A 50304-nucleotide genomic window follows, 5' to 3' on the forward strand; every position below is an offset into this window, starting at 1 on the left:
GCAAACCTCCGCAGCCGCCGCAAAAATATTCCCAATCGCGGCCTGAGGGTCGTAGGCCCAAAGATCGCCTGCGGCATGAACCAACTGCTCCGCCTCACGCAAATCAGCCTTGGCGTTGAGGTCCGGCTTGACCAGCTTCTCCAGACCATCAGCGATCTGAAAAAGTACGCCTTCCCCAAGCTTGCCCGCATCCTCGAGAATTCCGGGAAGCTTGCCCTGCGCCTGGCTCACAAAGTCATCAAGGGTCCCAACGATGGTGGCATTCAGATGCCCGATCAGAACCTCGATCAGCGCATCCCCCAACACCATCTTCCCGGCCTGACGCATCTCCTGACGCACCAGAAACAGCATCGGTCGCAAGGTCATCCGCGCTGCCGCCATGCCCGGCGGGATGGGGATCATGCCGATCAGATTGATGCCCAAACTGACCCAGTCCAGAGGGTCACGCTTGTCACTGGTCGCAAGCCGGACAATGTCATTCAGCGCATCGACCAGCGCCATGATGTTGCCTACGACGGGAAGTCCACCCGCCACGGTCTTGATCCGCTCAAGCGTGACCACCCCGCCGCTGATCTCTTGCAGCCAGGCATCGAAACTGGCCGTACCAAGACCAACGTCTTCAACCTGAATCAGATCAAGCGGAACAACCGCCACTTGAGGTTCGCGTTTCTCTCCACCAACGGGCAGATTTAAGGGGGTCGCCAAGGATGCTCTCCGTGCTCAAAAAACCATCCGAAAAGGCGTGAATGCCAATTCGGGGGCTACGGAAATATCAAGGGCTGTGCCAGCTACAAATTAACCAAACAAAAACAAAAGCTTAAGAAATAAAACGATAGGTTTTAGCGAACGCTAAACCCGAAACCCCATAAAAAGTGCGCAAGAAGTTGCGCACCCCTGCGCAACTTCTTGCGCACTCGTCTGCAGGCCAGAGAAGACGTGGCTCACAGCGCAGAAAGCACCCTGGAACTCACAATCGACTGCGCAACTTCTTGCGCAGTCGATCCCGCGACCTTCCCGTGGGAAGGGAGGCAAGCAAGCGCAAAAAAAGGCGTTGCCCGCGAGGGCAACGCCTTTTCTTTTGATCAAAAATCGATCAGGGCTGAGCGGGTTTCAACACGATCTTCGCAGGCTCAGTGCGCTCGATTTCACGCTGCATCTGCAACTCGAAATCGGGGTTGATCTTCGTCACGCGCTTGGTCAGCAATGTCGCCAGCCAAGGGTAGTCGTCTGTGCGCGGCACCTGCACGATAACGTCGCAGTTGAACGCTGTGACGTCTTCAGCGATGTCACTCAACTGACGGCGCAGCTGCTTCATGTCCCCAAGCTTCAACTCAATGGTCGTGCTCTCGGCGCTCGGGTCGATCACCTTCGCCTTGCGCTTGGCTTCGGCAGCGCGCAGATCGGCTTCAGCCTTTTCCAGCTCGGCTTTGCGGGCGTGGGCGATAGCACCGTTCACGCCACTGGTCAGCGCCGGGGCCTTAGGCATCAGGGCGCGAGCGCGGCTGAGCGCAGTAGCGGCAGCATTCATGTCGCCTTTTTGCAGCACGATCTGACTGCGGCTCAAATACGCCTCAGCCAATTGGCGCTGGTATTGCTCGAGTCGGGGATCGTCCGGGGATTTGCTTTGCAGCGCCGCCAATTGATCTTCGGCGGTTGCCAGCTCACTGCTGGCGATGTTCTGTTCCAGCTGCTGATAGGCATCGGGCGCAGCCACAGGTGCGGGCTGCTCGACGGGCTTGCTCTGGCAAGCGCCCAACAGGACGGAAAATGCAGCAAGCAGCAGATAACGGGATGCGAACGGCTTCATTCCTGCGATTCTCTATTTGCGCAAAAAACGAGCAAGTCTACACACAACTGACTTGCACCGAAAATAACTGATCACTATCGGTGGGCGCGCAAGGAGTCATTGCACATTGCCGCCATTCGATTATTGCCGAGTATGACTCTACCCGCCACCCAAGGTTCTACCGCTTGGGCAAAAGGAAACTGAGTAGAAACAAGGTTGCCGCCGAGACCACGATAGACGGGCCTGCCGGGGTGTCCTTGAACCAGGACAGCGCCAGTCCCGCGCACACCGCAATCACGCCAATGACGCTTGCACCCAGGGCCATTTGCTCTGGCGAACGGGCGTGACGTTGTGCCGCAGCGGCGGGGATGATCAGCAGCGAGGTAATCAACAACACCCCGACGATCTTCATGGCCACTGCGATGACCACGGCAATCAGCAGCATCAACGTCATGCGCAGGGTCGCCACCGGCAGACCTTCGACGGTCGCGAGCTCTTCATGCACGGTGATCGCCAGCAGCGGCCGCCATAGCGCACAGATCAACACCAGCACCAATGCGCTGCCTGCGAGAATCCAGGCCAGATCGTTCGGGCTGATGGCCAGCAGGTCGCCGAACAGATAGCCCATCAAGTCGATGCGCACATCGCGCATGAAGCTCAGCACCACCAGGCCCAGCGACAAAGTGCTTGGCGCGAGAATCCCCAGCAGTGTGTCGGAGGCCAGCGGTTGGCGCTGCTGCAGGGTCACCAGCAAAACCGCCAGCAGCAGGCAGCCCACGGTCACGGCGATCGTCGGGCTGATGTCCAGCAGAAAGCCCAGGGCCACGCCGAGCAGCGCGGCATGGGAGAGCGTGTCGCCAAAATAGGCCATGCGCCGCCAGACCACGAAAGACCCCAGAGGACCTGCCACTACCGCTAACGCGAGGCCTGCGAGCAAGGCGTAAAGAAGAAAATCAGCCATGCTTGCAGCTGTCCCCGTGGTCGTGAGTGTGGGTATGGACGTGGTCGTGAGTGTGGGTATGGACGTGGTCGTGAGCCGGGGCGGGTTGGCAGACTTCGCCATGCAGGTCGTGGGCGTGATCGTGATGATGGTGATAGATCGCCAGGCTCGGCGCGTTCAGGCCGAACAGCTCCACGAAAGCGGGATCGTTACTGACCTGCTCGGGGTGACCGGAGCAGCACACGTGACGGTTTAGGCAGACCACCTGATCGGTGGTGCTCATGACCAGATGCAGGTCATGGGAAACCATCAGCACGCCGCATTGATGCCGGTCGCGCAGCTGAGTGATCAGCGCGTACAGCTCGGCCTGCCCGGCCACGTCAACGCCCTGCACCGGCTCGTCGAGCACCAGCAGCTCCGGCTTGCGCAACAGCGCTCGCGCCAGCAACACGCGCTGCATCTCGCCACCGGAAATCCCTTGCAGCGGGCTGTCGATGACCTTCTCGGCGCCGACCTCGATCAGCGCCGCCCGCGCGGTCTCCCGATCAACGCCGGGGACCAGACGCAGGAAACGCAGGACCGACAGCGGCAGCGTGGCGTCGATGTGCAGTTTTTGCGGCATGTAGCCGACACGCAGTTTCGGCTTGCGCCAGATTTCGCCCGAGTCAGCCTTGAGCAGCCCGAGAACGGCGCGCACCAGAGTGGTCTTGCCCGCGCCGTTTGGGCCGATCAGGGTGACGATTTCGCCCGAGCTGACGCTCAGCTGAATATGTTCCAGCACGCTCTGGCCGGCGCGGGTCACGCTGACGTCCTTCAGGCGAATCAGTGCATCGCTCATCAGGCGGCCTTGCACCCGGCACACACGCCGACGACTTCGACGGTTTGGGCTTCGACGTCAAACCCGACCTCATTGGCCGCGTCGACGATGGCCGAGCTGATGCTGCCGTGCTGCAACTCGATGGCAGCGTGGCACTCGCGGCAGATCAGAAATTGACCCTGATGCGCATGGGTCGGGTGGTTGCAACCGGCGAAGGCGTTCAATGACGCGATGCGGTGCACCAGGCCGTTTTCCAGCAGGAAGTCCAGCGCGCGGTACACCGTAGGCGGTGCGGCGCGGCGGCCATCTTCTTCGCTGAGCACGGCGAGGATGTCGTAGGCGCCCAGGGGTTTGTGGCTCTGCCAGACCAGTTCCAGCACGCGACGACGCAGGGCCGTCAGGCGCAGGCCTTTGCCCGCGCACAACGTGTCGGCTTCAGTGAGCGCACTGTGCACGCAGTGAGAGTGATCGTGGGGGCGACTGGCCAGGGGTGTTTTAGACATGAGCGGCGACGGCCTTTGAGAGAGACGTTATTATGTTACCCGTTCCTGCCCCCATGAGTGGTTATCGTGTCCCGACTTTTTTTACTTTTTGTCGTATTTATTACCGGTTTTTCAACCATCACTGCCGCCGAAGCCAGCGTCCGCGTCTTGACCAGCATCAAGCCGCTGCAGCTGATCGCCGCGGCTGTACAGGACGGAATCGCGGTGCCGGAAGTCCTGCTTCCGCCGGGCGCATCCCCTCATAACTACGCGCTGCGACCGTCCGACGTACGGCGCGTGCAGGAAGCCGATCTGCTGTACTGGATCGGCCCGAACATGGAGACATTCTTGCCTCGCGTGCTGTCCGGGCGCAGCAAGGCGTCAGTCCCGGTCGAATCGTTGCCGGGCATGCACCTGCGCCATTTCACCGCCAGCACCGAGCACCATGATGATGACGAAGATGAGCATGACCACGATCACCGGCCGGGCAGCGTCGATGCGCATTTGTGGCTGTCGTCAGTCAATGCGCGGGTGATTGCGGCAAAGATGGCCGCTGACTTGAGTCAGGCCGATCCGGCCAATGCGGCGCGCTATGAGAGCAATGTGAAGGCCTTCGACGCGCGCCTTGACGCGCTGGACGCTCAAATCAAACAGCGGGTCGCCGGCATTTCAGGCAAGCAGTATTTCGTGTTCCACGAGGCGTTTGATTATTTCGAAGAGGCTTACGGGCTCAAGCATGCGGGCGTATTTGCCGTCAGCAGCGAGGTTCAGCCCGGTGCCCAGCACGTCGCCGCCATGCGCGCACGACTGACGGAGTTCGGCAAGACCTGCGTGTTCAGCGAGCCACCCCTCCGCCCGCGTCTGGCCGACACGCTCAGTGCCGGTTTGCCGGTCAAACTGGCAGAACTTGACGGATTGGGCGGTTACACGCCCGCCACAGCCCGAGGTTACGAGCAATTGCTGAGCAAGCTGGCGGATGATCTGGCGGGGTGTCTGGAGGGTTTGTGACGCAGTCGTAACACCTGTAGGAGCGTGGCTTGTCCCGCGTTCTGCCGCGCAGCGGCAGCAAACCGGACAACGCGTCTGTACTGACAGTCCGCATTACCGGTTCACGGCTGCTATGCAACCGATCGCGGGACAAGCCACGCTCCTACAGTGGATATGCGTAGGCTGATATGACCTACAACGCAAACGGCAACGGAATATGCGTCTCCTGACGCTGTTCCAGGCGTTTACGGAATTCGTCCGGGTCATGGATCAACACGTCCTGCCCGGCGAAGCTTTCGGCGGCGATCAGGCGTGACAGCCAGAAGCGCACGCAACCGACACGCAGCATTGTCGACCACAGCTCGGCTTCGGCGGCGGTAAACGGCCTAAGCGCGGCGTAGGCACCCAGAAACGCCCGGGCTCGCGGCGCATCAATAGTGCCGTTCTCAAACGAGCACCAGTCATTCACGGCAATCGCCACGTCGTACAGCATCGGCCCGGAACAGGCGTTGTAGAAGTCGATCACCCCCGTCAGGTGGGTGCCTTCAAACAGCGTGTTGTCGCGGAACAGGTCGGCGTGCAGATTGGCTCGCGGCAGCGCCATGATGCTCGCCTTGCGCCGTTGAATTTCCTCTACAGCCTTGGTCAGCAGCGCGCCCTGCGCGTCGTCCAGGTGAGAGATGAAATTGCCGCCCTCCTCCAGCATCCAGTCCAGACCACGGTCGGTTTTGCGTTCGATGGTCTGGCTGCGGGTGGCCATGTGCATGTGCGCCATGAACTCGCCAATCTGCACGCAATGCTGGGTGTTGGGCTGGGCCGGATGCTTGCCGGACAGACGCGGTTGAAGCAGCGCCGGTTTGCCTTTCAGCTCGCGCAGGGCCAGACCGTCAGTGGTGCGCAGTGCGTAGGGCACGGGCAGATTGGCGTCGTGTAGAACATCCAGCAGCTCGATAAAGAACGGCATTTCCTGAACCGGACCGCGCTCGACCAGAGTCAGCACGAATTCACCCTGCTCCAGGCTGATGAAGAAATTGGTGTTTTCACTTCCAGCGGCAATGCCCTGAAAATCACGCAGGGCGCCAAGTTCGTACGGGGCGAGAAAAGCTTCCAGCTCGGGCCGAGCCAGGGGAGTAAAAACGGACATAGAAGACTGCCAGCAAAAGAGTGAATGTAGGGCGTTACCAGCTGAATAGTACCCATTGGGGTATCAGCATGTCCGGTTGATCCGAACGGATGAATTGACCACTTGTGCCATCGGCGCGCACCAGATAATACGGCTTGCCGTGTTTGGGCGTGATCTTCACGGCGTACACGAATCCGTTCGCACGATACTCCTTGATGAAGCCATCGCTGTCCTGACGAATCGTCACATCAGGCTCTGCCGACGGCGCGTCATCTTCCGCCGCGACCGCCAGCCACGGACAGGCAAGCAACCCGCCGAGCAGTAACAGGCGATTCAGCGCGCGCATGATAACCTTGTCCCTTTGTCGTCAACGGTCCGCGCATTCTAGCGCCGACCCCGCCGAAAAGGTTGATCTTGCACATGAGTCTTGCGCCCCTCGTCCTGGTGGACGGTTCTTCTTATCTATACCGCGCGTTCCATGCGCTGCCGCCGCTCATGACCTCCAAAGGCCTGCCCACCGGTGCGGTCAAGGGCGTGCTGAACATGCTCAAAAGCCTGCGCAGGCAGTATCCCGAAAGCCCGTTTGTCGTGGTTTTCGATGCCAAGGGCGGAACGTTCCGCGACGCGTTGTACGGCGAATACAAAGCCAACCGCCCAAGCATGCCGGACGACATGCGCGTGCAGATCGACTTCCTGCACAACTGCGTGCGAGGCCTTGGTTATCCGCTGTTGTGCGTCGAAGGTGTGGAGGCCGACGACGTGATCGGCACACTGGCGCGCAGCAGCGCTGCCGCCGATCGTCCGGTGGTCATTTCCACCGGTGACAAGGACATGGCGCAGCTGGTTGACGGTCACATCACGCTGGTCAACACCATGACCGGCAGTGTGCTGGACGTCGCCGGCGTGAAAGAGAAATTCGGCGTCGGCCCGGAACACATCATCGATTACCTGGCGCTGATGGGCGACAAAGTCGACAACATTCCCGGCGTACCCGGTGTCGGTGAGAAAACCGCAGCGGGTCTTTTGGTGGGCATCAACGGCGGCCTGAAAGAGCTTTACGCGAACCTCGACAAAGTGGCAGCGCTGCCGCTTCGTGGCGCCAAGTCCCTGCCGGCCAAGCTCGAAGAACACAAGGAAATGGCCTTCCTGTCCTACGAGCTGGCGACCATCAAGATCGACGTACCGCTGGACATCGAGCTCGACGCCTTGCACTGCGGCGAGCCTGATCGTGAGGCGCTGATGGCGCTTTATACCGAACTAGAATTCAAGAGCTGGATCACCGATCTGCAGCGTGACGCCCGCCAGGAAGGGGCGGAAATCGTCCCTGCTGCCGAGCCGGCGCCGATCATCGAGGCAAAGTACGAGCTCATTCTTGAGCAGACCCAATTCGACGACTGGCTGAAGAAGCTCAACGCCGCGCAGTTGTTCGCTTTCGTGGTGCAGAGCAATGGCACCGACGCCCAGCGCGCGCAGATTGTGGGCCTGTCGTTCGCGATCAAGACCCACGAAGCCTGTTACATCCCGCTCACCCACTCTTATATGGGCGTGCAGCAACAACTGGATCGCGACGCTGTGCTGAAAGCGCTCAAGCCCGTCATGGAGGACGCAAGCAAAATCAAGGTCGGCCAGCACGCCAAGTTTGCGATCAACCTGCTGGCCAACTGCGCCATTGATGGTGACCAGAGCCAGGGCATCAACGTGCAGGGCGTCAAGTTCGACACGATGCTTGAATCCTACGTGCTCGACTCCACTGCGACGCGTCACGACCGTGACAGCCTGGTCGCCAAGTACCTGGATCACACACCGGTCAATTTTCAGGACATCGCGGGCAAGGGCGCAAAACAGCTGAGTTTCGACCAGATCGCACTGGAACAGGCCGGCACCTATGCAGCTGAAGAGGCGGACCTGACGCTACGCCTGCACGAGGTGCTGCAGGACAGACTGGCGAAAACGCCGAGCCTGGCGCCGGTGCTGAACGACATCGAAATGCCGCTCATGCCTGTCTTGGCGCGCATCGAGCGGCAAGGTGCACTGGTCGATGCCAATCTGCTGGGTAATCAGAGCGTAGAGCTGGGCAACAAAATGACCGAGCTTGAGCGCGAAGCGTTTGCCATCGCCGGTGAAGAATTCAATCTCGGCTCGCCCAAGCAGCTTGGGGTGATTCTCTACGAAAAGCTCGGCATGCCGATCATCAGCAAGACCGCCACCGGCCAGCCGTCCACGGCTGAAGCGGTGCTCGCGGAACTGGCCGAGCAGGAATATCCGCTGCCGAAGGTGCTGATGCAGTACCGCTCGATGAGCAAACTGAAGAGCACTTACACCGATCGCCTGCCGGAGCAGATCAACCCGCGCACCGGGCGGATCCACACCTCCTACCATCAGGCGGTGGCGGTGACCGGGCGTCTGTCTTCCAGCGACCCGAATCTGCAGAACATCCCGATTCGGACCGCTGAGGGGCGTCGCATTCGTCAGGCGTTTGTTGCGCCGCAAGGCTATAAGTTGCTGGCGGCGGACTACTCGCAGATCGAGCTGCGGATCATGGCGCATCTGGCCAAGGACGAAGGCTTGCTGCACGCCTTCCGTAACGACCTGGACGTGCATCGGGCGACAGCGGGCGAGGTGTTCGGTGTCGAACTGGCGGACGTGACCAACGACATGCGCCGCAGCGCCAAAGCGATTAACTTCGGTCTGATCTACGGCATGAGCGCGTTTGGGCTTGCCAAGCAGATTGGTGTCGATCGCAAGCAGTCCCAGGCGTATGTGGATCGCTATTTCGCGCGCTATCCCGGCGTGCTGGATTACATGGAGCGCACCCGTGCGCAAGCGGCGGAGCAAGGGTACGTCGAGACCATCTTCGGTCGTCGCCTGTACCTGCCGGACATCAACGCGAAGAATCAGGCGCTGCGCAAAGGCGCCGAGCGCATGGCGATCAACGCACCCATGCAAGGCACGGCGGCTGACATCATCAAGCGGGCGATGGTGGCGGTGAATGGCTGGCTGGACGCGTCAGGTCTGGATGCTCGCGTCATCCTCCAGGTTCACGATGAACTGGTGCTGGAAGTGCGTGAGGATTTGGTCGAGCAGATCAGCAAGGACATCCGCGTACACATGAGCGGCGCTGCCGAGCTGGATGTTCCGCTGCTGGTCGAAGTGGGTGTGGGGAATAACTGGGACGAGGCGCACTAAAGTGCTTTGGCGTTCCGATTCTGTGTGGAATCGGAACCGCGCCCCCCATTAAATTTCCGCCGGTTTTGAACTTCGGCGGACAAACTCCGGTCTGAGTTTTCGAATGGCTGACGTAGCCGTTCATGCTCCTATGTTGTGTTAAGTGTTGGCAGATATCCGGACCCCTCCCGAGAGGTCTGGACTTGGACCCCGAACTTCCCCTCCCCACATGAAGTCCGGGGTTTTTTTTGCCTGCGATTCAGGCAGCCGGTGCCTTGTCTTCCAGCTCCATCCAGTCCGCCAGCACGGTGTAAGCCTCTTCCAGGCCCATGCGTTTGGGTGCCGAGAACAACTGGATGGTGATGGCGTCACCCCAACCGCGATGGATTTCCGACTGGACTTTGAGCAGCGTGTTTTTCGCCGCGCCGAAGGTCAGCTTGTCGGCTTTGGTCAGCAGAATGTGCATCGGCATCCCGCTGGCGATGGCCCAGTCGAGCATCAGCAGATCGAAGTCAGTCATCGGGTGGCGGATGTCCATCATCAGGATCAATCCCTTCAGACTTTCACGGCCGCCCAGATAGGCTTCGAGGTGGCGCTGCCAGTGCAGCTTCAGCGGAATCGGCACCTTCGCGTAACCATAGCCAGGTAAGTCGACCAGACGGCGGTCGTCGTCCAGGCTGAAGAAGTTCAGCAGCTGGGTACGGCCCGGAGTTTTCGAGGTGCGCGCCAGGCTGGCGTGGGTCAGGGTGTTCAGCGCGCTGGATTTACCGGCGTTGGAGCGGCCGGCGAACGCGACTTCAAAGCCTTCGTCATCCGGGCATTGGTCGACTTTGGCAGCGCTGAGCATGAACTTGGCTTGTTGGCACAGGCCGAGAATAGGGTTTTTGAGTTGCATGGGATATCCGGTGAGGGCGTTGCGGCGTGCGCGGCAACGGGGTGTCTTTTTCCGTTCAATGGGCGCGAGTATATAATGCCGCAGATTTTCATGTGTGCCTTGTCCTGCCCCCGCAAGGGTGTTGCCGACGCGAGAACCCGTTTGGCGCGTAGCCTCAGACGTACAGAAACAGGCCGCTTCCCCTCAAGACAGTCATTCCTGAAGGCGACACTTTCAGCCGCATCGGATCAGTCCATGAACGTATTTCTGTCGAGCCTGCTGTTGATCTTGAGCCTGAATGGCTTCGTGCAGGCCGCTGACTCCCCAGTGGGCGATCCGGCTGCTGGCCAAGGGAAAACGGCTGTCTGCGGCGCTTGTCATGGACCCGACGGCAACAGCCTGGTGCCCAACTTCCCGAAACTCGCCGGCCAGGGCGAGCGCTATCTGCTCAAGCAACTGCACGACATCAAAGACGGCAAACGGGTCGTGCTGGAAATGACTGGACAGCTTAATCCGCTCACGGATCAGGATTTGGCCGACATCGCTGCTTATTACGCCGGTCAGAAAGGCAGCGTTGGCGCTGCTGATCCCACTCTGGTCATCGGTGGCGAAGCGTTGTTTCGCGGCGGCAAGCTCGATCAGGGCATGCCGGCCTGCACCGGCTGTCATTCCCCCAGCGGCACAGGCCTTGCTGCGGCAGGCTTTCCGCGCTTGGGCGGGCAGCACGCCAATTACATCAAGAAACAGCTCACCGCCTTCCGCGAAGGTGAACGCACCAACGACGGCGACACGCAGGTCATGCGCACCATCGCCGCGAAGCTGAGCAACAGGGATATCGAAGCACTCGCGGCATTCATTCAAGGGCTGCAATGAGCGTCAGGACAGCGATTGCTGACGGACACGGTTGGTAAAACAAAATGCCGGCAGACCTGCCCGGACGGGCCAAAAAGGGTAGCGAACGGCTGCCCTTTTTTGTGGCCGCAGGCGTTACACTTGCGAACTCATATCACCTCGGCCGGTCGAACTGCCGCCACCGAAGTGACCTTCCATGCCCAGGAGTTAAGCATGCGTAATCTGATTCTCAGCGCCGCTCTGATTTTTACCAGCCTGTTCGGTCTGACCGCTCAAGCAGCAGAGCCCATCGAAGCCGGCAAGCAATACGTCGAGCTGAAAAGCGCTGTTCCTGTTTCCGAGCCGGGCAAGATCGAAGTCGTCGAAATGTTCTGGTATGGCTGCCCGCACTGCTACGCCTTCGAGCCGGTCATCGATCCATGGGTCGAAAAACTTCCCGCTGACGTCCACTTCATCCGCGTTCCGGCCATGTTTGGCGGCCCTTGGGACGCTCACGGCCAGCTATTCATTACCCTCGACACCATGGGCGTTGAGAAGAAAGTCCACACCGCCTTGTTCGACGCCATTCAGAAGGGCGGCAAACGTCTGACCGACCCGAACGACATGGCTGAGTTCGTCGCCACCCAAGGCGTGGACAAGACCAAGTTCCTCGAAACCTTCAACTCGTTCGCTGTGAAGGGCAAGATCGCCCAATACAAGGAATTGGCCAAGAAGTACGAAATCACTGGCGTTCCGACCATGATCGTTAACGGCAAGTACCGTTTTGACCTGGGCACTGCCGGTGGACCTGAGCAAGCGCTGCAAGTGGCCGATCAGCTGATCGCCAAAGAACGTGCGACGCTGACCGCCAAGTAAGGGCTGACCATGGCGCGCTGGGGAACTACTGAACGGGTCGTTGCCCGGCACACGCCGAAGGTCAACGAGCATCATCTTCACGACACAGGGTTGCCGGCCGACGGTCGGCTTCGCCTGCTCAGTTTCAACATCCAGGTGGGCAACAGCACCGAACGCTACCGGCACTACCTGACCCGGGGGTGGCAGCACCTGCTGCCCCACAACGGGCGAGCCGGGAACCTGCAGAAGATCGGCGATCTGCTGCGCGACTATGATCTGGTCGCCTTGCAGGAAGCCGATGGCGGCAGTATGCGCTCGGGCTATATCAACCAGGTTGAACACCTTGCCCAGCTCGGTTCGTTTCCGTACTGGCATCAGCAACTCAATCGAAACCTCGGACGCCTCGCCCAGCACAGCAATGGCGTGCTCAGCCGTTTGCGTCCGTGGGAAATCGAAGACCATCCGCTGCCAGGCCCCGCCGGGCGTGGCGCTATTCTCGTTCGTTTCGGCGAAGGTCCCGATGCGCTGGTCGTGGTGGTCATGCACCTGGCACTGGGCGCGCGGACCCGTACGCGGCAGCTCGCGTACATTCGCGAACTGATTGGCGGCTATCGCCATCAGGTGCTGATGGGTGACATGAATACCCATGCCAATGACCTGCTGCAAACATCGCCATTGCGCGATCTTGGCTTGCTTGCACCGCAGATCGAGGCGACTTTCCCCAGCTGGCGTCCCCAGCGATGCCTGGACCACATCCTCCTGAGCCCGACCCTGACCCTTGAAAAAGTGCAGGTGCTCGCTCATCCCATTTCCGATCATCTGCCCGTCGCGGTGGAGATTCGCTTGCCGGCCTCATTAATCGGTGACTCGCTGCCGATAACAAGCACATCTCCTCGCGGACCTGTGGAATGACCGACGACGCGCAGCGCTGGAAAGAAAAGTACCTCAAGAGCATCGAGCAGCAAGACAAACTGGAGCGGCGCTGGAATGCGCGGCTCGACTTGCTGCGGCGAGGCCTCGTGCGCAGCAGCCTGGCGGCCGAAGGTGCTGACAAGGCGGTTGATGCGTGCATGAAGGAAATGCGCGAGATCGTTCGCAAGGACGATATGGACGCAGGCCTGGCTGCCTTGATTCCGCGCCTGGAAAAAGCAGTGCTCGACTCCGAACAGCGTCGCGAGCAGCGCGTCGAGCAAATGGGTACGGCGTTGACGTCATTGGTCGCACAGTTGCAGGCGTTGCCGTTGCCGAAGGACGTCAGCAAGCCGCTCAAACGATTCGCCAAGAGCCTGGAAGATCGCATTACCCAGGCCCGTGAGCTGCCGCTGCTGTTGAGTGAGTTGAGCGGACTTCAAGGGCAGGCGCTGTCGCAGATCGAACACCCGGATGAAGCGTCGCGCCCGGGTTTCCTACAGCGATTGTTCGGCAGTCACCGTGAGGCTGGCAGCGAAGGTGATGAGTCAGCCCCGTTGCCCCATCCAGTTAACGAACCGGCCGGGGTGCAGGCTTCTGATGATGCGCCGCAGCATTCATCCGCCGTACCGGAGGCTGCCCCAGAGAACACCGAGCTGGAGGCGGAACTTCGCAGCACCGTCCCGCCGGCCCCTCAGCCTGTCGCCCAAGAGCCCGAGCGCGCCATCCCGACGCCCCACCCGGGAGTTGCAGCCCAACCGGTAATGTCCGAGTCGGAGCTCGAGCTCGAGCCCGTCCCGGCCCCGGCCCAGACAGACGAAGAGCCCGAAGCATCGCTCCGCACCGCTGACGCCACTGACGTCACGCAGCCCCTAGCCGATGAGGCTCCAGCCGAAGAAGCAGCAGAGCCTGCGGCTGACGCGCCCTCTCCCGACACTGAAGAGACCGACGAAACCGTCGCTATTACCGACGACATCGATATCCTCGCTGAAGACGACGAGCCTGACGAGACCGCCGCCGAAGAAGACGGCCCCTACGCTCTGCCCTCTTCGCCCGAGCCAAGTTACAGCTCCGTCGCCGCCCACATCGAAGACACTTTGCTGGGTCTGCTCGATGAACTGACGCTACCCGAATACCATCGCCCGCAAGCCGAGGCCATGCGCGCCCGGCTTGAACATGGGCTGAACTGGTATGAGCTGCTGCCGATCCTCGACGATCTTGCTGTGCTGATGCTCGCCATCACGGACAGCGGCCAGCATGAATTCGAAGCCTATCTCAAACAGCTCAACGAGCGCCTCGAGTCCTTCCAGAGCGGCTTGCAGGCAGCCAGCGAAAACCATGCCGACCAGCAATCTGCGTCGCGGCAACTGGACCATCAACTCCGTGAGCACGTCGATGACCTGCAAACCAGCGTGCAGCAGGCGGCCGACCTCGACAGCTTGAAGCACGTGCTGGAGAGCCGTCTCGAGGGGCTGATTGGTACCATGGATCATCATCAGCAGCAGCGCGATCAGCGCGAGCAGGAAGTCGCCGCCCGCTTGCAAGCCCTCTCCAGTCGGGTGGCGACGATGGAGCAGGAGGCGTTGGGCTTCCGGGTTCATCTGGAAGAACAACGGCAAAAGGCGCTGATCGATACGCTGACAGGCCTGCCAAACCGCGCGGCATGGAATGAGCGGCTGGAGCATGAGATCGACCAGTTGCAGAGGAAGCCCTCAAGCCTGCTGCTGGGCATTCTCGATCTGGATCATTTCAAGCGCATCAACGACGGTTACGGCCATTTGGCAGGTGACAAGGTTCTGAAGATCATCGCCGGCCAGCTCCGAAAGCGGTTGCGGGCTTCGGATTTCATTGCGCGTTTTGGCGGGGAAGAGTTCGTGATCCTGCTGCCGACCACGCCCATGGATCAGGGGTTGGCGCTGTTGGAGCGTCTGCGTGAGGGCATCGAACAGTGCCCGTTTCACTTCAAGGGCGAACGGGTGACGGTCACGGTTTCCATGGGCATCACGCTGTTCGCGCCGGGTGAGCGCAGCGACGTCGTGCTCAAGCGCGCGGACCAGGCGCTGTATCGCGCCAAGCATGAGGGGCGGAACCGGATCGCGCAGGGTTGAACGGTTGGTGTGGCCGGTGCGCGGGGATGATGCATTTTTGAATGCACCGCCGACGTTACGTTACACTGTTGCATTATTTGCCTACACGTCGTGCCGCCATGAAGTCTATTTCCGCTCTATTTCTGCTGTTGCTGCTGACCGCTTGCAGCAGCGGCCCGAAGATCGACACCAGCCACCCTTCCGTCAATTTCGACAGCCGCGTGCAGTTTGTGGTGGTTCATTACACCTCTGCTTCCCTTGATCGGTCGTTGGCATTGTTGACCCACGGTGAGGTCAGCGCGCACTACCTGATCGGCGACGGTCCGGCCACCACCTACAAGCTGGTAGACGAATCCCAGCGCGCGTGGCATGCCGGTGAAAGTGAATGGGACGGGCGCACGTGGCTCAACTCAAGCAGTATTGGCATCGAGATCGTCAATCCGGGCTACCGCGACACGCCAACGGGCCGGCTGTGGTATCCGTACAGCGAGGCGCAGATACAGGCGCTGATCGTGCTGCTCAAAGACATCGTCAAACGCAATCACATCGAACCGCGCCACGTGATTGGCCACAGCGACATCGCACCTTTGCGCAAGCTTGATCCGGGGCCTTTGTTTCCGTGGAAGCGGCTGGCCCAGGAAGGGCTGGGAATCTGGCCGGATGAGCAGCAGGTTGCACAGCGTCAGACCCAGATGATGGGCGTCGTGCCAAATATTGTGTGGTTCCAGCAGCAGTTGGCGCTGCTGGGCTACCCGACGCCGCAGACCGGAGAGCTGGACATCGCAACACGTCACACGCTGGCTGCGTTCCAGATGCACTACCGACCACAAAAATTTGACGGTGAGCCAGACCTACAAAGTGCAGCTATGCTGCAAGTACTTAACATCAGGCACTAAATTCCCCTAATTGTCGGTTTTTTCCGGGCTATTTCTGAGCGTGTTGCTATACATCAGTGGTTATGGAAATCCCACCATCTGGATGACTGTCAATGTTCACGGCGACGCCGCGACTGCGCTCCTTCCTTTACCGTCCCTGGCTTCTGGCACTACTGGCCGCGCTGCTAAGCGCGGCCGTCTTGCTGGCGGGCAGCTTTGGTCTGGCGATGCATCAGGCCCGACAGGACGAACGTGCGCAAATGAATGCACAGGGCGAGCGCTTTCTGGTGCGGCTGGAGCAGTTGTTCGGCCAGTTGAGGGCCGGGCTCGACCAGCTTGAAGCGCAGCCGTTGCGCAGTTGCAGCCCCGGGATGATCGAGCAGTTGCGTCAGGTGAACTCGCGCTATCGATTTATCTACGAGGCCGCGTACGTCACTGAAAGCCAGTCCTGTTCCAGCTGGACGCGTCAGAGCCTGATTGGCAAGCCCAGGCCGCCGGACATTCGCGGCCCCACGTATGATTACTGGCTAAACACCTCCACCCAGCCTGACGACAACCTCGCTTCATTGATGCTGGGGCGGGGGGAGTTCCGTGTTTCCACCTCCCGCGGTCACCTGACGGATGTGGTCGACCTGCCTGCGGGCGGAAGTCTGGTGGTGGTGCTTGATCGTGGCTCCAAGGCAGTCCCTGTCCTGGGCCCGGCTCAGATGTGGCCGCCCACGCCGGACTGGTCGCCGACCTCCACCGAAACGCTGATGACCACCCAGGACAAACTCGTCTACCGAATGCCGACCCAGAGTCCGGAATATCAACTGGTCCTCATCACGCCGCGCAGTGCCTTGCAGCAGAAGATCACCGGTGCATGGTGGCTGCTGGTCCCGGCCAGCCTATTGATTTCGTTGTTCATCGGCATTCTCGTCCTGCAACTGGTGCGTCAGCGTCAGTCGCTGGGCGGCGAACTGCACGGAGCGCTCCGGCGAGGCGAGCTGAAGGTTTTGTATCAGCCCATCTTCGACCTCAATACCCGGCTGTGCGTGGGCGCTGAAGCCCTGGTGCGATGGCGACGACCGGACGGCACGCTGACCAGCCCTGACCTTTTTATTCCGCTCGCAGAAAACACCGGGCAGATCCGTCAGATCACCGACTTTGTGCTTCAACAGCTGCTTGAACAGCTGGGCCAGCTGTTACGCGCCAATCCGCACCTGTACGTGTCGGTCAATCTGGCGGCGTGCGACGTTATGGCGCCACGCATCGGCCGGGTGACGGCGAAGCTGCTGGCGTTGCACCGGGTGGCGCCTCGGCAGATTGCGTTTGAAGTCACTGAACGCGGCCTGGTGGATGTGGTGGTCGCGCGCAACCATCTCCAGGCGCTGCGCGATCGGGGCCATCAGGTGCTAATCGACGATTTCGGCACCGGCTATTGCAGCCTGGCGTACCTGCAGACATTGCCGGTGGATTGCCTGAAGATCGACAAGGCCTTTATTGACGCCCTCGGTCATGATGCGGCCAGCAGTGGCGTGGCGCCGCACATCATCCGCATGGCCCATGCGCTGCAATTGCGGGTGATCGCTGAAGGGATAGAGTTTGAGTCGCAGGCAATGCTGCTGAAAAGCGAAGGCGTGATTTATGGTCAGGGCTGGCTGTTCGCCCGGCCGCTGAGCGCGACCAAGTTTACTGAGCTGGTGACCGGCGGCCGCCGCAGCGCCGGGCGTCGTGCGGATGATGTGGCGTAGCGCAGCAGGCCCCTTCTACAGCGGCAGCGCCATATAGAACTGCGTGCCCTGCCCCGGTCGGGAGTAGACGCCCATGCGCCCGCCGTGCAACTGAACGATTTCCTTGCACAAAGCCAGCCCCAGACCCGCGCCGCCTTTCTTTCGTCCAACCTGAACGAACGGCTCGAAGATCCGGGCCTGCTGACCGTAAGCAATACCCTCACCGTTGTCTTCCACGCTGATGATCAAGCGCTCGCCATGACGTCTTGCCTGCAAGCGGATCAGTCCTGATCTCGGGGTATGGCGCAGGGCATTATCGAGCAGGTTGTCGAGCACTCGGTCCAGTTGCGCTTTGTCCGCCTGTACCCGTGGCAGTGGCTCCTGGGTTTCCAGCAGCACCATGACGTCCTGATCGTGGGCGATGTCGGCAAAGCGCTGACGCGCCGCTTCGAGCAATTCGTTGATGTCACAGGGCTCGAGCGTCAGCTTTTGCAATCCGTTCTGATAGCGGGAGAAGTTGAGCAGGTCGTTGATCAACTGCATCAGGCGCTGCATTTCTTCGTTAACGGTGTCGAGCAGGTCCTTTTCACGCGAGTCCGGCGGGAAATGCACGCGCTCCTGAAGCAGACCGAAGGCCATGTGCATGCCGGTGACGGGCGTTCGCAGCTCGTGGGAAGCGCGCAGCACGAACTCGCTGCGTACGCGTTCGAATGCCCGCTGCTCAGTGACGTCGTGCAGCACCATCACGGCGCCAACGATGTGCCCCTTGGTATGGCTGACCGGCGTGAGGCTGTAGGTGAGCAGGCGGACTTCGCCGTCGATCTCGATTGAGAGGTCATCGGGCGCACGTTCCAGCGTGCCTCCGCGCAACACCAGATACAGCTGCTCGTCCAGTTCCGGGCGCTGCAACGCTTCACCGAGCCCCTGTCCCAGGCGACTTTCTTCCCAGCCCAACTGTCGTTGCGCGACCGGGTTCAAGTGTTCAAGCCGCCCTTGGCGATCAATCATCAGCAAGCCGTCGTCGATGCTGTCCAGCACCGCCTGCAAACGCTGCTGGCCAGCGAGCAACTCATCGACGTTGGTTTTCTGATGCTGACGCAATGCGTCGGCCATCATGCCGAAACGGTGGGTAAGCAAATTCATTTCGTCCGAAGAGGACGTGGGCAGCGTGACGTCGAAATCCCCTTGGGCAATGCGGTCCGCCGCCTTGGCCAACTGCTCGATGGGGCCGCCGAAACGTCGAGCAATGCCGTGGGCGGTGACGAAGCCGATAACCAGCACCGCCAGCCCCACCAGTCCCAGTAGCGCCGAGACCCAGAGCGCCCGCGATCTTGAGGCGCTTTCAGCCTCACTGATGTTCACCAGCGCCTGGCGGTGGGCGTCGAGCAGACCATCGCGCAACGTGTTGAACGCCTCCGTCACGGCCTCATTGTCGCGGATCGCGCCACCATGCTCGCTGGATTGCTCGATCGTTTTGACGAAACGTGCGTAATTCACCCGGGCCGTTTCGAACCCGCTGGGAACGCCGGTTTGCTGATCATGATCAATGCCCTGATCGAGCAGATTCTGGAACTGTTCCTGATTGCGCTTGATCGCCGCCTGATCGGGACTGTCCTTGAGCATCATGACCAGTTGATCGCCAAGGTTCTGTCGCAGCTTCAGGCCGATATCGAGGGTGATGAAGTTGTGCCGAATCGATGATTCCTGAGATTTGGCCATCTGCATGACGCTGACGAGCCCCAGCACCAATCCCAGCAGGGCGACGGTGATGAGAGCTGAAATACTCAGAAAGAGTCGGGTGCGCAACTTCATCGCAAACATCATCGGCGCCCTGTCACAGGTTGTACTGCTTACGTTTTCGGTAAAGCGTCGAGGCGTCGATGCCCAGCGTGCGTGCAGCCTGATCCAGCGTATCGCTGGTGGCCAGTACCGCGCCGATGTGGGCTTTCTCCAGCTCGTCCAGACTCAACGCTGCACCCACGCGCGGGGCATTGTTGACCGGCTGCTCGGCCATGCCGAGGTGCGTGATTTCGACTTTTTCCTGCGGGCAGATAATGCTCGCCCGCTCGATCACGTTACGCAGTTCACGGATGTTTCCGGGCCAGCGGTAGTTGAGCAGCGCGCTGCGCGCCTGTTCGCTGAAGCCACGCGCCGGACGGCTGTATTCCTTGACGAAGCGCGCCAGGAAGCGGTCCGCCAGCGTCAGGATGTCTTCGCTTCGCTCGCGCAAAGGGGGCAGATTCAGGGTGATCACGTTCAGGCGATACAACAGGTCTTCGCGAAAACGTCCTTCGCGGACCATGTCTTCGAGGTTCAGGTTAGTCGCCGCGAGAATGCGCACGTCGGCGCGACGGGTGACCGGGTCACCGACACGTTCGTATTCCTTGTCCTGAATGAAGCGCAGCAGTTTTGGCTGCAGCGTGAGCGGGAAGTCGCCGATTTCATCGAGAAACAATGTACCGCCGTCTGCCTGATTCACCCGGCCGAGTGTGCTTTCGCTTGCACCGGTGAAGGCACCGCGGCTATGGCCGAACAGTTCGCTTTCCATCAACTCGGCAGTCAGCGATGGGCAGTTGATGGTCACGCAGGCCTTTTTCGCTCGCTTGCTCCAGCCGTGAATCGCCCGCGCCAATTCACCTTTACCCGTACCGGATTCGCCGAGGATAAGAATGTTGGCGTCGGTGTTGGCGACCTGGCGGGCAGTTTCGAGGATCGCCATCATCGATGGGCTGTGGGAATCCAGGCCGTCCTTCGGTTTGCGAACTTCGCCTTCAAGGGCTTCGAGTCGCGCGGACAACTGGCGGACTTCGAGCTGCTTGGCGGTAGCGAGGCGCAGCTGATCCGGGCTGCAGGGCTTGACCAGATAATCGGCAGCGCCGGCCTGGATTGCGTCCACGGCGGTGTCAACGGCCGAGTGGGCGGTAACAATCACCACGCGCATCCAGGGTGCCTGCACGCGCATTTGCGCCAGCACATCGAGCCCGTTGTCCTCACCCAGACGCAGGTCGAGGAAGCACACGTCGAATACCTGGCGCTGCAACAGCGCCTCTGCCTGCGCCGCGCTGTTGGCGGTGGCTACGCTGTAGCCCTCGTCTTCCAGGCAATAACGGAAGGTGCGAAGGATGGCGGATTCATCATCCACGAGCAGAATACGGCCCTGATTCTCAGCGGCTGCTTCCATTTTTCCTACGCTCCTTAATGAATAGTCTGTGTTAGTCCCGGAAACATCGGGCAAGTTGCATGGTTCATTCTGATTGATTCTTTACGCTGCGTGGTAGCGATGTTCTGAAAAAAGCCATGATGCGCTGATCCACGACAGGCCACCTCCATTAACCATCGGCCCGAATCCCCATGCAGGGAAAATCAGGCCGCTCCGAACATCTGGGCGAAAGACCAGTCTGTCCAGAGGTACCTTTTTGCAATTGTCTGGAGATTCCCATGCCCACGTTGAAGAAGATCGCCCTGGCCATCACCACCGCCAGCGTGCTCGGACTGACTCCCGTCATCGCCCACGCCGCAGCCGCCGATCTGCCGACCCAGTTGGCCGAAGCGCGCCAGGAGGGTTCGATCTGGACCGCCTTTGCCCTTAACCGGCATTTGAGCCCGTTCAAGATCAGCGTGGACGTAGAACAAGGCACTGCAATCCTTAAAGGCAAGGTCGAGAACCAGGTAGACAAGGATCTGGCGTCGCAGATAGCGGGCGACATTCAGGGGATCAACAAGGTCGACAACCAGCTTGAGATCGACCCGCAGGTCGCTGCCGATCCGGGCACCAAAGCCACCATGGCCCAGCGCTTCGACGACGCGACGCTGACAGCAACCATCAAATCCAAGTTGCTGTGGAACAGCGTGACTGAGGCATTGAACATCGACGTCAGCGCCGCTCAGGGGGTTGTCACCCTCAAGGGGCAGGCGAAAGACGCGGATGCCAAGCAACTGGCCGGAAGCCTGGCCACCAACACGGACGGCGTGACGGAGGTGAACAACCTCATCAGCGTCAGCGCGCGGGATACACAGGCCATCAAAGAGCAGAGCGAACTTCAGGCCAACGCCGTTCGCGAGGAATTCAGCGACGCATGGATCACCAGCAAGGTGAAATCCAGCCTTATATATAGCCGCACCCTCGACGGCTTGAACATCAAGGTGGAGACCAAAAACGGTGTAGTAGCGCTGGACGGTGTGGTGGCCAACTACGCCGAGAAAGAACTGGCGGTCGAGATCGCGCGAAATATTCGTGGGGTCAAAGGCGTCGATGCCGACACCTTGCGCGTCACGGCTCGTAGCGCGGGGTAGACCGATAGTGGCGGTCGGGTGACGGGTGTCAGAAGAGATTCGGCATCTGGAATGAATTCGGCCGCCTGGGTGGTGTCAGGCGTTTCGTGCATTCCGCACGATGGCAAATGTTCAATCGTGCAGCATGCGTGTACGACCCTTCTGAACATGATTCATAACCTATTGATTTATAAGGATTAACTGGTTCACAACAAGCTGGCACACAGCGTGCAATATTCCTGATAACAAAGGCCCGAACAGACGGCCGACAAGATTGCCAGGAGTCAGCTGAATGAACGCTCAACATCTCGCCAACAAACTGCGTATCTCCCCTCTGCATATGCAGCAAGGCCTGTTTGCCAGTCTGGCGCTGATGATTACGCTCATTGTTGTACAGCAGTTCAATCACTGGAATCAGAATCATGAAATGACTCAGGTTCACTACTCCCACGCTCAGACTGCACCGTTTGCCAAGGCAAGTGCGTTGAAGGCCTCGGACGTTGCCCTGAGCATGCAAGTTGATGATGCGGCCGCTACTAATGATGAAGCGCCGCGTCAGCAAAGCTGGGTTTTCTGATCCTCCGGGTCGAAGACGCGATCTACCCCGAGGGTCATTCCGACGCCTCGACGTAGCAAAAAATCAATAAACAGTAAGGAGATTCACCATGTTGAGTTGGGCAATCACATTTCTGATCATCGCTATCGTTGCAGCCGTCCTTGGTTTTGGTGGTATCGCAGGTACTGCTACCGGCATTGCCAAGATCCTGTTCGTGGTCTTCCTGGTTATGTTCGTGGTGTCGTTCTTCTTTGGCCGTCGCGGCCGAGGCTGAGTATGGGCTTAAAGCATTTCCATGCATTGACATTGGCGCTCCTTGGGAGCGCCAGCGTTACAGCCATGGCGGCCAACGACGGTCAGTCTCGGGCGAACGAGCTTTTGAGCTCTGATCCCGAGTACCGTGAAACGTGGTCGAGCATAGTGAAGAAGGAAGAGCGACTGCCCGATTGGGTGATCAATCTCTCCGGATCCGCTGAGCAGATGAATGCCGTGACCGAAGACGGCGACAAGTATCTGATCGGGCCGCTCTGCGAGACCCAAGACACTTGCCGCAATAAGCGCCTCATTGTCGCGTTCAGCCTGGACAAGTCCCATGCGTACGCCATGTTGGTCGAAGTGCCAGCGGGACTTCCCGCAGACAAATCGCCGACGCGTCATGCGGACTACCGGTTTTTGGGCAAGCCAGATGAAGGCATGCAAGGCCTTCTGAAAGAACAGCTCAAGAAAGATCCAAACTGGTACTGATTCGAATGATGGGAGACCTGTCCCTGACAGACCTTCCTGATAGACGCGCAGCCCGAAGACGGTGCGCGTATGACCAAGGGGCCGGGGCGTTACGATCAAGGGAGTGATTGAAGCGTCCTAGGTGTACAAGGAGTACTCTCACGCGTGGGCCGGGTCAGGCAAGCCGCAACGCAAGCCCTCTGTCCAATTCGGTTCCGCCGTTATTCGACAGTGGACTTGCGAGGCGCAAACAGTCTCAATTTCCCTTAGGGTCTAAAGGCCCTCATGCGTCCTACATAGCCTCTTCCCCTTTTCCTACGACCGTATATCGCCAAAAAACCCCCGCTTAAATGGCGTGTTGGCCATCCGTGGCCAGTCTGTCCTATTCCCATGTCGCTTCGTGTAAATCCTCTACAGACGACGTATTAGCCAGTTCTCAGCATTCTCGTGTGCAGCAAAAGCGCCCTCTTTTAGCGCATCCCCCTGTAAGTGATTGATTTGCATCATGCTGATTCGGCATAGGGTAGTCATTTACGGCATTAGACGATGGCGGTCACCGTGGGAATAGTTGCGCCTTTTTCGCCTGCTCAGAGCTCGGATGCTCGCCTGCGGCCACTTACGAGACAGTCCTGACGGCGACCGCGGCGTCGCGCTTGCTGGCAAGCGCAATGATGAACGTGTGGTTGGGGGATGTCCCGGCAATGACAACAAGGTAATGACATGAAGAAGGCAAAACTGAGCCTCGCCTGGCAGATCCTCATCGGCCTGGTTTTGGGGATCGCCATCGGCGCCGTCCTGAACCATTTCGGCACCGAAAAAGCGTGGTGGATCAGTAATATCCTGCAGCCAGCGGGCGACATCTTCATTCGCCTGATCAAAATGATCGTTATCCCGATTGTGATTTCTTCTCTGGTCGTCGGAATCGCAGGCGTTGGCGACGCCAAGAAGCTCGGCCGTATCGGTCTGAAAACCATCCTCTATTTTGAAATCGTCACCACAATTGCGATTGTTGTAGGTTTGCTGCTGGCCAACGTCTTCCACCCCGGCACTGGTATCGACATGAGTACGCTGGGCACGGTGGACATCTCGCAGTACGAGAAAACCACCGCTGAAGTCCAGCATGACCATGCCTTTGTTGCGACGATCCTTAACCTCATCCCGTCCAATATCTTCGCGGCCGTTGCCCGTGGCGACATGCTGCCGATCATCTTCTTCTCGGTGTTCTTCGGTCTGGGCCTGTCGAGCCTGAATGCGGAAGTGCGTGATCCTCTGGTGAAGGTTTTCCAGGGCGTTTCGGAGACCATGTTCAAGGTCACCCACATGATCATGAACTACGCGCCAATTGGTGTGTTCGCACTGATCGCCGTGACCGTCGCCAACTTCGGCTTCGCCTCGCTGCTGCCGTTGGCCAAGCTGGTGATTCTGGTGTACGTCGCTATCGCCTTCTTTGCCTTCGTGGTGCTGGGCCTGATCGCGCGTTTGTTTGGCTTCTCGGTACTCAAGCTGATGCGCATCTTCAAGGACGAACTGGTGCTGGCCTACTCCACCGCCAGTTCCGAAACCGTGCTGCCGCGCGTGATCGAGAAGATGGAAGCGTACGGCGCGCCGAAGGCCATCAGCAGCTTCGTGGTGCCGACCGGTTACTCGTTCAACCTCGATGGCTCGACGCTGTATCAAAGCATCGCAGCGCTGTTCATCGCGCAGCTTTATGGCATTGATCTGTCGATCGGCCAGCAGTTGATGCTCGTGCTGACCCTGATGGTGACCTCCAAGGGCATCGCCGGTGTACCGGGCGTGTCGTTTGTGGTGCTGCTGGCAACCCTGGGCAGCGTGGGCATTCCGCTGGAAGGCCTGGCGTTCATCGCTGGCGTCGACCGCATCATGGACATGGCGCGCACCGCGCTGAACGTGATCGGCAACGCGCTTGCGGTGTTGGTGATCTCCCGCTGGGAAGGCATGTACGACGATGCCAAGGGCGAGCGCTACTGGAACTCCCTGCCCCACTGGCGTGGCAAGGACCCTCTACCGGCGGGTCAATCGACGGTCGAGTAATTACTGTCTGGCGTGAATCATCAAACCCTGGCCCCGGCCGGGGTTTGTTGTTTCTGCCCCCGCCGTTATCATCGCCGCATCTTGCGGGGGGATTTGTATGCTGAACGGCCTATGGCTTGGGTTTTTCGTGGTCGCGGCGATATCTGCGCTGGCGCAATGGCTGGTCGGGGGCAATGCCGGCGTTTTTGCCGCCATGGTCGAGAGCATCTTCGCCATGGCCAAGTTGTCGGTGGAAGTCATGGTGCTGTTGTTCGGCACCCTGACCCTGTGGCTGGGCTTTCTCAACATCGCCGAAAAGGCGGGTATCGTCGACTGGCTGGGCAAGGTCCTGGCGCCGCTGTTTCATCGCCTGATGCCCGAAGTGCCGCGCGGCCACCCGGCGCTGGGCCTGATCACCCTCAACTTCGCCGCCAACGCGCTGGGTCTGGACAACGCCGCCACGCCCATCGGCCTCAAGGCCATGCGCTCGCTACAAGAGCTCAATCCCAGCAAGACCATCGCCAGCAATGCGCAGATCCTCTTTCTGGTGCTCAACGCTTCCTCGCTGACGCTGCTACCAGTGACCATCTTCATGTATCGCGCCCAGCAAGGTGCCGCCGACCCCACCATGGTGTTCCTGCCGATCCTGCTCGCCACCAGCGCCTCGACGCTGGTCGGTCTGCTGTCGGTGGCGTTCATGCAGCGCCTCAAGTTGTGGGACCCGGTGGTGCTCGCTTACCTGATTCCAGGCGCGCTGCTGCTGGGCGGCTTCATGGCAGTGCTGGCCGGGCTGTCCGCCGCTGCGCTGTCGAGCCTGTCGTCGGTACTGGGCAACGTGACGCTGTTCGGCATCATCATGCTGTTCCTGGTAATTGGCGCGCTGCGCAAGGTCAAGGTGTATGAAACCTTTGTCGAGGGCGCGAAAGAAGGCTTCGACGTCGCCAAGAACCTGCTGCCCTATCTGGTCGCGATGCTCTGCGCCGTCGGCGTGCTGCGCGCATCGGGCGCACTGGATCTGATACTTGAAGGCATTCGCCACGGGATACAGTGGTTGGGCATGGACACCCGCTTCGTTGATGCGCTGCCGACCGCACTGGTCAAACCGTTCTCCGGCAGCGCGGCGCGGGCGATGCTGATCGAGACCATGAAAACCCAAGGTGTCGACAGCTTCCCGGCCCTCGTCGCGGCGACCATTCAAGGCAGCACCGAAACCACGTTCTACGTGCTGGCGGTGTATTTCGGTGCCGTGGGCATCCAGCGCGCGCGACACGCCGTGGGCTGCGCGCTGCTGGCGGAGTTCGCCGGTGTCGTCGCTGCGATTGCCGTCTGCTATTGGTTCTTCGGCTCGGCGGTGTAACGCCTCTCGCCCTGTTCAACGGTCCACTGCAACACTCGGGCGGCCAGCGTATCGCTGGCCTGGCCGAACGCCGAGACCACCGCCGACACCTGCTTGTCGGCCACTGGCTGATGCACTTCAAAACGCCGGCTCGCCACAATCCGCTGGCGATCGTCGGCCAGCCGCGCATCAAGGCGAATCACCACTTCAATGCCGGTCCCACGATACTCGCTCTGAAATGCCTGCAACTCCCCGCCCAATTCATAATCAGCCTGCAGATTGCTGTCGTCAGTGCTGATCGACTGCACTCGCCCATCGCTATAGAAAGCATCGGTCAAACGGTTGCGCAACAGGACCGGCGCCGGATCACTCCAGCGCGCGCCCTTGTAGCTGCTGATGACATTGCCCTCGGGGATAACGGCGATGCGCGGGCTGTCCAGTGTCTCGCTGGACTTGGGTCGTACCACCCGCAACGACCACGACACGGGCGACGTCCCTTTGCTGGCGGGCAATGCCGTTGGCAAACGGTAGACGTCCGAGGGCGCCTGTTCGGGGAGAATCGAACAGGCGCCGAGGGACAACAGCGTTGCCGCCAACAACAGTCGAGTAATGGACTGACCGACAAGCCTCATGGCTCGAACTCCTTATTCTTTTCGCTGCCCAGCAGGTAGCCGCTCGGGTTGGCATTCAGGCTGCGCGAGATGGTTTTCAATGAGCTGAGGGTTTCACGCAGCTCGCGAATTGCCGGGCCCAGCTCGCCCAGCCCTTGCAGCCCCTCGTTCACCGAATTCTGGTTGTTCTTGAGCAGCGTGTTGATGGTCTGGCTGCTTTGTTCGAGAGACTTCATCGCCTGTTGTGCGCTGGCGATGGTTTGCCTGCCGTCGCTGGTCAGCAGTTGGTTGGCGTTGCGCATCAGCGTTGAGGTTTGCTCCAGCGTCGCGCCGGCCTGCTTGCTCAGCAGCGTCATCTGCTTCAGGGCCTGGCGAATGTCGTCGCGTTGATCGGAGATCGCTCCGGTGGTCTGCTCCAGGTGTTGCAGCGTGCGCGACAGCGTCTGCACGTTGTTCGAGGAAAACATCGCGTTGGCGTTGTGCAGCAGCGTATTGGTGCCGCTGAGCAAGTCGTCGCTGTCGTTCAGCAGCCGCGAAATGGGCGACGGTGAGGCGATGATCACTGGCAGGTTGCCGCCCTCGCCCTTCAGCTCCTCGCTTTGCGGTGTGCCGCCGCTGAGCTGGATGAGCGATGTACCGGTGATGCCGGCCAGTGCCAGTTTTGCGAAGGTGTCGCGCTTGATCGGGGTTTCGCCGGCAACGCGGATCTGCGCCAGCACCCGGCGCGGGTCCTGCGGATCGAGACGTAACTGCACGACGTCACCGACCTTGATCCCGCTGTATTGAACGGGACTGCCGCGAGACAAGCCGGTCACTGCCTCGTTGAAGACAACCTGATAATCCTTGAAAGCCGAGTCGACGCTGGATTTTGCCAGCCACAGACCGAACAGCAGCGCGGCGGCGACCACGATCACCGTGAACAGGCCGATCAGAACGTGATGGGCGCGGGTTTCCATCATGAGACCTCGTGTGGGTGGGTGGCCGCCGAATAGGCCGAGCGGCCGCGGGGGCCATGAAAGTATTCGTGAATCCAGGCGTCCTTGGTCGCGGACACCTTGTCGATGCTGTCTGCGACCAGCACGCGCTTTTGCGCCAGCACGGCGACGCGGTCTGTGATTGTATAAAGCGTGTCGAGGTCGTGGGTGACCATGAACACGCTCAACCCCAATGCGTCGCGCAGGGTCAGGATCAACTGGTCGAACGCGCCGGCGCCTATCGGATCAAGCCCCGCCGTAGGTTCGTCCAGAAACAGGATGTCCGGGTCCAGCGCCAGTGCTCGCGCCAGCGCCGCGCGCTTGATCATGCCGCCCGAGAGCGACGCGGGGTACTTGTGCGCCGCTGACAGCGGCAGTCCGGCCAACGCCATTTTGATACCGGCCAGATGCTCGGCTTCCTCGCGGCTCAGCCCGGCATGTTCAATCAACGGCAGCGCGACGTTCTCCGAGATAGTCAGCGAGGAGAACAGCGCGCCTTTCTGAAACAGTACCCCGAAGCGTCGTTCCACTTGAGAGCGCGACTTGTCGGACAGATTCAGCAAATCCTGACCCAGGACGCGGACACTTCCTGCGGCGGGCCTTTGCAGTCCGACAATGCTGCGCAGCAAAACCGACTTGCCGGCACCGGAGCCGCCCACCACGCCAAGGATCTCCCCGCGATAAAGGTCCAGATCGAGGTTCTCATGCACCACTTGCGGGCCGAAGCGATTGCTCAGGCCGCGGACCTCGATCACCGTTTCGACGGGTTGTACGCAACGACGGGTCACCAGCCGATCTCCATGCAGAACATCGCAACCAGGGCGTCCAGCACGATGACCACAAAAATGGACTGCACGACGCTGGACGTCGTGTGGGCCCCGACAGATTCGGCACTGCCCTCGACCTTAAACCCCTCAAGGCAACCGATGGCTGCGATGAAGAACGCAAAGATCGGCGCTTTGGCGATGCCGACGAGAAAGTGCTGCACGCCGATATCGGCCTGCATCAACGACAGAAACATTGCCGGCGAGATGCCCAGCGACACAGCACAGACTACGCCGCCACCGACAATGCCGCAGATCATCGCGAGAAACGTCAGCATGGGCAGTGAGATAAGCAACGCGATCACGCGGGGCAATACCAGCAGCTCTGTAGGACTCAGCCCCAATGTTTGCAGCGCATCCAGTTCCTCGTTGGCTTTCATCGAGCCGATCTGCGCGGTGAAGGCGCTGGCCGTGCGACCGGCCAGCAGGATGGCGGTCAGCAGCACGGCGAATTCCCGCAGGAACGAAAAGCCGATCAGGTCGACGGTGAAAATAGTCGCGCCAAAAGCCTTTAGCACTGTGGCACCGAGAAAGGCCACCACGGCGCCGACCATGAAGGTCAGAAGCGCCACAATGGGCGCGGCGTCCAGGCCGATTTGCTCGATGTGGGCGATGACGGAAGTGGTACGCCAGCGCCGAGGGCGAAACAGCGTAGAAGCGAAGGTCTGCAGGATGAGCCCGATAAAGCCCAGCAGTTGCAGCGTGTCCTTCCAGATCACGTCCACCGCCGCGCCAATGCGCGCCAGCAGCTGCATGCCCACGGCCGCTTCCGGCTCTCGGACGGGCTGGCAGTAGTCAGCCAGTGCGCTCTGGATGGTTTGCATCAGCGCGCGGCTGGACTCCGGCAGGTTAGGCGCTTGAACGGCCAGCAACCGCAGGCGCTGCACGCCCAGCAGCTCTACCAGCAACGACGCGCCAGCGGTGTCGAGGGCGCCGAGTTCGTCCATGTCGACGAGGGTGGTTGGACTGAGTCCGGCGCTCAGTGCATCGGTCTGGCGCTTGAGTTCGCGGTAATGGGCGAGCGTCCAGTCTCCGGCAATCCGCAGCTGCACGGGATTGCTCGAAGTGTCCAACAAAACGCGCCCTGGAATCTTGGGCGCGGAAGAAGCCTGCGTGGTCAGTGAGGTCATAGCGACGAGCTTAGTTGTTTTTGGCCGGGTCAGAAGCGTTCTCGACGGGTGCGCCGTCTGCAGGTTTTTTCGCCCCTGAATCATCCGGCTCCGCAGCGTCGGTGCCAGGCTTCAGGCCCGCCGGTTTGATCTTGTTCCGCGTGACGGCAGGCTGATCGCGCTCGGTGACGTCGAAGCGCAGCACACCAATCATCTGCCCGTCCTCGGTGAGCACCCTCACTTGCCATTTGCCGAGCACGTCCGGCGGAAAGTTCTGCTTGTGCGTCCAGGCCCGATAGCCTTCTTCACGACCACCTTTGATGTCTAGAGCAATCCGCTCTACTTCCTCGCCGTTGTGGCGCCACACGTGATAAATCCGCTCATTCAGACCGCGCGGGGCGTTGATCGATGTATAGGCGTAGAGCCCGGCGCTGCGCAGCTGGTTAACGCCGATTTCCTGAATGCTCTCGCCGGGGGTGCGATTTTGGTTGTCGAAGCGCGTGCTGATCGCCGCCTCGGTCAGCCAGAGGGTCGCCGGCGGTACCCAGAATCGCGCCATCCAGCCCGCGCCGCCGATTGCCAGCGTCATGGCCACCACGCCGAGGCCGCGCTTCCAGCTGTTGATCGGATAGCCCGATGCCAGGCTCGGAAACGACAGCAGCATCGCAATGCCCAGCGCCAGCTTGTAGCTCTGGGCCGTGGTCAGGTGAACGATGATTGGCAGCGCCGTGAGCAGTGCAGCGAACAGCGTCAGGGTGTGCAGGGCCATGAACAGCCAGCGGCGCGGCGCCAGCCATTTGTAGTACAGAGGGTCGATGATCGAAATCAGACCTGCTGCGCCGAGCAACCCGGTGAACGCCAGCTGGCCGCTGTACCACGTGGTGGTGACGAAGAAGAACGGCAATACGAAAAACAGGCTTTCCTGATGGATCATCTGTGTGCCGTAGCGCAACAGAGGCTGCGGGATCTCGCGTTTAAACATCTTCGCGAACAGGGCGACGGCACTGTTTTCCACCATCAGCCAGATCCAGCTCACCAGCAGGATGACCGCAATCCAGGTCGCCAGCTTGGCTTGGCGATCCACCAGAATGAAGCTGCCGATGCCTGAGCAGAAACCGAAGAACGCAATCAGTCCGGGATAGCGCTTGATGAACTCAAGGGCGCGCTGTACCAGCGGGTTCTTAATGATTGCGTTAATGTCAGGCATCGTGGCGCGTCGCTCTTGGATATGGGTCTGGGTGTATAAAAAAAACAAAAATCGGACTGCGCCCACCGCGACGAAATCTTCGAACGCCTAACGCCTCGCTTACAACGGCCGCTTCTTGTAAATCCGCCATCGCCAGATAATCAGCAACGCCAACAGCGCCGTCAGCAGGCATCCGACGGCGTACAGCTCATCGTAGCTGAGCAGTGGCTCCTCGACGCGAAGATACCCGGGTTGCGCCAGCAGTTGACGCATCGCCTGATTGGCCAAGTCCAGGCTCACGCCACGGATTCGCTTGGCCGGATCCTGGAAGCGGCCATCGTCGTAATCATTCAGCGCACCCCAGTAATAGTCGGCCAGCGCGCTATTGCCTTGAACCGCCCACGCCTGCTTGGCAACGGACGCCTGTTGCAGCCGCGCAAAGGTGGCCGGGTCCATGCCCTCCTTGCGCAACCGCTGGAGCATTGAGCGCACCGCGGCAGTGGCCGAATCGACGTCTTCGCGGTTCAGATCAGCGTTGAGGCTGAGAAAACCCGTGTCCCCAAACGCTTCGCGATCGGCCCATGGTCCGTAGGAGTAACCCTTGTCCAGACGCAGTTCGCTGTACAGCGCCCAGTCCAGATAAGCCTTCACCAGATCCCAGGTCTCATCGTGCTGCTCGCCCATATCCGGCTCGGGGAACAGCAGATGCAGCTTCGCGCCATCACCCAATGCGCCGCGGATCAGCGTGCGCTCGGGATCGGCCTTCTCGGTCATCGAACGAAGCGGCGGATGTTCCGTCGGATCCACTGCATTCAACTGGCCGAAGGTGCGCTCCAGGTAGGCCGGCAGCAACTTGTCGAGGTCGCCCACGATGATCAGCGTCATGTTGTTGGAGGCGTACCAGTTGTCGTGGATATTCTCGATCTGCTCCAGCGTGAGGTGATCGACCTCGGGCCGTTCCGGGCATTTAAGGCCGAGCTCCACGGCAAGCTGGCTGCTGGCGCCGTGGCCCAGGTCGCGTTTGTCCAGCCAGCGTTGCAAATGCGAATAATGGCCACCGTCTTCACGAGCGACGATGCGCTTGGCGGTGTCCAGATTCGCCTGATTGATTTGCGTATGGGTCAGTAGATTGAGCAGCAGGTCGAGCACCTTGCGTTGATTCTGCGCTGGCGCCTCAATGACGAAGGTGGTGTCGGTGTTGCTGGTGAACGCGTTCCACTCGCCGCCCAACGCCTGCATCTGCTGCTCAAGGCCGCCCTCACCGCTATTGTCGATCCCGCTGAAAAGCAGATGCTCAAGCAGGTGCGGCAGCTCTTTGTCTTCGCATTTGAAGTCATCGAAGCCAATACCGACAACGAGACGAATAGACACGTGACCTTTGTCCGCAGGCTTGAGCAGCAACTGCAAACCGTTGGGCAGCACGTAGCCCTCGACCTGAAACCGGTCAAGGGCCACGGAAGAAAGGGATGTCAGAACCAAGCAAAAGAACAGCAGGCAACGCATAAAAACGGGCTTCCTTGCGGGCCGGTATGTGTAACAGACTTCGCAGCGGCCCCTGCGTTCACCACGATTATTCCGCATTGCCCTCGCTGGACAAGGCGCCTGTGTCGGTGGTTTCAAGGACCGCGTAGGCGCTGCTGCAGAACAGCGAGTTCAAGCGTTTCATGTCGGAGATCAACTCGAGGTGCAGGGAACTGGTCTCGATACTTTGCACGATCTTACGTTGCAGCCTGCTGACATGGGCATGGGCCAGGCGCCGCTCCTGTGCCCGAAAACGACGCTTCTCGCGCAACAACTGGCGCGCACTTTCCGGGTCACCGCTCAGGAAGACCGACAGGCCAAGACGCAGATTCGCCATCAGTTGCTCATGCAGCCCGGAGAGTTCTTCCAGGCCGACATCGGAAAACGACCGCCGCTGCGACGTCTTCTGCTGCTGGACCTTGCGCAGCATGCGCTCGATCAGCCCGCTGGCCAGCTCCAGGTTGATCGCCAGCTCGATAATCTCTGCCCAGCGGCGATTGTCCTGATCGCTGAGGTCATCGCGTGGCATCTGCGCCAGGTACAACTTGATGGCGTTGTAGAGCACCTCGACATCATCATTGAGTCGGCGCACTTCCTGAGTGACCGCCGTCTGGTTGCCTCGCAGCACCTCTTGCATGGCATTGAGCATGCTGTCGATCAGATCGCCCATGCGCAGGGTTTCGCGCACGGCATTGGCCAGCGCCAGGCTCGGCGTGGCGAGTGCGGTCAGGTCCAGATGGCGAGGCTTGGTCTGGCCGTTGATCTCCGCCTGCTGCGGCAGAATTGACGCGCACAGGCGCCCCATCGGTCCCACTGTCGGCAGCATGATCAGGCAGCGCAGCGAGTTGTAGATCACGTGGAAGCTGATGACCAGGCTCGACGGGCTGACATTCAGCGTGTCCATCCAGGCCACCAGCGGGGTCAGCACCGGGGTGATCAGCAACAGGCCGATCAGCTTGTACAACAGGCTGCCCAACGCTACTTGCCGACCGGCGACGTTTTGCATGCTCGTGCTGAGGAATGCCAACAGACCGCTGCCGATGTTGGCGCCGATCACCAGGCCGATCGCCACCGGCAGGCTGATGATTTCCGCGCCCGCGAGGGTCGCCGTCAGCAGCACGGCGGCGAGGCTTGAATAGGAGATCAGCGCGAACATGGCGCCGACCAATGCATCGAGCAGAAGATCGCCCGTCAGTGACGCGAACAACACCTTCACCCCGGCCGCCTGAGTGATCGGCGCGGCAGCAGTGACGATCAGCTGCAAGGCGAGAATGATCAAGCCCAGACCGATACCGACACGACCCAATTGGCCGATACGGGTTTGTTTGCGCGACAGAAAGAAGACAACGCCCAGAAAGATCAGCAGTGGCGACAGCCACGACAGGTCGAACGTCAGGATTCGCGACATCACCGCAGTACCGACGTCGGCACCAAGCATGATGGCAAGTGCTGGCGTCAGACCCATCAAGCCCTGGCCGACGAAGGACGTCACCAGCATCGCCGTGGCGTTACTGCTTTGTACCACTGCGGTGACCAGTATCCCCGCGACAAATGCCAGCGGGCGTTTGGACATGTTCTGGCCAATGACCCGGCGCAGCTGCGAGCCGTAGACACGCAGAATGCCGGTCCGAACGATGTGTGTGCCCCAGATCAATAGCGCGACGGCGGAAAGCAAATCGAGCAGGGTCAGCATACGGAGAGCCCCCTGTAGGTTGCCCATCGGGCAAAGTTAAAAGATCCAGCGTGTAGCGAGCGTAGGCGCTTGAGGTGCATCGAACAGCGCGCTCAACTAAAGCTTTAGTCGGCCTGCGGCCTTAATGCCAGCATGGCACAGGGGATTATTTCTTGAAACAAATCTGTCATAAATCAGGTGTTTGAAGCTGCACCTTTGTGCCCTGCCAATAAAAAACGGGGCATTCACAGCCCCGTTGTTTTGACGTCTGTACGGCGGACGTTATTGACCCGGCACGTCCTTGCGAAGTTTCACCGGGTCCTGCATTGCACGCTTTTTAGCCATCGAGGTGCGCATCTTGATGTTGATCGCCTCGACCGCCAGCGAGAACGCCATGGCGAAGTAGACGTAGCCCTTGGGCACATGAACATCGAACGACTCGGCAATCAGCACGGTACCGACGACGATCAGGAACGAGAGCGCCAGCATTTTCAGCGATGGGTGCTTCTCGATGAAGTCGCTGATAACGCCCGCGCACAGCATCATGATCAGTACCGCCACGATGATCGCCGCGACCATCACCGGTACATGGGAGACCATGCCGACGGCAGTGATGACCGAATCCAGCGAGAATACGATGTCGATGATTGCAATCTGAAGGATGGTGTACAGAAACATGCCGCCCTTGCCTTTCGGCTCGTCCAGCGTCTCATCTTCGCCTTCCATGCCGTGATAGATCTCTTGCGAGCTCTTCCACAACAGAAACAGACCACCGAAGAACAGGATCAGGTCGCGCCCGGAAATGCCCTGGCCCCAGACCACGAACAGGTCGTCCGTGAGGCGCATGACCCAAGTGATCGACAGCAGCAGCAGAATCCGCGTCACCATCGCCAGCGCCAGACCGAAGATTCGGGTGCGCGGCTGCATCGCCTTGGGCATGCGGCTGACCAGGATCGAGATCATGATGATGTTGTCGATGCCCAGCACGATTTCCAGGGCAGTCAGCGTGAAGAAAGCAACCCAGATCTCAGGGTTGGTCAGCCATTCCATTACGTATTCCTTTAAGCGTTCGTATTCCCGCTGGCGCGGCGGCGCCAGAGGGAGCGTTGAGTTGCGTTATAGACTGCTGAAAAACGGGAAAATCCCCATCAGCAGTGCAGCGATCAGTATGCACACGCACACCAGCACGGCCCATTTGAGGGTAAAGCGCTGGTGATCACCGAACTCGATGCCCGCCAGTGCCACCAGCAGATACGTCGAAGGCACCAACGGACTCAACAGGTGGACGGGTTGGCCGACGATCGAGGCACGTGCCATTTCCACCGGGCTGATACCGTAATGCGAAGCGGCTTCGGCCAATACCGGCAGCACGCCGTAGTAGAACGCATCGTTGGACATGAAGAAGGTGAACGGCATGCTGACAACCGCCGTGATCACGGCCAGATAAGGGCCCATCGCGTCCGGGATCACGGCCAGCAGGCTCTTCGACATCGCGTCGACCATTCCGGTGCCGGACAGGATACCGGTAAAGATCCCCGCAGCAAAAATCAGTCCGACCACCGCCAGCACGCTGCCGGCGTGGGCCGCGACACGGTCTTTCTGCGCTTGCAGGCACGGGTAGTTGACGATCATCGCGATACTGAATGCGATCATGAACAGGACCGGCAGCGGCAGCAGGCCCATGATCAGCGCCACCATCAGCACCAGCGTCAGGGCGGCGTTGAACCAGATCAGTTTGGGACGACGGGCTTCAGGAAACTGCGAAACGCTGATGTCGCTGTGATCGACTTCGTCACCCGGCAGGTGCAGTTCACCCAGGCGCGCACGTTCACGTTTGCCGTAGAAGTAGGCGATCACCAGAATTGCCACGACGCCCGCCAGCATTGCCGGAATCATGGGCACGAAGATGTCGGATGGATCGACATGCAGGGCGCTTGCCGCACGCGCGGTCGGGCCGCCCCATGGCGTCATGTTCATCACGCCGCCGGCCAGAATGATCAAGCCGGCCATGATGCGCGGGCTCATGCCCAGACGGCTGTACAGCGGCAGCATGGCGGCCACGCAGATCATGTACGTCGTGGCGCCGTCACCGTCCAGGGAGACAACCAGCGCCAGTACTGCCGTACCGACCGACACTTTGACCGGGTCGCCCTTCACCAGCTTGAGGATCTTGCGCACGGCCGGGTCGAACAGCCCGGAGTCGATCATCAGTGCGAAATAAAGAATGGCGAACATCAGCATCACGCCCGTTGGCGCAAGCTTGGTGATGCCCGCAAGCATCATTGGGCCGATTTCCGAGGCGAAGCCACCGAACAGGGCAAACACGATAGGAACGATGATCAAGGCAATGAGCGCTGACAGGCGCTTGCTCATGATCAGGTACATGAAGGCGACGACCATGGCGAAGCCGAGGAAGGTCAACATAGCAATACTCCAGCGTTACGCGGCGGGGAACAGACGAGACGAATCGATCAGCTCAAGACGAGCGGCGCGTGGAGTCGGGGATTACGGAGGGGGTACTGCAGGGCACATGCAAGCATCGGGAATCACCTAATTGTTGTTGTAGACGGGCCGGAGAACGTCAAGCGCGTTCGTCCTGGCCGACCGGTCTTTCGCCGGCGGTAAGGTGATGCTAAACGGGGAAGCTTTCAGCCAGCTTTCGTTGCACTTCTCAAGTTGACGAGCGGGAATTTGAGTTATCCACCTCAGGATGCGGTCAGACCCATACACAATCGGGAGAGTCCTCATGAGTCAATTGCATACTGGCGGATGCCATTGCGGCAATCTGCGTTACCAGCTCGATGGCCCCGTTGATGACGTTGCCCACTGCCACTGTTCGATTTGTCGGCGCACGTCAGGCGGCATTGTGATGACCTGGACCAGCGTGCCGGTCGATGCTTTCAAATGGCTGGCGGGCAGCCCCACCACTTATGATTCGGGTGCGACGTGCGTAAGGTATTTCTGCAATAACTGTGGAGCGCAGGTCGCGCTGTTCAGCCGCAATAGCCCGGAGACCATGGATGTGACCATCGCCACCCTCGATCATCCGGAGCTGACGCCTGCCGATCGACACATCTGGACCGACAGCCGCCTGCCCTGGCTGCACCTCGACGAGCATCTGCCAAGCGAGCCTGGGGAAACTGCCTGAACTATCGCGGAGCGTTTAGCCGCGCAATGATCAAGGCAGCTCCAGCCCTCCCGCTGCCTTGTGCAACGCCCGAAGGTGCTCGCCGACCTGCTTGAGGTTGTCTTCGGTCGCAGCGATCTCGGCGGCACGGTCGGGATCGAGCAGCGCCCTCACCTCTTTGTCCAGGTCGCCGCTGAGCCGCTGCAGTTGTTTCTGCCGCTGACTGCTCTCGTCTTCCAGGCGCTTCCACTCGCCTTCCTGCGGCAGACCGTAGCCGCCGCTGCCGAGCAATTCTGCGGGACGACTCAGGAATCCGCTGTTGGCCAGAATGTCCTGCAGCGTGCCAGTCGCCCTGGAGACGCCGTTATCCTTTTGCTCCACGGCACTGAGGTAGCGCTGCTTGACCTCATCCTGCGCCAGCAATAACTGACGACGCAGCCCGGCCTGTTCCAGCAGCAGCATCGCCGCGCTGGTGCGTAGATCCGCCTGAGCGAAATAAGGGCGTCGCTCCTGGGGCGTCAGTGCCAGCCAGTCTTCCACCGTGGTTTGCTTGACACGGGTGGTCTTGCGCAGCACATCGAACATCGCCTGGTAACGGTCTCGGTACGAGTCGAAGCGGTAGCCCATGCGCAGCGCTTTCTTCGGATCGTCCAATACGCTGGTGTCTGCCAGTCCCCTGCCCTTCAGCACTTCCAGCAGCCCGTTGGGCATGATGCTGTCCAGCCCGACAAGCCGCGGATCGTCAGTGCCGCTGCGCAGTAGTTTCAGGTTTTCCACCGCGCAGTTATTGGACAGGAACCAGTAATCCCCGTCGTATGCCCAGTGCATCTCGGCGGCGTGTTGAACCAGGCCGTTGATCTCCTCACGGGACAGTTTCAGCGGGACCGAGGCCAGGCCGCGCAGTTCGGTCTTGGTGTACTCATCGATGACCTGACCCAGCGGCAGGACAAACAGGCGCGACGGATATTTGCCGGTCAAGCCGCTCCAGCTGGACAGCTGCAGGTCGTTGACAAAGGCGCGGTACGACAGCACCAGGTGCTGATCCAGGTCCAGCCGGCAGTCAGGGCCACGCGGGCGACCGGGCTTGCAGATCACCAGCCGCAGCATGCTATGGCCCCAACGGCTCGCCAGATTCTGGTTGGCCTCGGCCAGCAGGTAATCGACTTCGTAAACCCGCTCGGGGTCGAGCTTGCCCAGCGGCTCCCGGGCAAAGTCGTTACCGGCGTTGAGATAAGGATAGGACGTCGGGCACTGATCCTTCGTCGCTGGCGCCCAGTTGAACCGGGCCTTGTAATAGTCGTACAGCGCTGGACGGCGGCAGGCGTAAGCGGGATCGAGGAGGAAGTACTCCATGTTCACCGCAACGAATTCCAGCGGGCTGCTGATCTCGTAGATGTCCGGACTGCGCGCGACCTGGCCGTTGCGCTCTTCCCTGTCACCGCGGCGGCCGACGTATTGCGGCCAGCCGGCCAGATCCAGAAGGCGCGGATCATCACTCAACGTGAAGCGTCGGTCGGTTTGCCCCCGGCAGCTGTCACGCAGGCCTACTTTGCCCACGCTCTTGCCCTGTCGGGCACAAGCGACAATCAGCCTCCGGTCTTCAGGAGACCAGAGCTGCGCGTGATCATAGATATGGGTCAGCTCATGCAGAACCGTGGCGAGCATTTCCTCGCGCACGGTGCCGTGAGGACGATTGGTTCGGGTCGTTGCGGCGCTGCCATCGGTCAGGCCTGCGAGCAGGTGCTCATTCAGGTCCAGACGGTACGGACCGTCTGCACGACCGTAGGCATTGGACGGCATGTCGTCGGTCCAATGCACTTCGACCTTTCTATCAAGCTTGCTGACAAACAATGGCGGCAGGTGCGCCATGGCTTCGTCGAGCAATGTCTGGCTGGCCTTTTGTTGAGCAGGACTGAGCCCGTCGGTATGCAGCGACAGGCTGAGGTCGGCGAAGGCGTTCGTGCAAATCAGCGAGAGCGCCGACATCAGCAGCCAGACAGCGAGGCGTTTCACAGTGCGAGGATGGCCTCGGCGAGGTCCTGGTCACTGGCGTTGCGGGCTTCAGGCAGGCGATCGCGCAATGTGATGAAAGCTGCGTCGAGCAGTGCGCCATGGATATCGCCGTTACTGGCAACATAACTGGCGGCATCGTCACGGGCTTCAAGCACGAGTTTCCAGTTGCGCACGGATGAAGTGGTGTCTGAGGTGAAATCGATGCTGCGGCCGAGGGCGCGAACGACGATGTTACTGGTGGCCTTCAGGGTTTGTGCCTGTGCCATGTCAGTCAGCAAGAGCAGGCCGAGGGCGGCAGCGATCAGCGGGGTACGCATGGAACGTCTCCAAAATACGGAAGTTACAAAAAAGTGACTATTGGACGAGGATTGCCTGCGCCAGTTCAAGGTCGCTTGCATGAAGTTTTGGACGGGATTGACGCAGGTACTTAATCGCCGACTCCAGCCGTGCTCCTCGCAGTTGGCCGTCACTGGCGACAAACACTGCAGCATCATCCTGGGCGGCAATTATCAACTTGCTATCGAAAGGCCCTGTCGTCACCTGGCTGGTGGCGTATCCGGTTTTGACCAGGCTTTGAGTGGTCACATCGAACGCCAGAGCCTGAGTGGAAACACTCAAGGTGGCGGTGACGGCAAGCACTAGGCGAGACAACGATTGCATGGCTATTCAGGGCTGTTCAGGTTTAGCGATACGAGTCGCAAGGCTAGCGCAACACCCGGGCCAGAGCCAGAGCAAAGGCCCAGGCGCGCGCTGGATTAACCTGTCGCGATACTGAATCAGATGGCAAGAATCGCTTGTGCGAGTTGCGCGTCCGACGCTTGCAGGCCAGGTGCAACCTCGCGAATGTGCTGCAGGGCGCCCTGAAGCTTCACGCCACGGATCTCGCCTTCGCTGGCAACGAAGCTTGCTGCGTCGTCGCGGGCGGCCAGAACGATCTTGTCGTCATGGAAGGAGGAGGAGATTTTAGACGTGGCATTGGAGGAAGCATCTAGCGCACGGACGATGGTGTCAGTTGTAACGACGAAACTGGAAGCCTGGGCTCCGGTTGCAGCAGCGATCAGCAAAGCGGCACTCAACAGACGAACGCGAGACATATAGGCACTCCAAAGTAACGGGATTCGAAAACCACTGACGCTTAAATCGGAAGCTCAGCGATAGCTGTCTCGCGAGTGCGTGGTCACGGTAGCCGAAGATTAGCTTATAAGCGGTCGCGCGAGCCATCCCGGCCTTGTGCAGGTCGCAACATTGCGATGCACACTTGCTACAAATGCCCCGGAGTTATTGCTCTGTATAGGTGTTTAAACAGATTTATTAAACTGTACTGGTCAACGCTTACCAGGCTTTGCTTCCGGCTGAAACGACAAAACCCGTCAGCAGTGACCTGCTGACGGGTTTTGTTTGAACAATTCGGGTTGCTGGTGAGAGGCGCGTAGTCTTGGACCAGCAGACGCTAAATTAGCGCCAGAACGGCTTGCTCAGCTCTTCGTAACGCTGGGATTCGCTGATACCGGCGTCAGCCAGCAAGCGTGCATCCAGACGAGCCAGTTGATGGCGGCTGGACAGACGACGCTGCCAGAGCATCAGATTGGCGAACATGCGCAGCGGCAACGAGGCTTGTGCGGTTTTTGCGGTTTCTTCGTAGAACAGTTCGGAACTGACGGTGCGTTCCATGATGCTTCTTCCTTCCGCTTGTGGCGGGATTAGAGAGTGACTTGATTGGTGACAATATTCCTCTCATTGCCCTTCTCTCTCTAGACACAGTTCATTTGTATTGTGCTGCTCCAGTTAACTGTTAAACACCACTGTTTTGTTCGGAAGCGGGGCAACTGTACGGGTCTGCACCAGAAGTGTGCTTTTTGGATGCTTAGAGAGGGGATTCCCGGTTCTGCCCAGGAAAAATCACCCATACAGCAGTACAGTTTTGGCCGGATTTGCGTTCACCGCGCGAACTGTGACGACGAAAGGTCGCCGCCACTGACAAACTGTGTTTTCAGATCGCCAACATGCGACCCGTTTCTTCCAGATTGAGGTGCCAACTCAGTGCATCCCGCAGAACATGTGGGGTGTGACCGCCAATTGCGCAGGCCCGGCGGAAGTAGTCATTAAGCGCCTCGCGATACGCCGGGTGCACGCAGTTGTCGATGATGACCCGGGCGCGTTCGCGGGGTGCCAGACCTCGCAGGTCTGCCAGTCCGATCTCTGTCACCAGGATGTCGACGTCGTGTTCGGTGTGATCTAAATGGCTGACCATGGGCACAACACTCGAGATGGCCCCGGCTTTGGCAATCGACTTGGTCACGAAAATGGCGAGATGGGCGTTACGCGCGAAATCCCCCGAACCCCCGATCCCGTTCATCATCCGCGTGCCACCCACGTGGGTGGAATTGACGTTCCCGTACAGGTCGAATTCCAGGGCAGTGTTAATGCCGATGATGCCCAGCCGGCGTACGACCTCCGGATGGTTAGAGATCTCCTGAGGCCGCAATAACAGTCTGGATCTGTACTGCTCAAGGTTGTCATAGACCGCGGCATGCTTACGCTCGGACAGCGTCATGGAACAGCCCGAAGCAAAATCCAGCTTCCCCGCCTCGAACAGATCGAACGTCGAGTCCTGTAGCACTTCCGAATACATGGTCATGCCGTGAAAGGGTGAATCGATCAGCCCCGTCATCACGGCATTGGCGATCGTGCCTACCCCCGCCTGCAGCGGCATGAGCTGGTTGGTGAGTCGGTTCAGTCGCACTTCATTCTTGAAGAACTCGACAAGGTGGCCTGCGATGGCCTGAGTGTCCGTGTCTGCCGGCAATACGGTCGACGGCGAGTCGGGTTGATTGCTGATCACGATGCCGACGATCTTCGCCGGATCAATCTTCACCGCCTGACTGCCGATTCGGGTGTCAGTCTTCAGCACCGGGATCGGCAGGCGCGTTGGCCGGTAAGTGGGTATATAGATGTCATGCAGCCCCTCGAGCTCCAAGGGCTGGGCGAGGTTGATCTCGATGATCACGTGTTCCGCAAGAATGGCGAAGCTCGCCGAGTTGCCGACTGACGTGCTGAGCACCAGGTGCCCTTCTTCGGTGATTGCCACACATTCAATCACGGCGATATCCACTGCCTTGATCTGGCGATTGCGCAACTGCTCGACGGTGTCCGACAAGTGTTGATCGATAAACATCACAGTGCCGTCGTTGATGGCCTTGCGCAGGGTGCTGTCGACCTGAAACGGCATGCGGCGAGAAAGCACGCCAGCTTCCGTCAGTTGCTTGTCCAGATCATTGCCCAGGCTGGCGCCGGTCATCAGGCTGATCTTCAACGGTGTGGTCTTGGCTCGATCGGCCAGCGCCTGGGGCACGGCTTTGGCTTCCCCGGCGCGGGTGAAGCCGCTCATGCCGACGGTCATGCCGTCCTTGATCAAGGAAGCGGCGTCGGCCGCACTCATTATCTTGCTCATCAGCGAGGGCAGACGGATTCGTTCACGGTGCATGGTGTTTAATCTCATGACAAAGATGCGTGAGCGAAGTCTAGAGATTTGAGGTTTGTTCGTCCCGCTACCAAGGTCGCAATAAAGGCTCTAATTAGCGCCTCTGCGCGAGAAACACTTTTACCTGGGCTGTAAAAAACCCTCGGCCATGAGCTGCGCCGAGGGTTGTTTTAGCTCGAGTAGCTGTGGCTATTCGATCGCTTTGACCATGTCTTCAATGACCTTTTTGGCGTCACCAAACACCATCATGGTTTTGTCCAGATAGAACAGCTCGTTATCCAGGCCGGCATAGCCGCTGGCCATGGAGCGCTTGTTGACGATGATGGTCTTGGCCTTGTACGCCTCAAGAATTGGCATGCCGGCAATTGGCGACTTGGGATCGTTCTTGGCCGCCGGATTGACCACATCGTTGGCGCCTAACACCAGGACGACGTCCGCCTGACCGAATTCGGAGTTGATGTCCTCCATCTCGAACACCTGATCGTAAGGCACCTCGGCCTCCGCCAGCAGCACGTTCATATGCCCCGGCATCCGACCGGCCACCGGGTGGATCGCGTACTTCACCGTGACGCCTGCGTGGCTCAGCTTTTCGGTCAGCTCTTTAAGCGCGTGTTGCGCTCGAGCGACCGCCAGCCCGTAGCCCGGCACTATGATCACGGTATCAGCGTTGGTCAGCAGGAAAGTCGCGTCGTCAGCCGATCCCGATTTGACCGGGCGGGCTTCCTGGGTGCCGCTCGCAGTACCGGCATCCGTTGCGCCACCGAAGCCGCCACCAATCACGTTGAAGAACGAGCGGTTCATCGCTGTGCACATGATGTACGACAGAATCGCGCCGGAAGAGCCGACCAGGGAGCCGGCGATGATCAGCATCGAGTTGTTCAGCGAGAAGCCAATACCCGCCGCTGCCCAGCCCGAATAACTGTTGAGCATCGACACCACGACCGGCATGTCTGCGCCGCCAATCGGAATAATCAGCAGCACGCCAATCACGAACGCCAGGATCAGCATGACGCTGAACGCGAACAGGCTGCCCGTCAGCATGAACGTGATACCGAACAGCAGTGTCGCCAGACCCAGAGTCAGATTGAGCTTGTGCTGACCGGCAAACTGCACCGGTGCGCCCTGGAACAGGCGGAATTTGTATTTGCCGGACAATTTGCCGAACGCGATGACCGAACCTGAGAACGTGATCGCCCCGATCGCCGCGCCAAGGAACAACTCCAGACGGTTGCCCGCTGGAATCGGATCACCCAAGTGGTGAACGATGCCGAGCGACTGTGGTTCGACGACGGCAGCGATGGCGATGAATACGGCTGCCAGACCAATCATGCTGTGCATGAAGGCGACCAGTTCCGGCATCTTGGTCATTTCGACGCGCTTGGCCATGATCGAGCCGGCAGTGCCGCCGACCAGCAAACCGATCAGGATATAACCAATGCCTGCGCTGGCACCGTCTGTAGACAGCGCGGCCAGTTTGAAGACCAGTCCGATCGTAGTCAGAACAGCCAGGCCCATGCCGAGTATGCCGAACAGGTTGCCTCGGCGCGATGTGGTCGGGTGAGACAAGCCCTTCAGCGCCTGGATGAAACAGATTGCTGAAACGAGGTAAAGCAATGTGACGAGGTTCATGCTCATTACTTGGCTACCTCGTCTTTAACCTTGGGCGCTTTCTTTTTGAACATCTCCAGCATGCGCCGGGTGACCAGAAAACCGCCGAAAACGTTAACGGCGGCCAGTGCGACCGCCAGCGTGCCCATGGTTTTGCCCAGTGGCGTTACTGTCAGCGCTGCGGCCAGCATGGCGCCGACGATGACGATGGCCGAGATAGCATTAGTAACCGCCATCAACGGGGTGTGCAGCGCAGGCGTCACGTTCCAGACCACGTGGTAGCCGACATAAATGGCCAGCACGAAAATGATCAGGTTGTAGATACCGGGTGAGATGAACTCTTCCATTATTTTTATCCTCAGCCGTTCTTGCGGATGACTTGGCCATCGCGGCACATAAGGCACGCGGCAACGATGTCGTCTTCGAGGTTGATCTGGAACTGTCCTTCCTGGTTGAAGAGCAGCTTCATGAAGTCCAGCAGGTTGCGCGCATAAAGAGCAGATGCATCCGCCGCGACCATGGCAGGCAGGTTCGTGTGGCCGACGATGGTCACCCCGTGCTCGACCACCACTTGGTCTGCCACCGTCAGCGGACAGTTGCCGCCCTGCGCAGCAGCCAGATCGATTACCACCGAACCGGGCTTCATCTGTGCAACTGTTTCAGCGCTCAAAAGCACTGGCGCTTTGCGGCCGGGGATCAGCGCCGTTGTAATGACGATGTCCGCCTGCCTGGCGCGCTCATGCACGGCCACTGCCTGACGCTGCATCCAGCTGGCCGGCATCGGGCGGGCGTAACCGCCGACGCCCACGGCAGCCTCGCGCTCCTCGTCGGTCTCGTATGGCACGTCAACGAACTTGGCCCCCAGCGATTCGATCTGCTCCTTGACGGCCGGACGTACGTCGGAAGCCTCAATGACCGCACCCAGACGTTTGGCAGTGGCGATGGCCTGGAGCCCCGCAACGCCCGCTCCGAGAATCAGCACGCGCGCTGCTTTCACCGTACCGGCCGCTGTCATCAGCATGGGCATGAAGCGTGGGTAGTGATGCGCCGCCAACAGGACAGCCTTATAGCCGGCAATGTTGGCTTGGGAAGACAACACGTCGAGGCTTTGCGCGCGCGAGGTGCGTGGCGCCGCTTCGAGGGCAAAGGCGGTGATCCCGCGCTCGGCCAGCCTGGCGATCATGTCGTTATTGAAAGGGTTGAGCATCCCGACAACCACTGCGCCGCTTTTGATCAGCGTGAGCTCAGCGTCGCTGGGAGCGGAGACCTTGAGAATGAGTTCGGCACCGAATGCATCGGCGGCACTGCCCACCAGGGCGCCTGCTGCCTCATAAGCACTGTCGGTCACGCTCGCTGCAAGGCCCGCGCCGTTCTGAACAGTCACTGTGTGGCCTTGGGCGATGAGTTTTTTGATGGTCTCGGGAGTGGCGGCGACCCGGGTTTCACCAAGCTGGGTTTCGAGGGGGACTCCAATGTGCACGTCAAATCTCCTGCGTGATCTTATTGTCTTTAATGAGGCCAGCGCGCTACGGCCCGAGGGCTGGAATTGCGATCACTATGCCCGTTAAAGCAGCCGGGCGCGGCATTTTGCAGGGGATGCCAGAGGCCTTCAAGGGTTTCTGTAACTGAACGAAAAATGTACTACAAGTCATCCTGTGACCGATTGACGCACTAACCAGCTCAACGTATTGATCCGTATGGCATTTTGGGAATTTGAGGCGCTGGGTGCCCCTCAATCGATGAGGTACGAGGACCAGCCGAAATCAGGCTGTAGGGCGCTATTTGTATGACTATTGGTTGTTTAGATAAAAAAAGTTGGGTGTGTCATAAATGCGACAAATCAAGATATCTGTAGGTTTCAAAGTGAACGGACTACAGAAAAGTATGGGGGTTGTGAAGGGCTCTCAAGGCAACGAATAGGTCCCGGCCTGCTGGATAAGCCAGTCGCGAAACGCTTTCAGAGAGGCCGATTCCGTTTTGCGCTCCGGAATCATCAAGTAATACGCCTTAGCGCTTGAAAGCTGGTGCGGGTTGGCAATCACCAGTCGTTTTTCGGCCAATTCACGCTGAATAAGAAATGGCGGGATCAGCGCCACACCCATGTCGTGCATGGCGGCCTGCGCAAGCATCGAGAATAGCTCGTAACGCGGACCTGTCATGTCACGGGCCACGGACACGTCCAGCGAATTGAACCACTGCCGCCAGGCGTAGGGCCGAGTGGTCTGTTGAAGCAGCGGCATCTCGGCCAGGTCATGAGCGCTGATGCTGTGCCGTTCCCCGAGCAATGCGGGGCTGCAGACTGGCATAGGGTTTTCGCCCATTAGTCTGTGGGATTCGGTACCGGACCAATCAGCATCGCCAAAGTAGATCGCTGCGTCGAATTCGGTATCCGCGAACAGAAACGGGCGCGTGCGGTTGGTCAGGTTAATAGTGACGTCAGGGTGTTTCTTCTGAAAATCTTTAAGGCGCGGAAGTAGCCATTGCGTGCCGAATGTAGGCACCACCGCAAGTTCGATCACATTGACGCCCTGATGACCCATCACCGACAGCGTGTCGCGCTCAACGGCATCGAGTTGGGTGGCGATGCGCCGGCTGTAGGAAAGGCCCGCTTCAGTAAGCTTCACACCCCGTCGCGAGCGTCGGAATAGGCTGACATTCAAGAACTCTTCCAGGCTCGCGATCTGACGGCAGATCGCGCTCTGGGTCAGAGAAAGCTCCTCGGCCGCCTTTGTGAAGCTCTCGTGTCGCGCGGCTGCCTCGAAGCTTATCAGCGCAGCGGTGCTTGGGATTTTACGACGCATGTACCTTTGCCTCACTTAGAAGGGTGGGCCGAGTGCTGCCTAGCGTATTTCGGAGTGAGAAATTAGCACAAGATGATGCGAAATCGTCGTTTGCTCCATTAAGGCTTCAAGCCTAGGCTCGCTTCATTACTTTACCGGCAGGTCCGGAAGCGCATTTGGTGAGGAGAGAATCATGAGCGGCAAGGCAAGTTTCAGTTGGATCGACCCCCTGTTGCTGGACCAGCAACTCACCGAAGAAGAGCGCATGGTCCGCGACAGCGCCGAGCAGTTCGCCAACGACAAGCTGGCGCCGCGCGTGCTTGAAGCCTTCCGGCATGAAAAGACAGACCCGGCGATCTTTCGCGAGATGGGTGAGATAGGTCTGCTCGGTGCCACGATCCCGGAGCAGTACGGCGGTAGCGGTCTGAACTATGTGTGTTACGGCTTGATCGCTCGCGAAGTCGAGCGCGTCGATTCCGGTTATCGCTCGATGATGAGCGTGCAGTCCTCTCTGGTCATGGTGCCTATCAACGAATTCGGCACCGAAGCGCAAAAACAGAAGTACCTGCCAAAACTCGCGTCCGGAGAATGGATTGGTTGCTTCGGCCTGACCGAACCCAATCATGGTTCGGATCCGGGCGCGATGATCACCCGTGCGCGGAGCGTCGAAGGCGGCTATCGTCTCACCGGCAGCAAAATGTGGATCACCAACAGCCCGATCGCTGACGTGTTCGTTGTCTGGGCCAAGGATGACGCTGGGGACATCCGTGGCTTTGTGCTGGAAAAAGGCTGGCATGGCCTGACTGCTCCGGCGATTCACGGCAAGGTCGGCCTTCGCGCCTCGATCACAGGCGAGATCGTGATGGACAACGTGTTTGTGCCGGAAGAGAACATCTTCCCGGACGTCCGAGGTCTAAAAGGGCCTTTCACGTGCCTGAACTCCGCACGCTATGGCATCTCCTGGGGCGCCTTGGGGGCCGCCGAGTTTTGCTGGCACACCGCGCGTCAATACACGCTGGACCGTCAACAGTTCGGCCGTCCGCTCGCAGCCAATCAGTTGATCCAGAAAAAGCTCGCTGATATGCAGACCGAGATCACGTTGGCGCTCCAAGGCTGCCTGCGTCTTGGCCGGATGAAAGACGAGGGTACTGCTGCGGTCGAAATCACCTCCATCATGAAACGCAACTCCTGCGGCAAGTCCCTGGACATCGCGCGTATGGCGCGTGACATGCTGGGCGGTAACGGTATTTCTGATGAGTTCGGTATCGCCAGGCATCTGGTCAACCTGGAAGTGGTGAATACCTATGAAGGTACTCATGACGTCCATGCGCTCATCCTGGGTCGCGCGCAGACCGGCATTCAGGCCTTCTACTAAGGAGCCTGCCATGGGCGCGTTATCTCATCTGCGTGTGCTGGACTTGTCTCGGGTTCTTGCCGGGCCTTGGGCGGGGCAAATTCTGGCTGACCTGGGTGCGGAGGTGATCAAGATCGAGCGCCCCGGCAATGGCGACGACACACGCGCATGGGGTCCCCCCTTTCTGAAGGATCCGCGCGGAGAAAATACGTCCGAAGCTGCGTACTACCTTTCGGCCAACCGCAACAAGCAGTCAGTCACCATAGATTTCACTCAGCCCGAAGGGCAAAGGCTGGTTCGCGAGCTGGCGGCCCGGTCCGATATCGTCATCGAGAATTTCAAGGTTGGCGGGCTGAAGGCCTACGGCCTGGACTACGAATCGCTGCAGCTGGAAAACCCAAGGCTCATCTATTGCTCGATCACCGGGTTCGGTCAGACGGGGCCATACGCCAAGCGAGCAGGTTACGACTTTATGATTCAGGGGCTCGGTGGACTCATGAGTCTTACCGGTCGTCCCGAGGGGGAAGATGGTGCCGGCCCGGTCAAGGTAGGCGTGGCCCTGACGGATATTCTGACAGGGCTGTATTCGACTTCTGCGATTCTCGCTGCTCTGGCGCACCGGGACCAGGGAGGGCCCGGACAGCATATCGATATGGCCTTGCTGGATGTACAGGTCGCCTGCTTGGCGAATCAGGCAATGAATTACCTGACTACAGGGGTCTCGCCAAGGAGATTGGGTAATGCTCACCCGAATATCGTGCCCTACCAGGATTTCCCTACTGCCGATGGCGATTTCATTCTCACGGTAGGCAACGACAACCAATTCCGGAAATTTGCGGAAGTGGCCGGGCAACCGCAGTGGGCCAGCGATCCGCGGTTTGCGACTAACAAGCAGCGCGTGGCGCATCGTGCCGAGTTGATCCCGCTGATTCGGCAGGCCACCGTCTTCAAGACAACTGCCGAGTGGGTCACGGCATTGGAGGTTGCGGGCGTTCCGTGTGGGCCTATTAACGATGTCGCCCAGGTGTTCGCAGATCCGCAGGTGCAGTTCCGCGGCTTGCAGGTGGACTTGCCGCATGCGTTGGGCGGAACGGTTCCTCAAGTCGCCAGCCCTATCCGTTTATCAGCGACGCCTGTTGAATATCGGCGTGCGCCGCCGTTGTTGGGAGAGCATACGTTGGAGGTTCTCACCGGCGTATTGGGCTTATCAGACGCTGACGTAATGACGCTGCGTGAAGCGGGTGTTCTTTAGAGGCTTATTCTCTCGCGGGTGTGATCGCATGGTCTCTATATAAACAGAAGGGAAGTATAGGATTTCATTGGAGTTTTAGCTTTTTCGCTAAAAGTTCAAATTAGGTGTTGACGCCCCTCTGGATCTGTCTATAATTCGCCCCACTTCCGGCGCAGACGAAACGGAAAACTCCTTGATAATCAAAGAGTTGGACGAAGTAAGCAGCGAGGAATGCTTCGGTTCAGATGCTTGAATCGACAGCGGTGAAAAAGGCAGTTGACAGCAGGTTGTAACGCTGTAGAATTCGCCTCCCGCTGACGTGAGACGTTAAGTCGAACGAAGCGCAAGTGGTTGAAGTTGATAAGGAAACTTTGAAAACTTCTTAAAATAACCGCTTGACAGAGACAAGAGACGCTGTAGAATGCGCGCCTCGGTTGAGACGAAAGATCTTA

Annotated in this window: 44 protein-coding genes and 3 pseudogenes; 17 read left to right on the forward strand and 30 right to left on the reverse strand. The window is 59.6% G+C overall.

What is annotated here, in order from left to right; genetic code table 11:
• From BMY98_RS21695 to BMY98_RS21715, 5 genes and pseudogenes are all read right to left on the reverse strand, one after another.
• Window positions 1–705: pseudogene (locus BMY98_RS21695) on the reverse strand (RHS repeat-associated core domain-containing protein); the annotation flags it as partial.
• Between the two features lie 388 nt (window positions 706–1093).
• Entirely contained in the window at window positions 1094–1807 is a 714-nt protein-coding gene (locus BMY98_RS21700; protein ID WP_074892442.1) for a PA5502 family lipoprotein, read from the reverse strand.
• Between the two features lie 157 nt (window positions 1808–1964).
• A complete protein-coding gene (gene znuB / locus BMY98_RS21705; RefSeq protein ID WP_074892443.1) occupies window positions 1965–2747 on the reverse strand; it encodes a zinc ABC transporter permease subunit ZnuB in 783 nt (260 codons plus the stop codon).
• Window positions 2740–3564 carry a zinc ABC transporter ATP-binding protein ZnuC gene (znuC, locus tag BMY98_RS21710; protein ID WP_074892444.1) on the reverse strand — a complete coding sequence of 275 codons (825 nt, stop codon included), beginning with the start codon at window positions 3562–3564 and terminating at the stop codon, window positions 2740–2742. Before znuC ends, znuB begins: the two co-directional genes overlap by 8 nt.
• A complete protein-coding gene (locus tag BMY98_RS21715) occupies window positions 3564–4046 on the reverse strand; it encodes a Fur family transcriptional regulator (RefSeq protein WP_074892445.1) in 483 nt (160 codons plus the stop codon). The genes znuC and BMY98_RS21715 overlap by 1 nt, the downstream gene beginning before the upstream one ends.
• Before the next feature lie 57 nt (window positions 4047–4103).
• Between BMY98_RS21715 and BMY98_RS21720 the strand changes: the two genes are divergently transcribed.
• Window positions 4104–5033, forward strand: a complete 930-nt coding sequence (locus BMY98_RS21720; protein WP_074892446.1) for a zinc ABC transporter substrate-binding protein ZnuA — start codon at window positions 4104–4106, stop codon at window positions 5031–5033.
• 172 nt (window positions 5034–5205) lie between these two features.
• Here BMY98_RS21720 and BMY98_RS21725 read toward each other — a convergent pair whose 3' ends face one another.
• Window positions 5206–6156, reverse strand: coding sequence for a homoserine kinase (locus tag BMY98_RS21725; RefSeq protein WP_074892447.1), 951 nt, complete (start codon window positions 6154–6156; stop codon window positions 5206–5208).
• A gap of 34 nt (window positions 6157–6190) precedes the next feature.
• Window positions 6191–6481, reverse strand: a complete 291-nt coding sequence (locus tag BMY98_RS21730) for a DUF2782 domain-containing protein (protein WP_074892448.1) — start codon at window positions 6479–6481, stop codon at window positions 6191–6193.
• 74 nt (window positions 6482–6555) lie between these two features.
• Between BMY98_RS21730 and polA the strand changes: the two genes are divergently transcribed.
• Complete coding sequence (gene polA / locus BMY98_RS21735; RefSeq protein WP_074892449.1) at window positions 6556–9321, forward strand: DNA polymerase I; 2766 nt, start codon at window positions 6556–6558, stop codon at window positions 9319–9321.
• Window positions 9322–9559: 238 nt separating this feature from the next.
• Here the strand turns inward: polA and yihA are convergent, their stop codons facing one another.
• Window positions 9560–10195, reverse strand: coding sequence for a ribosome biogenesis GTP-binding protein YihA/YsxC (yihA, locus tag BMY98_RS21740; RefSeq protein ID WP_065987940.1), 636 nt, complete (start codon window positions 10193–10195; stop codon window positions 9560–9562).
• A 234-nt stretch (window positions 10196–10429) separates the two neighbouring features.
• Between yihA and BMY98_RS21745 the strand changes: the two genes are divergently transcribed.
• The 6 genes from BMY98_RS21745 to BMY98_RS21770 all read left to right on the forward strand — a co-directional run bounded on the left by BMY98_RS21745 (window position 10430) and on the right by BMY98_RS21770 (window position 17464).
• On the forward strand, window positions 10430–11047 hold the full coding sequence (locus BMY98_RS21745; RefSeq protein WP_074892450.1) for a c-type cytochrome: 618 nt from the start codon (window positions 10430–10432) through the stop codon (window positions 11045–11047).
• Window positions 11048–11239: 192 nt separating this feature from the next.
• Window positions 11240–11881 carry a thiol:disulfide interchange protein DsbA/DsbL gene (locus tag BMY98_RS21750; protein WP_074892451.1) on the forward strand — a complete coding sequence of 214 codons (642 nt, stop codon included), beginning with the start codon at window positions 11240–11242 and terminating at the stop codon, window positions 11879–11881.
• A gap of 9 nt (window positions 11882–11890) precedes the next feature.
• Complete coding sequence (locus BMY98_RS21755; RefSeq protein ID WP_074892452.1) at window positions 11891–12772, forward strand: endonuclease/exonuclease/phosphatase family protein; 882 nt, start codon at window positions 11891–11893, stop codon at window positions 12770–12772.
• Window positions 12769–14877 (forward strand): GGDEF domain-containing protein, encoded by a 2109-nt coding sequence (locus BMY98_RS21760; RefSeq protein ID WP_074892453.1) that lies wholly within the window; start codon window positions 12769–12771, stop codon window positions 14875–14877. The genes BMY98_RS21755 and BMY98_RS21760 overlap by 4 nt, the downstream gene beginning before the upstream one ends.
• A gap of 98 nt (window positions 14878–14975) precedes the next feature.
• A complete protein-coding gene (locus BMY98_RS21765; protein ID WP_074892454.1) occupies window positions 14976–15752 on the forward strand; it encodes an N-acetylmuramoyl-L-alanine amidase in 777 nt (258 codons plus the stop codon).
• A 92-nt stretch (window positions 15753–15844) separates the two neighbouring features.
• Window positions 15845–17464 carry an EAL domain-containing protein gene (locus BMY98_RS21770; RefSeq protein ID WP_074892455.1) on the forward strand — a complete coding sequence of 540 codons (1620 nt, stop codon included), beginning with the start codon at window positions 15845–15847 and terminating at the stop codon, window positions 17462–17464.
• Window positions 17465–17479: 15 nt separating this feature from the next.
• Here the strand turns inward: BMY98_RS21770 and BMY98_RS21775 are convergent.
• The 3 genes and pseudogenes from BMY98_RS21775 to algB all read right to left on the reverse strand — a co-directional run.
• A pseudogene (locus BMY98_RS21775) lies at window positions 17480–18859 on the reverse strand (sensor histidine kinase); the annotation flags it as partial.
• Window positions 18848–19267: pseudogene (locus BMY98_RS28195) on the reverse strand (KinB sensor domain-containing domain); the annotation flags it as partial. The pseudogenes BMY98_RS21775 and BMY98_RS28195, both read right to left, overlap by 12 nt.
• 10 nt (window positions 19268–19277) lie before the next feature.
• Window positions 19278–20624 (reverse strand): sigma-54-dependent response regulator transcription factor AlgB, encoded by a 1347-nt coding sequence (gene algB / locus BMY98_RS21780; protein WP_037017110.1) that lies wholly within the window; start codon window positions 20622–20624, stop codon window positions 19278–19280.
• Between the two features lie 257 nt (window positions 20625–20881).
• On the opposite strand from algB, the gene BMY98_RS21785 reads away from it, so the two are divergent.
• From BMY98_RS21785 to BMY98_RS21810, 6 genes are all read left to right on the forward strand, one after another.
• Window positions 20882–21736: a BON domain-containing protein gene (locus BMY98_RS21785; RefSeq protein ID WP_074892457.1), complete on the forward strand. Its 855-nt coding sequence runs from the start codon at window positions 20882–20884 to the stop codon at window positions 21734–21736.
• A 271-nt stretch (window positions 21737–22007) separates the two neighbouring features.
• Window positions 22008–22292, forward strand: a complete 285-nt coding sequence (locus tag BMY98_RS21790; protein WP_074892458.1) for a hypothetical protein — start codon at window positions 22008–22010, stop codon at window positions 22290–22292.
• An 88-nt stretch (window positions 22293–22380) separates the two neighbouring features.
• Window positions 22381–22545 carry a DUF1328 domain-containing protein gene (locus BMY98_RS21795; protein ID WP_002555679.1) on the forward strand — a complete coding sequence of 55 codons (165 nt, stop codon included), beginning with the start codon at window positions 22381–22383 and terminating at the stop codon, window positions 22543–22545.
• A gap of 2 nt (window positions 22546–22547) precedes the next feature.
• Complete coding sequence (locus BMY98_RS21800) at window positions 22548–23015, forward strand: inhibitor of vertebrate lysozyme family protein (protein ID WP_074892459.1); 468 nt, start codon at window positions 22548–22550, stop codon at window positions 23013–23015.
• A gap of 699 nt (window positions 23016–23714) precedes the next feature.
• A complete protein-coding gene (gene gltP, locus BMY98_RS21805) occupies window positions 23715–25046 on the forward strand; it encodes a glutamate/aspartate:proton symporter GltP (protein WP_074892460.1) in 1332 nt (443 codons plus the stop codon).
• Between the two features lie 97 nt (window positions 25047–25143).
• Window positions 25144–26382 carry a nucleoside recognition domain-containing protein gene (locus BMY98_RS21810; protein WP_074892461.1) on the forward strand — a complete coding sequence of 413 codons (1239 nt, stop codon included), beginning with the start codon at window positions 25144–25146 and terminating at the stop codon, window positions 26380–26382.
• Here the strand turns inward: BMY98_RS21810 and BMY98_RS21815 are convergent.
• The 9 genes from BMY98_RS21815 to BMY98_RS21855 form a co-directional block, all read right to left on the reverse strand.
• Window positions 26355–26993, reverse strand: coding sequence for an ABC-type transport auxiliary lipoprotein family protein (locus BMY98_RS21815; RefSeq protein ID WP_074892462.1), 639 nt, complete (start codon window positions 26991–26993; stop codon window positions 26355–26357). The genes BMY98_RS21810 and BMY98_RS21815 overlap by 28 nt on opposite strands.
• Window positions 26990–27928 carry an MlaD family protein gene (locus tag BMY98_RS21820; protein WP_074892463.1) on the reverse strand — a complete coding sequence of 313 codons (939 nt, stop codon included), beginning with the start codon at window positions 27926–27928 and terminating at the stop codon, window positions 26990–26992. Before BMY98_RS21820 ends, BMY98_RS21815 begins: the two co-directional genes overlap by 4 nt.
• Window positions 27928–28734 (reverse strand): ABC transporter ATP-binding protein, encoded by an 807-nt coding sequence (locus BMY98_RS21825; protein WP_074892464.1) that lies wholly within the window; start codon window positions 28732–28734, stop codon window positions 27928–27930. The genes BMY98_RS21820 and BMY98_RS21825 overlap by 1 nt, the downstream gene beginning before the upstream one ends.
• Complete coding sequence (locus tag BMY98_RS21830; RefSeq protein ID WP_074892465.1) at window positions 28731–29900, reverse strand: ABC transporter permease; 1170 nt, start codon at window positions 29898–29900, stop codon at window positions 28731–28733. Before BMY98_RS21830 ends, BMY98_RS21825 begins: the two co-directional genes overlap by 4 nt.
• Window positions 29901–29910: 10 nt before the next feature.
• Window positions 29911–31086: a DUF5924 family protein gene (locus BMY98_RS21835; protein WP_074892466.1), complete on the reverse strand. Its 1176-nt coding sequence runs from the start codon at window positions 31084–31086 to the stop codon at window positions 29911–29913.
• A 99-nt stretch (window positions 31087–31185) separates the two neighbouring features.
• Window positions 31186–32568, reverse strand: a complete 1383-nt coding sequence (locus BMY98_RS21840; RefSeq protein WP_074892467.1) for a M16 family metallopeptidase — start codon at window positions 32566–32568, stop codon at window positions 31186–31188.
• 67 nt (window positions 32569–32635) lie between these two features.
• Window positions 32636–34279, reverse strand: coding sequence for a Na/Pi cotransporter family protein (locus BMY98_RS21845; RefSeq protein ID WP_074892468.1), 1644 nt, complete (start codon window positions 34277–34279; stop codon window positions 32636–32638).
• Between the two features lie 261 nt (window positions 34280–34540).
• Window positions 34541–35308 (reverse strand): TerC family protein, encoded by a 768-nt coding sequence (locus BMY98_RS21850; protein ID WP_074892469.1) that lies wholly within the window; start codon window positions 35306–35308, stop codon window positions 34541–34543.
• A gap of 66 nt (window positions 35309–35374) precedes the next feature.
• Entirely contained in the window at window positions 35375–36682 is a 1308-nt protein-coding gene (locus tag BMY98_RS21855) for a CitMHS family transporter (RefSeq protein ID WP_065987898.1), read from the reverse strand.
• A gap of 322 nt (window positions 36683–37004) precedes the next feature.
• Here BMY98_RS21855 and BMY98_RS21860 point away from each other — a divergent pair, with 322 nt between their 5' ends.
• Complete coding sequence (locus BMY98_RS21860; protein WP_074892470.1) at window positions 37005–37406, forward strand: GFA family protein; 402 nt, start codon at window positions 37005–37007, stop codon at window positions 37404–37406.
• 30 nt (window positions 37407–37436) lie between these two features.
• Here BMY98_RS21860 and BMY98_RS21865 read toward each other — a convergent pair whose 3' ends face one another.
• The 10 genes from BMY98_RS21865 to BMY98_RS21910 form a co-directional block, all read right to left on the reverse strand.
• Window positions 37437–39398, reverse strand: coding sequence for a DUF7844 domain-containing protein (locus BMY98_RS21865; protein ID WP_074892471.1), 1962 nt, complete (start codon window positions 39396–39398; stop codon window positions 37437–37439).
• Complete coding sequence (locus tag BMY98_RS21870; RefSeq protein ID WP_037017155.1) at window positions 39395–39715, reverse strand: DUF2388 domain-containing protein; 321 nt, start codon at window positions 39713–39715, stop codon at window positions 39395–39397. Before BMY98_RS21870 ends, BMY98_RS21865 begins: the two co-directional genes overlap by 4 nt.
• A 37-nt stretch (window positions 39716–39752) precedes the next feature.
• Complete coding sequence (locus BMY98_RS21875; RefSeq protein WP_074892472.1) at window positions 39753–40058, reverse strand: DUF2388 domain-containing protein; 306 nt, start codon at window positions 40056–40058, stop codon at window positions 39753–39755.
• A gap of 116 nt (window positions 40059–40174) precedes the next feature.
• Window positions 40175–40492 (reverse strand): DUF2388 domain-containing protein, encoded by a 318-nt coding sequence (locus BMY98_RS21880; RefSeq protein ID WP_074892473.1) that lies wholly within the window; start codon window positions 40490–40492, stop codon window positions 40175–40177.
• 361 nt (window positions 40493–40853) lie between these two features.
• Complete coding sequence (locus BMY98_RS21885) at window positions 40854–41069, reverse strand: DUF1127 domain-containing protein (RefSeq protein WP_074892474.1); 216 nt, start codon at window positions 41067–41069, stop codon at window positions 40854–40856.
• Window positions 41070–41388: 319 nt separating this feature from the next.
• Window positions 41389–42882 (reverse strand): succinyl-CoA:acetate CoA-transferase ScpC, encoded by a 1494-nt coding sequence (gene scpC / locus BMY98_RS21890; protein WP_074892475.1) that lies wholly within the window; start codon window positions 42880–42882, stop codon window positions 41389–41391.
• A gap of 186 nt (window positions 42883–43068) precedes the next feature.
• Window positions 43069–44514 carry an NAD(P)(+) transhydrogenase (Re/Si-specific) subunit beta gene (locus BMY98_RS21895; RefSeq protein WP_074892476.1) on the reverse strand — a complete coding sequence of 482 codons (1446 nt, stop codon included), beginning with the start codon at window positions 44512–44514 and terminating at the stop codon, window positions 43069–43071.
• Window positions 44514–44834: an NAD(P) transhydrogenase subunit alpha part 2 gene (locus BMY98_RS21900; RefSeq protein ID WP_074892477.1), complete on the reverse strand. Its 321-nt coding sequence runs from the start codon at window positions 44832–44834 to the stop codon at window positions 44514–44516. Before BMY98_RS21900 ends, BMY98_RS21895 begins: the two co-directional genes overlap by 1 nt.
• 11 nt (window positions 44835–44845) lie before the next feature.
• Window positions 44846–45967, reverse strand: a complete 1122-nt coding sequence (locus BMY98_RS21905; protein ID WP_074892478.1) for a Re/Si-specific NAD(P)(+) transhydrogenase subunit alpha — start codon at window positions 45965–45967, stop codon at window positions 44846–44848.
• A gap of 424 nt (window positions 45968–46391) precedes the next feature.
• A complete protein-coding gene (locus BMY98_RS21910) occupies window positions 46392–47288 on the reverse strand; it encodes a LysR family transcriptional regulator (RefSeq protein WP_074892479.1) in 897 nt (298 codons plus the stop codon).
• A gap of 172 nt (window positions 47289–47460) precedes the next feature.
• On the opposite strand from BMY98_RS21910, the gene BMY98_RS21915 reads away from it, so the two are divergent.
• Window positions 47461–48642, forward strand: a complete 1182-nt coding sequence (locus tag BMY98_RS21915) for an acyl-CoA dehydrogenase (protein WP_074892480.1) — start codon at window positions 47461–47463, stop codon at window positions 48640–48642.
• A gap of 10 nt (window positions 48643–48652) precedes the next feature.
• Window positions 48653–49873: a CaiB/BaiF CoA transferase family protein gene (locus BMY98_RS21920; protein WP_074892481.1), complete on the forward strand. Its 1221-nt coding sequence runs from the start codon at window positions 48653–48655 to the stop codon at window positions 49871–49873.
• The last annotated feature ends 431 nt before the right edge of the window (window positions 49874–50304 follow it).

It is taken from the genome of Pseudomonas graminis, from assembly GCF_900111735.1.
Classification (GTDB): domain Bacteria; phylum Pseudomonadota; class Gammaproteobacteria; order Pseudomonadales; family Pseudomonadaceae; genus Aquipseudomonas; species Aquipseudomonas graminis.

What these genes read in the sequence shown, in the direction of transcription:
- BMY98_RS21895 (WP_074892476.1), bottom strand. Translation starts at nt 44,514, where the DNA reads ATGAGCATGAACCTCGTCACATTGCTTTACCTCGTTTCAGCAATCTGT.
- BMY98_RS21760 (WP_074892453.1), top strand. Translation starts at nt 12,769, where the DNA reads ATGACCGACGACGCGCAGCGCTGGAAAGAAAAGTACCTCAAGAGCATC.
- BMY98_RS21870 (WP_037017155.1), bottom strand. Translation starts at nt 39,715, where the DNA reads ATGCGTACCCCGCTGATCGCTGCCGCCCTCGGCCTGCTCTTGCTGACT.
- gltP (WP_074892460.1), top strand. Translation starts at nt 23,715, where the DNA reads ATGAAGAAGGCAAAACTGAGCCTCGCCTGGCAGATCCTCATCGGCCTG.
- BMY98_RS21900 (WP_074892477.1), bottom strand. Translation starts at nt 44,834, where the DNA reads ATGGAAGAGTTCATCTCACCCGGTATCTACAACCTGATCATTTTCGTG.
- yihA (WP_065987940.1), bottom strand. Translation starts at nt 10,195, where the DNA reads ATGCAACTCAAAAACCCTATTCTCGGCCTGTGCCAACAAGCCAAGTTC.
- polA (WP_074892449.1), top strand. Translation starts at nt 6,556, where the DNA reads ATGAGTCTTGCGCCCCTCGTCCTGGTGGACGGTTCTTCTTATCTATAC.
- BMY98_RS21860 (WP_074892470.1), top strand. Translation starts at nt 37,005, where the DNA reads ATGAGTCAATTGCATACTGGCGGATGCCATTGCGGCAATCTGCGTTAC.
- BMY98_RS21830 (WP_074892465.1), bottom strand. Translation starts at nt 29,900, where the DNA reads ATGACCTCACTGACCACGCAGGCTTCTTCCGCGCCCAAGATTCCAGGG.
- BMY98_RS21750 (WP_074892451.1), top strand. Translation starts at nt 11,240, where the DNA reads ATGCGTAATCTGATTCTCAGCGCCGCTCTGATTTTTACCAGCCTGTTC.
- BMY98_RS21910 (WP_074892479.1), bottom strand. Translation starts at nt 47,288, where the DNA reads ATGCGTCGTAAAATCCCAAGCACCGCTGCGCTGATAAGCTTCGAGGCA.
- BMY98_RS21845 (WP_074892468.1), bottom strand. Translation starts at nt 34,279, where the DNA reads ATGCTGACCCTGCTCGATTTGCTTTCCGCCGTCGCGCTATTGATCTGG.
- algB (WP_037017110.1), bottom strand. Translation starts at nt 20,624, where the DNA reads ATGGAAGCAGCCGCTGAGAATCAGGGCCGTATTCTGCTCGTGGATGAT.
- BMY98_RS21800 (WP_074892459.1), top strand. Translation starts at nt 22,548, where the DNA reads ATGGGCTTAAAGCATTTCCATGCATTGACATTGGCGCTCCTTGGGAGC.
- BMY98_RS21795 (WP_002555679.1), top strand. Translation starts at nt 22,381, where the DNA reads ATGTTGAGTTGGGCAATCACATTTCTGATCATCGCTATCGTTGCAGCC.
- BMY98_RS21875 (WP_074892472.1), bottom strand. Translation starts at nt 40,058, where the DNA reads ATGCAATCGTTGTCTCGCCTAGTGCTTGCCGTCACCGCCACCTTGAGT.
- BMY98_RS21920 (WP_074892481.1), top strand. Translation starts at nt 48,653, where the DNA reads ATGGGCGCGTTATCTCATCTGCGTGTGCTGGACTTGTCTCGGGTTCTT.
- znuB (WP_074892443.1), bottom strand. Translation starts at nt 2,747, where the DNA reads ATGGCTGATTTTCTTCTTTACGCCTTGCTCGCAGGCCTCGCGTTAGCG.
- BMY98_RS21715 (WP_074892445.1), bottom strand. Translation starts at nt 4,046, where the DNA reads ATGTCTAAAACACCCCTGGCCAGTCGCCCCCACGATCACTCTCACTGC.
- BMY98_RS21725 (WP_074892447.1), bottom strand. Translation starts at nt 6,156, where the DNA reads ATGTCCGTTTTTACTCCCCTGGCTCGGCCCGAGCTGGAAGCTTTTCTC.
- BMY98_RS21755 (WP_074892452.1), top strand. Translation starts at nt 11,891, where the DNA reads ATGGCGCGCTGGGGAACTACTGAACGGGTCGTTGCCCGGCACACGCCG.
- BMY98_RS21770 (WP_074892455.1), top strand. Translation starts at nt 15,845, where the DNA reads ATGTTCACGGCGACGCCGCGACTGCGCTCCTTCCTTTACCGTCCCTGG.
- BMY98_RS21885 (WP_074892474.1), bottom strand. Translation starts at nt 41,069, where the DNA reads ATGGAACGCACCGTCAGTTCCGAACTGTTCTACGAAGAAACCGCAAAA.
- znuC (WP_074892444.1), bottom strand. Translation starts at nt 3,564, where the DNA reads ATGAGCGATGCACTGATTCGCCTGAAGGACGTCAGCGTGACCCGCGCC.
- BMY98_RS21915 (WP_074892480.1), top strand. Translation starts at nt 47,461, where the DNA reads ATGAGCGGCAAGGCAAGTTTCAGTTGGATCGACCCCCTGTTGCTGGAC.
- BMY98_RS21790 (WP_074892458.1), top strand. Translation starts at nt 22,008, where the DNA reads ATGAACGCTCAACATCTCGCCAACAAACTGCGTATCTCCCCTCTGCAT.
- BMY98_RS21765 (WP_074892454.1), top strand. Translation starts at nt 14,976, where the DNA reads ATGAAGTCTATTTCCGCTCTATTTCTGCTGTTGCTGCTGACCGCTTGC.
- BMY98_RS21815 (WP_074892462.1), bottom strand. Translation starts at nt 26,993, where the DNA reads ATGAGGCTTGTCGGTCAGTCCATTACTCGACTGTTGTTGGCGGCAACG.
- BMY98_RS21700 (WP_074892442.1), bottom strand. Translation starts at nt 1,807, where the DNA reads ATGAAGCCGTTCGCATCCCGTTATCTGCTGCTTGCTGCATTTTCCGTC.
- BMY98_RS21745 (WP_074892450.1), top strand. Translation starts at nt 10,430, where the DNA reads ATGAACGTATTTCTGTCGAGCCTGCTGTTGATCTTGAGCCTGAATGGC.
- BMY98_RS21820 (WP_074892463.1), bottom strand. Translation starts at nt 27,928, where the DNA reads ATGGAAACCCGCGCCCATCACGTTCTGATCGGCCTGTTCACGGTGATC.
- BMY98_RS21835 (WP_074892466.1), bottom strand. Translation starts at nt 31,086, where the DNA reads ATGCCTGACATTAACGCAATCATTAAGAACCCGCTGGTACAGCGCGCC.
- BMY98_RS21810 (WP_074892461.1), top strand. Translation starts at nt 25,144, where the DNA reads ATGCTGAACGGCCTATGGCTTGGGTTTTTCGTGGTCGCGGCGATATCT.
- BMY98_RS21850 (WP_074892469.1), bottom strand. Translation starts at nt 35,308, where the DNA reads ATGGAATGGCTGACCAACCCTGAGATCTGGGTTGCTTTCTTCACGCTG.
- scpC (WP_074892475.1), bottom strand. Translation starts at nt 42,882, where the DNA reads ATGCACCGTGAACGAATCCGTCTGCCCTCGCTGATGAGCAAGATAATG.
- BMY98_RS21730 (WP_074892448.1), bottom strand. Translation starts at nt 6,481, where the DNA reads ATGCGCGCGCTGAATCGCCTGTTACTGCTCGGCGGGTTGCTTGCCTGT.
- BMY98_RS21855 (WP_065987898.1), bottom strand. Translation starts at nt 36,682, where the DNA reads ATGTTGACCTTCCTCGGCTTCGCCATGGTCGTCGCCTTCATGTACCTG.
- BMY98_RS21785 (WP_074892457.1), top strand. Translation starts at nt 20,882, where the DNA reads ATGCCCACGTTGAAGAAGATCGCCCTGGCCATCACCACCGCCAGCGTG.
- BMY98_RS21880 (WP_074892473.1), bottom strand. Translation starts at nt 40,492, where the DNA reads ATGTCTCGCGTTCGTCTGTTGAGTGCCGCTTTGCTGATCGCTGCTGCA.
- BMY98_RS21840 (WP_074892467.1), bottom strand. Translation starts at nt 32,568, where the DNA reads ATGCGTTGCCTGCTGTTCTTTTGCTTGGTTCTGACATCCCTTTCTTCC.